The sequence below is a fragment of the Hyphomonas sp. J20-32 genome, assembly GCF_055808555.1.
Genome location: NZ_CM147873.1, coordinates 3,147,605 through 3,203,844, shown reverse-complemented (window position 1 = coordinate 3,203,844; position 56,240 = coordinate 3,147,605). Strand labels below are relative to the sequence as shown.

Sequence of the window (56,240 nt, the reverse complement as noted above, 5' to 3'; positions counted from 1 at the left end):
AGCTATCGCTGGGAATCGCGTGGAGGCAGTCCGTTTGAAGGCCCGCAGGGCGATCCATTCGAAGACATTCTGGGTGGCATGTTCGGGGGCGGCGGGCGCCGGCGTAGTCCTGGGCCGCAAAAGGGCCGGGACATACGCTACCGGGTCGAAATCTCGTTCGAGGATGCCGTCACGGGCGCGCGTCGCCGGATGACCATGGCAGATGGCACCGCGCTGGACGTCAATATCCCGGCGGGCATCGACACCGGCCAGACGCTGCGCCTCAAGAGCCAAGGCCAGCCCTCGCCCAGCGGAGGCGCTCCCGGCGACGCGCTGCTGGAAGTGGAAGTGCGCCCCAGCAATATATGGGAGCGCGATGGCAAGGATTTGCGCATGTCCGTGCCGATCAGCCTCAAGACAGCGGTGCTCGGCGGCAGCGTCGAGGTCAGGACGCCCTCGGGCCCTGTGACGCTGAAAGTCCCGGCGGGCTCGAACTCGGACGCCCAGCTACGCCTGCGCGGCAAGGGGGTGCAGGCCAGCACACCGGGAAACCTGTATGCGCGGCTCAAGATAATGCTGGATGATCCGAATGATCCCGGCCTGAAGAAGTGGGCCTCAGGGAAGTAGTCCGGACATCATGTGCATTCTGAGCACTTCTCGCACAGATGTTCACTTCACATTCAGGGCTTTGACCCTATACGCTGGGCCCATGAAGCGGTTTTTTGCCTCCCTTGCAGCCATGGCGCTGTTGTCTTCCGGACCTGCGATCGCGCAGGGTTGGGGAGATTCTTTTTCGCCGGGGCAGGCGCGCGACGCTGTGCGGGACGGAAAAACGGTTCCTCTAAGCCGGATTTTCCAGAGGCTGAAACGCGAATATGGCGGCTACCAGCTCGGCGCAGACCTTGTTTCAAGACAAGGTGGCGGGGCAGAATATCACATAGACTGGATGACAGAAGACGGGCGTAAGATGCGCTTTGTCGTCGACGCCCAGTCCGGATCGATCACGGATCGTCGCGGCGCGTGATTCGTGTTAACCCGTTCTACGGAAGGTAATTTCCATGCGTATCCTGGTAGTTGAAGATGACGCCGACCTGCGCCGCCAGCTGGCGGATGTCCTGTCCCAGTCAGGCTATGCCGTCGATCTTGCCGCTGATGGCGAGGACGGGCACTTCCTTGGCGACACTGAACCCTATGATGCGGTGATCCTGGACCTGGGCCTGCCCAAGATGGACGGCGTCAGCATCCTGAAGAAATGGCGCGCGGATGGAAAATCCTTTCCCGTTCTCATCCTTACCGCAAGAGACCAGTGGAGCGAAAAAGTGGCAGGCTTCGATGCCGGCGCCGATGATTACCTGGCCAAGCCCTTCGTGACGGAAGAATTGCTGGCGCGGCTTCGGGCGCTGTTACGCCGGGCCGCCGGCCATTCAGCGGCAACGCTGGAAGCGGGCAAGCTGATGGTCGATACGCGCGCTGCGCGGGCCATGGTGAACGGCGAGCCGATCAAGCTGACAGCCCACGAATACCGGGTTCTCTCCTACCTGATGCACCATCAGGGTCGGGTCGTGCCGCGCACCGAACTGGTCGAGCATATCTATGATCAGGATTTCGATCGCGATTCGAACACGATTGAAGTGTTTATCGGGCGATTGCGCCGCAAAATTGGCGTTGAGCGTATCCAGACCGAGCGCGGCCTTGGCTATCGCCTGATCGTTCCCGAGAATGAAGCGCGCGTTGCAGGGTAGGCGCCCGGCGTGCCAGACCGACTGAATGGACTCACCGGGCAACTCCGTCACCCGTTTCATTGATCGCTGGCCCGGCGTTTCGCTGGCCCGGCGGATGATGCTTGCGGCGGCCCTGTGGGGGCTGGTGGTCCTGATCGGTGGAGCGCTGGCCCTGTCGGCGCTGTACCGCGCGCAGACCCTGTCCCTCCTGGAAGAAGACCTTGAGCAGACACTGGTCGCGCTGACGCGGGAAATGACCCAGGAGGGTGCCTTCCTTGAAGATGGTCGGGTGACCGATGCCGAACGGGAATTCCTGTCACATGATGCCCGTTTCCAGACGCAATATTCGGGGCGTTACTGGGCGGTGGTTGGCCTGAAGCCCGATTTGTCGATCCAGGGGGACCTGCGCTCCAAAAGCCTGTGGGACGAGGCTGTGCCCGTGACACCCAAGCAGATCCGCCAGGCAGTTGCTGAGCCGGGGGTGGCGCAATTTGCAGATTATGAAGGACCCGCAGAACAACGCGTACGGGTGGCGGCGGAAGCGATCATCGTCGAGAACAGGGATACACCGCTGGTGCTCGTGGCTGCAGCCGACCGTACACCAAACGATGCGGCTGCCACGCGCTTTCGCAGCATGCTTCTGGGCACGATGATTGCCCTGTTCGGCGGCGTGTTTGCCGCCATGGTGGCCGGAATCCGGTTCACGCTCCAGCCGCTTAAGCGGATCGAGCGCGACATCGCGGATATCCGCGCAGGCACGCGGCAGACCTTGCGGGAAGGGTACCCGACTGAAGTTCGTCCCCTGACGGAGGAACTGAACAAGCTGATCGGTCACAATCGTGATGTGGTCGAACGTGCCAGGACGCATGTCGGCAATCTTGCGCATGCTCTGAAAACGCCGATTGCGGTTCTGCGCAACGAGGCCAAGGGCGAGACACAGCTGGACGATGTCGTGAGGCGACAGACCGAGTCCATGCATGCGAATGTCGAGCATTACCTGAAACGCGCGCGGATGGCGGCGCGGGCCGAGACACTGGGCGCGCGCACCGATGTAACGCCGGTGGTTGAAGCGCTTGCCCGGTTGCTGAACCGGCTGTTCGATGCCAAGGGCATCAATGTCAGTGTTGAGGGAGACACTGGCGCAGTATTCCGCGGCGAGAAACAGGATTTCGAAGAAATGATCGGCAACCTGATGGACAATGCCTGCAAGTGGGCGAAGGCCGATGTGCTGGTGCATATATCTGACGTGCCGCAAGAACTGGTTATTGATGTCGAAGATGACGGGCCTGGCCTCTCACCGGTCGAACGCGAAGGCGCGCTGAAGCGCGGCGTGCGGCTGGACGAAACGATTCCGGGGACTGGCCTCGGCCTGTCGATTGTTACCGAGCTGGCCGAGTTGCACAAAGGCAAGCTTGAACTTGACGAAAGCGCCCAGGGTGGCCTGCGCGCAAGATTGAGGTTTCCGAAATCATGACTCGGATGCAGATGATCATCGTCGCGTTTTGCCTGGCGCTTGGCGTGGGCGGATATCTTGCCATCGGGCAACCCGGCATGGCCGACAGTCCGATGGCCGAACGCCAGCACGAGATCATGGAAAAGATCCGCACGGCGCCGGAAACGCTGACGGCAGCGGAAACGCTGGCGCGGCTCGAGCAGACGGCCGTCGACAAACCGGACGCGCCAGAGCCGCACTATTTCATCGGTGAAGTTCTGCGCGCCCAGAATCGGCCGGACGATGCAGCAAGGGCCTACCAGTCGGCCCTGCGGCGGGACGCGACATTTGTTCCGGCACTGGTGGGGCTGGCTCAGGTGCTGGTCGAGATGAGCGATGGCCAGGTCGGACCCGACGCGGCCCGGCTGTTTGCGCGGGCCTATGAGCTGGACAATACACAGGTGCAGGCGGGCATGTGGGCGGCCATGGGCGCCGCACAGGCCGGCGACCAGGAAAAGGCCGCGCAGATGATGCGGGCCGTGTTCGCCATATTGCCGCCTGACGATCCGCGCCGCGAACGCTTCGGGGCGATGCTGGACGTGATTGGCGACAGCGAGGCACTTCCCGCAGAATAGCGGCAGGTGCGCTGCTGCATCTGCCGCACTGTCATTTCCGGCAGTTGCCAGTATACACTGGCAACATGAGAGCCCGGACCCGCAGATTGTGGACATTTGCCGTTGCTGCCGCACTGTTGCTGGCTGCTGCGACGCTCGCCTTCATCGCGCTGCGGCAGAACGCGAACCTGTTCTACACGCCTGAAGTTCTTGCCGAAAATGGCATGCCGGAGATCGGCAAGGACGTGAAGGTCGGTGGCTGGGTGGCCCCGGGATCGCTCACCTATCCGGGCGATGGCAGCGAGATCGTGTTCACGGTCATCGACAATAGCCCGGCGACGATCACCGTGAGCTTTACCGGTATTGCGCCGGACCTGTTCCGCGAAGGGCAGGGCGTGGTGGCAATCGGCTCGTTCGACGCGGACGGAAAGTTTACCGCCCGCCAGTTGCTGGCCAAGCATGATGAAAATTACCAGCCGCGCGAGCTGAAGCCGCTGGGCGCAGGCCCGGACGCAAGCGCCAGCTGACATGATCGAACTCGGCCACCTTGCGGCGTTCCTTGCGCTTGCGGCGTCGCTGGCGCAGGGCGTGCTGGGCCTGACCGGCGCGCGGGCGCTGGCAGGGCGCGCGGCGGTCGTGGCGTTCACGGTGATGGTGCTGTCCTTCGCGACACTGCTGGTGGCGTTTGCGCAATCAGATTTTTCGCTGGCGCTGGCCGCCAACAATTCCCACACGCTGAAACCGATGATCTACAAGCTGGCCGGGGTCTGGGGAAACCACGAAGGATCGATGGCGCTCTGGTGCCTGGTGACTCTTGGATTCGGCGCGGCGGGGGCGCTGTGGATGCGCACCGGGCGCGATGTGTTCGAGGCGCGGGCGCTGGGTGTGCAGGGCTGGCTCGCCACAGGCGCGCTGGCCTACCTCCTGTTTGCCTCCTCACCCTATTTGCGGCTCGACCCTGCGCCGCTGCAGGGGGCCGGCCTGAATCCCGTCCTGCAGGACGTGGCGCTCGCCTCGCACCCACCGATGCTTTATCTCGGCTATGTCGGCTTTTCCTTCGTGTTCGCGCTCGCAGCAGCAGGCCTGATGGACGGTCGCATCGACCGGGTCTGGGCCAAGGAGGCGCGGCGCTGGGCGCTGGCGGCCTTCATCCCGCTGACGATCGGCATCGCGCTTGGCTCTTACTGGGCCTATTACGAGCTCGGCTGGGGTGGCTGGTGGTTCTGGGATCCGGTGGAAAATGCCTCGCTGATGCCCTGGCTGATCGGGGCGGCGCTGTTGCACTCGGTGGTGGTGACCGAGAAGCGTGGCAGCTTTGCCGCGTGGACGGCGCTGCTGGCGGTGTTGGCCTTCCTGTTCTCGATCATGGGCGCCTTTCTTGTACGCTCCGGCGTGCTGACCTCGGTGCATGCGTTTGCGGTGGACCCGAAGCGCGGGATGCTGCTGCTGGGCGGGCTGGTCGTCTATGGCGGCCTTGCGCTCGGCCTGTTTGCCTTTCGGGCGCCCAAGCTCGATGGGGGCAAGCCGTGGCAGATGCTGAGCCGCGAAGGCGCGCTGGCGACAAACAATGTGGTGCTCGTCGTGGCGGCGCTGACGGTGCTGCTGGGCACGCTGTTTCCGCTGATCGCGGAAGCGACGGGACGGACGATATCGGTCGGCGAACCGTATTTCCGGCTGACTTTCGTGCCGATGCTGGCCGCGCTGCTGGCGGTCTTGCCCGTGGTGCAGGCGTGGACCTGGGGCAAGGCCGATCTCTCGGGCCTGTGGAAGTGGGCAGCGGGCGGAATTGGGCTGGTGGCGGTGTTCCTGCTGCTCGGCGTCGGATTGTGGGACATTCCGCTGGGCGCAGCCTTTGGGCTGACGCTGGCGCTCTGGCTGATTTTTGGCGCGCTGTGGGAAGTCAGGCGTCGGGCGGTGACGCTGGCCCGCGTGTTCCGGCTTCCGCTCAGGATTTGGGGCATGACGCTGGCGCATATCGGGTTGGGCGTGTTCATCATGGGCGCGGTTGTGGAAACGACGCAGCGCTATGAGGCGACCCTGGCCCTGCCGGCAGGCGGATCGGGCATCGTGGCGGGCTGGAACATCACGCTCAAGGACGTGCACGCGATCGAGGGCAAGAACTGGTATGCCGACAAGGCCGTGCTGACGGCCCGCAAGGGCGGAGTGAAGGCGGATTTGGCGCCGACCAAGCGCTACTATCCGGCCTCAAGGATGCCGACGACCGAAACCGCGATTCACAAGACCGGCACAGGTGACCTTTATGTTGCGCTGGGCGACCGGCGCGACGTCGATGGCGAAACGCGCTGGGTGTTCCGGGTCTATTTCAATCCGCTGATCGATTTCGTGTATCTTGGCGTCGCACTGATGGCGCTGGGGGCCTTGTTTGGCATGGTTCCGGTGAGACACAGGAGGACCGCCGAATGATCAGGGCCTTGTTTTTGAGCTTGTTCGCGTTCGGGTTTGCCCTGACATCGATGAGCCAGGTCCTCGACGACCCGGCCGAGGAGGCGCGGGCGCAGGCGCTGATGCGGGAGCTGCGCTGTGTGGCCTGCGAAAACGAGCCGATCTCGCAATCCTCAGCAGCGATCGCCGAAGACATGCGCGCCCGTGTGCGGGTGATGATCGGCGAAGGCGCGAGCGATGGCGAGGTGCGTGACTGGTTCGAGAGCCGGTATGGCGAATTCGTGCTGTTCCGGCCGAAGCGGACGGGCCTGGACGGCTTCATCCTGTGGGGGGCGCCGTTCGGCTTGCTCGTCATTGGCGGGCTGATTGCCTTTGGCGTGGCACGATGGCGCAAGGCGGGCGCCGAACCTGTGGTGCCGGACGAGATCTAGCCGAGCGGGACCAACACCAGGTGCGGCGCGGCCAGCCAGACGACCCAGCCGCCCAGCGCGATCCATGGACCAAAAGCCATTGGCGTTTTGCCAGACAGGGAGCGCTTTCCGACGAGACTGGCGGCAAGAGCGGCGAGGAGACCCGACACAGAGGCGACGAGCAGGACTGGGGCAAGGCCTGTCCAGGCGACCCACATGCCGATGGCGCCGAGCAGCTTCGCGTCGCCCCGGCCAAGCCCATCGCGGCCGCGCAGGCGCTTGTAGGCAAGCTCCAGCCCGACCAGCGCGACATAACCGATCCCGGCGCCAAGCAGGTGGTGCGGCCAGAGGTCTGGTCGCGTCAGGGCGACCATGATGACGCCGAAGAGAAGCACGGAAAAGGTGAGCGCGTCGGGCAGGCGCATCGTCTTGATATCGATGGCCGAGAGGGCGACCAGCAGGGTGCCGAGGCTGAGCGACAGGAGAATCGTTCCCGGCGCTGCCAGGAGCCAGGCGCTGGCGATCATGGCCGGCACCGTGATCGCGAGGAAAATATAGGTAGGCTTCATGGCGTGTCGGACCGTTCCGCGCGATTGGATTTGGTCTTCACGAACGGTATGCAGGCCGGACAAGTCAAGCCTGTTTGCCTTTTCAATCAGGCAAATGCGGTGGGACTGGCCTTGCACCGCGGGTCTGTCTCCGCCAGTTCTGGAGGCCAGACACATTCAGGGAGCTGACATGGACCAATCGAACCGCGTAGAATTTCCCGGCCATGATGGTGGCATGCTGGCGGCGCGGCTGGATGCCCCGGTCTTCCAGCCGCACGCCTGGGCCCTTTTCGCGCACTGCTTTTCCTGTTCGAAGGACATCCATGCTGCACGGGAGATCACGGCGGCACTTGTCGAGCAGGGTATCGGCGTATTGCGGTTCGACTTTACCGGGCTCGGTAGTTCGGAAGGCGATTTTTCAAATACGAATTTCTCGACCAATGTGCAGGACCTCGTGGCGGCGGCCGAATGGCTGGAACAAGCGCATGGCGGGCCGCAATTGCTGATCGGGCATTCGCTGGGCGGGGCTGCTGTGATCGTGGCGGCGCATGACATTCCGCAGGTGAAGGCGGTCGTCACCATAGGCGCACCATCAGACGCTGCGCATGTGATCAATGCCATCCGCACCCATGTCGAGAAAATCGAAGATGAAGGCGAGGCCGAAGTGATGCTGGCCGGGCGGCCGTTCTTGCTGAAGCGGCAATTCCTGGAGGATGTGCGCGGGGCGAAGGTGACGGAGGCGGCCTCCAGCCTGAAGCGTCCGCTGCTTATAATGCATGCACCGCTGGATGAGACTGTCGGTATCGAGCATGCGACCAACCTGTTCGTGAGCGCGCGACATCCGAAATCCTTCATCAGCCTGGACAAGGCGGATCATTTGCTGATGTCACCGGGCGATGCCGAAAGGGCAGGCAAGGTCATGGCCGCGTGGGCGGAGCCTTATGTTTTCCGCGCGGGTGCGGCGATGCCCGTGCAGGAAACCGGTGGGACGCGCGATGTGGTCGTCAGGGAGACCGGGCGGGGGAATTATGAGAATGCCGTTGTGATCGGCGACTATGTCTCGCTCGCCGACGAACCGATCGATGTTGGTGGCGAAGGGCGCGGGCCTGACCCGTATGAATACGTTTCTGCCGGTCTTGGCGCCTGTACCTCGATGACGCTGCGCATGTACGCCGACCGGAAAGGATGGGCATTGAAACGTGTGTCCGTCGCGATCACGCACAGCAAGGATTATGTCGACGATTGCGCGCATTGCGAGGAAGGCCGGAAGATCGACGTGTTCGATCGCACGATCACAATTGAGGGAGATATGGACGCCGCCCAGCGCGCCCGGATGTTGGAAATCGCGGATAAATGCCCTGTCCACCGGACACTTGAGGCGGGCGCGCACGTGCGAACGGTGGAAACGCCAGCCAAATCCACCTAACGGACATTTAATGACCACATTGCCTGTGACATGTTTATCTAGGCCATGATCGGCTAACCGACGCAATTTCAGTGACTTGGAGAGATTAATGAAGAAGTTTGGCATTTCGAGACAAGCCCTCGTGGCAGCTGTCTTCGGCGCAGCGGCCGTTGGCACGCTGGTGCTGTCGCCTAAAATCTTCAGCCCGGAAGCGGGCGCGCAGCCCATTGCCATCGAGGCGCCCAAGGGGGCACCGCTCAGTTTCGCCGACCTGATCGAGCGGGTCGAGCCGGCGGTTGTCAGTGTCAACGTCATCAGCGAGCGCGAAGTCGGCCGGCTGGCTGACATGGAACAATTCTTCGAACAGTTCCGCGGTATGCCGGGCTTCGATGAATTCCTGCAAAACCGCAGAGACCAGGAGGAGGCCAATCCGGAACCTGAAACCCAGGAAGCGCGTTCGCTCGGGTCGGGCTTCCTGATTTCCAAGGACGGCTATGTCGTCACCAACAATCACGTCGTCAAAAACGCAACCCAAATCGAAGTGACCCTGGAAGATGGTCGCGAAATGGAAGCTGAACTCGTCGGCACCGACTCGCAGACCGACCTTGCCGTCCTGCGCATCAAGGAAAAAGGCACGTATCCCTATGTGCGTTTTGGTAATTCGCATGACCTGCGCAAGGGCGACTGGGTGGTTGCGCTCGGCAACCCGTTCGGGCTTGGCGGTACGGCGACGGCCGGCATCCTGTCGGCTGACGGACGCGACATTGGTGCCGGTCCCTATACAGACTTTCTGCAGATTGATGCCTCCATCAACCGTGGCAACTCGGGTGGGCCGACCTTCGACCTCAACGGAAATGTCGTTGGCGTGAACACGGCGATCTTCTCGCCGACCGGCGGGTCGGTCGGTATCGGTTTTGCGATCCCGGCTGAACTGGCCGATGAAGTGACGCAGGCGCTGATCAAGGACGGCCGCGTATCGCGTGGCTGGCTGGGTGTCGCCATTCAGGACCTGACCTCGGACATGGCGGAAGCCCAGGGCCTGAAAGATAATGAAGGCGCAATTATCGCCGACGTCACGAATGACAGCCCTGCCGAGAAAGGCGGGCTCGAGCGTGGTGACATCATCCTGTCGGTGAACAGCCAGAAAGTGACCGATGCGACGACGACGACGCGCCTTGTTGGCAAGCTGATCGCGAACACATCGAACAAGTTCGAAGTGCTGCGCGGCGGAAAGCGCCAGACGATCAGCGTGACCGTGGGCGAACGCCCGGACGACCTGACGGCGAACATCCGTCCGGCATCGGGCTCGAATACACCGAAAGCGGAAGAGAAGGGCGCGGTCCTCGAAGACTTTGGCGTGACTTTCAAACCGCTGGATGATGACACGCGTACCAAACTGGGCCTGAAAAGCGGTGAGCCTGGCCTGATGATCGTCGATGTAACCCGAAAGGGCGTCTTCGAGGATGCCGGCCTGCAGGCGGGCATGGTGATCCTGGAAGCCAATAGCCAACCGGCCGTGTCGGTTGACGCCTTCCAGAAGGCCGTGGCCGACGCCCGGAAGTCTGGCCGTAGCAAGGTGCTCGTCGCCGTGCGGATCGGTCAGATTACCAATTACCGTACCCTCGACCTCTCGACAAAAGGATAGGATAGAATGATGCCTGACACCTTGGCGGAAGATACAGTGGTGGGAGACACAATGCGTGTACTCGTGATCGAAGACGACGCCGAAATGGCAAGTTTCATCAAGAAAGTGCTGGTTGAGGCCGGGCACAGCGTCGATACGGCGATTGACGGTGAACGCGGACTGGAACTGGCCCGTTCGGCTGATTTCGATGCGCTCGTTGTCGATCGCATGCTGCCTGCCAAGGACGGCCTGACACTGCTCAAGGAGTATCGGGAAGCGGGCGGCAAGACGCCTGCGCTCTTCCTGTCTGCGCTGGGCGATGTCCAGAACCGGGTCCAGGGCCTGAAGGCTGGGGCAGATGACTATTTGTCCAAGCCGTTTGCGCCGTCTGAACTGGCTGCGAGGGTCGAAGCGCTCGGCCGCCGACAGGTTGGCGAGCCGCAGGTCACGTCGCTGAAGGCTGGTGACCTCGAGATGAACCTGCTGACCCGCAAGGTGACGCGGGCCGGCAAGAAGATCGACCTGCAGCCGCGCGAGTTCCGCCTGCTGGAATACCTGATGCGCCATGCCGGACAGGTCGTGACCCGCACCATGCTGCTCGAAAAAGTCTGGGATTATAATTTCGACCCCCAGACCAATGTCATCGACGTGCATATCTCGCGCCTTCGGGCGAAGATCGACAAGGAGTTCGAAGAACCCTTGCTGCATACTGTGCGCGGTGCCGGGTATCGCCTGCAGGGCTAGACGGGCCGCGTGCGGACTGGCACGAGGCGAGTCATGAAACTCGGCCTGCCGACCTTCCTGAGAACGACGACGTTCAAACTGGCGCTGCTCTACAGCGCCATGTTTGCGGCGTTTTCGGCAGCGTTGCTGATCTACCTCTACTATTCGACGGTCTACTATATTCGCAACGAATCCGACCGTCGGCTCGATCTCGAGTTCGAGCAGCTCGGAAACGCCTATTATACGGGCGGGATGGAGCGCCTGAGCCAGTCCGTGCTGGAGCGCATGACGCGGACTGGGTCGACCTATTTCTATTACCTCGAGGATTCCTCGGGCCGGAAGATTGCCGGTCACTTCCAGCGGATGCCGGTGGCGCCGCCGGAAGTGGATTCCAAGACGGTCTATTTCGATTTTGACCAGCCCGAACCCGACGGGTCGATGATCGTGCGATCCGCGGCAGGCAAGTTCGTGCGTCTGCGCGACAATGGCGGGGCCCTGCTCGTGGCGTTCGACACGGCGCAACAGACGGCGATCGTGGTGCGCATCCAGCGCGCGATCTTCATCGCGGCGCCGATCGGGCTGGTCCTGTCGCTGCTGGGAGGCGTCCTGATTTCCCGAGGCGCGGCAAGCCGAGCGGATGAGCTTGCCCGGACGGCAGAGGCGGTAATGGGAGGCGAACTCGGACGGCGTGTGCCGGTGCGTGGATCGGGTGACGAATTCGACCGGCTGGGCCAGCGGATCAATGCCATGCTCGACCAGATCGAGAAGCTGGTCGACGCAACGCGCAATACCGGAAACGCGATCGCGCATGACCTGCGCTCGCCCCTGTCCCGCCTGCGCAACCGGCTCGAGATCGCGCTTTCCCAGCCCTTGTCGCAGGAAGCAGCAAGCGCGACGCTGAACGAGACCGTCGAGGAGGTGGACCGCGTGCTGGCGACGTTCAACGCCATCCTGCGCCTGGCCCGCCTTGAAGCCGGGGCCGAAGGCGAGCGTGTGCGCATGGATGTCAGCGAACTGGCTGAAGAACTCGCCGAACTGTTCGACCCGGCCTGCGAAGAAGCGGAGCTGACGTTCAAGAGCCAGATCGCCCGGCACCTGATGATTCTTGGCGACCGCGACCTGATCGGTCAGGCCTTGTCGAACATGCTGGACAATGCGGTGAAGTATACCCCGGCGGGCGGAACGATCCTGTTCACGGTCGCGCGAGGGCCGGACGGCACGATTGACCTGACGGTCATAGATTCCGGTCCCGGCGTGCCGGCAGAAGCCCGCCAGCGTGTCGTGCAGCGTTTCCAACGACTGGATTCGGCGCGCACACAACCTGGATCCGGCCTCGGGCTCTCGCTCGTGGATTCGGTCGCTGACCTGCATGGCGGCAAGTTGATCCTTCTGGATGCAGGAGGACCGCCCGGCCAGCCCGGCCTGAAAGCGATCCTGCGACTTCCACGGGCTTAGCGGAACATGCTTGAGATACGTCCCCTTGCCTCGACGCCCGACGCGGCCCTCACTGTGGCGATCAATCACGCGCCCTACTTGAGGCGGCTGTCGGAACGGACCGAAGCGCGCCCGTTCGACGCGGCGCTTGCGTCGGTGACGGGCCTGCCGGGCGAGACACCTATCGAAGATGCAATGACAAAGCTGCGCAAGGCGAAGGCTGCCGTCCACCTTGCGCTTGCGGCCGACGACCTGTCAGGCAAACGCAGCGTGATGGAAGTCACCGCGGCGCTGACGCAGTTCGCAACGGCGTCGGTTCAGGCAGCGTTGCGTGTCGCGCTGACGAACCGGGGCCTGTCAGACAAGGGGCTGTTCATTGTTGCGCTCGGCAAGATGGGCGCGTTCGAACTCAACTATTCCAGCGATATCGACATCGCCGCCTTCTACGAACCGGACGGTTTTGATGGCGGCGAGCGATCGCCCGGCGAAACCGCGCAGCGCGTGCTGAAGGATGTTGTCAGGCTGCTCGATGAAGTGACGGCCGATGGCTATGTGTTCCGGACCGACCTGCGCCTCAGGCCCGACCCGTCGTCGACGCCGCTCGCAGTTTCAACTGCGATGGCGGAAATGTATTATGAGAGCGTCGGGCAGAACTGGGAGCGGATGGTCTGGATCAAGGCGAAGGTAGCGGCCGGTGACAAGGCGGCTGCCGCGCGGTTCATCGAAAGGATGGGATCCTATGTCTGGCGCCGAAATCTCGACTATTGGGCGATTGACGACATCCAGGCCATCAAGCGGATGATCAATACCAAGATTGGCGCACACGGATTTGAGAATCCGGCGCCCGATATCAAACTGGGCCCAGGCGGCATTCGCGAAATCGAATTCTTCGTCCAGACCCAGCAACTGATCCTGGGTGGTCGCCATCCAGCACTCAGGGACAATACAACGCTGGGCGCGATGGCGGCCTTGCGGGATGCGGGCATCGTCACGAGCGATACGGCATCGGCCCTTACCAAGGCCTACAAGTTGCTCCGCGATGTCGAGCACCGGATCCAGATGCTCCATGACGAGCAAAGCCATACGGTTCCGGCAGATTTGACGGAACGGCAAGGTGTGGCGGCGCTTTGCGGATATGAGTCGCTTGGGGACTTTGATCGCGACCTTCTCGAAACCCGGCGCGTGGTTCAGGCGGCCTATGATGCGTTGTTCGCCCGGGACGACCGGCAGGATGAGCCAAGCCGTATCGGCAATCTGGTATTCACCGGTGTGGATGACGATCCCGAGACCGTCCGTACCCTGTCGGGACTCGGATTCGGTGACCCGAGTGCTGCCATTGCGACCATCCGGAAATGGCACCGGGGGAACGTGCCCGCGACCCGCACCGTGCGCGGACGGGAACTGCTGACGGCGATCCTGCCGCGCATGCTGGAAGCGATGGGTGCGACCGGTGAACCGGACGAGGCGTTTCGCTGGTTCTCGCGCTTCTTCAGCGGGCTGTCGTCAGGCGTGCAGACGCTGTCCATGCTGCTGGCCAAGCCGGCGCTGCTCGATGACCTGGTGGCGACGCTGGCCCTGGCGCCGCGTCTCGCCGAGATACTGTCCCGCCGGCCCGACCTGCTGGAAGCGCTCGTCAGCGGCGAGGCGCCTGAGCCGCCAAAGATTACCGCAAGCACAAGTTTTGATGCCGCGCTGGACGAATGGCGTCGCTATCATCGTGAGCAGAGCTTCCTGATCGGGCACAACCTGCTGCACGGGCTGATCAATGCCTCGGACGCGGCGGCGCATTGGTCGCGACTCGCGGATGGCACGATCCGCCAGATGGCCGCGGTTGCCGAGGCCGAGACAGTGCGGCGGTATGGCGAGGCGCCGGGCGTTTGGGGTGTCTTTGCGATGGGCAAGCTCGGCGGGTCGGAACTGACGGCGGGATCCGATCTCGACATCATCGTGGTCTATGACGCGCCGTCGCTGGATGCGCAGACATGGTTCACACGGGTTACGCAGCGCCTGATAACGGCGCTGACGGCGCCGACGGCGGAAGGCGCGCTGTATGAAGTTGACATGCGCCTCAGGCCTTCGGGGCGCGGCGGACCTGTGGCGGTAAGCCTGACGGCTTTCAAGAGCTACCAGAATGATGAGGCGTGGACCTGGGAGCATATGGCGCTGACGCGTCTGCGGTTCGTGGCGGGTGACGCCGGGCTCGGCAGCAATGTGCTGTCAATTGGCAAGGCGGCCATTGCAGACCGTGCCGGCAAGGACGGTGGACAGATCGCGCAGGATGTCTCGGAGATGCGCCAGCGCCTCTATCGTGAAAAGCCCGGCAAGGGCCTATGGGACCTGAAAACCGAAAAAGGCGGGCTGATCGACATCGAGTTCATCGTGCAACAGGACATGCTGCTGATGGGCAAGACGGATTGCATCTGGCCGAATGTGGGCGAAGCGCTGGAAGGCATCGCAGACAGTGGTTATCAACCGTCGGCACCTTATGCCGTGCTGCAGGAAGGCTTGGCTTACCTGCAGTCCTTGCAACAGGTCCAGCGCCTGGCGGTCGGCAGTGAGATGACCGCAGACGATATACCGGAGGGCCTGAAGGACCGGCTGTGCCGTGCCGTGGGAGCTGAGGATTTTGCCGCTCTCGAGCGCCATCTCGCAGATCTGAAGGCAAGGGTGCATGCGATCGCTGCGGAAAAACTGCAGCTGCCAGCGACGGATTGAGGACGGTGTGCCGTTGAATGCGTGATGGGTTAATCACGACAACGGAGAAAATCCTCATGAAACGTACCACACTTGCTACTCTGATCGGCGCTGCGGCACTTGTCATTGCGGTGCCCTTTGCGGCGCAAGCCGAGCGCGGGCACGGCCGACACGGCGGCCCAGACAGCGAACATATGAAAGCAATCGATACCAACGGCGATGGCGACATCTCGAAGGAAGAGATTCAAGCTCACCGCACGACGATGTTCAATGCTGCTGACGCGAACCAGGACGGCGCCTTGACGCTGGATGAAATGACCGCGCACCACGAAACCATGGAAGCGCAGCGCAAGGCCGAACGTCAGGCCCGGATGTTCGAGAAACTCGACTCTGACGGCAATGGCGCGGTGAGCGCGGCAGAGTTTGCAAGTCGCCCGATGCACGGCATGGACCGCTTCGACACGGATGGTGACGGCATAGTGAGCGAAGAAGAGCGAGAAGCCGCCCGCGCAACGATGAAAGACCACCGCGGCAAGTGGGGCCGGCACGGCGATCGACGGGCGCCAGACGCTCCCGACGCGCCAGACGGCGAATAAGACACCCGGAATGCCGGGCGGGCCGAGTGCATGACATGCGAAATCCTCCCCTCTCTTCGCACTTCCAAATGCGTTCGGCGCGCCCGGCGACCCGGTTCCTGTCCGCAGCATGTGGCGAAGGTGTTTTCCCTTCGTCAGATCGCGCGCTAGACTTCTACCACGTGGCATTCTCGTCCGACCTTGATCAGATCACACGAGCGGCTGCCGGGGAACGGCAGGCGGTGTCTGCGCTGGTCAATCGATACAGCCCCGGCGTGCTGGCGCTCGCAACCCGCATGCTGGCAGACCTGGCTGAGGCCGAGGACGTGACACAGGAAACGTTCATTCGCGCCTGGAAGGCGTTGCCGAGCTGGGAGCCGCGGGCGAAATTTTCGACCTGGCTGCACCGCGTCGCACTCAACCTTTGTTACGACCGTCTGCGCAAGCGCCGGGAGTCGACCATGGCTGAGCCGCCGGAACAGGTCGACATGGCGCTGCGTCCTGACGATGCACTGGACCAGTCAGAGCGGGTCAAGGCTGTTGAAGCGGCCATTGCTGCGCTTCCTGAGCGCCAGGCCGCTGCCTTGACGCTGTGCGCGCTGCAGGACCATTCGCAGGCCGAGGCGGCAGCGATAATGGAGATAAGCGTGGAGGCGCTTGAAAGCCTTCTCGCGCGAGCGCGGCGGACGCTGCGTTCAGAGTTGATGGAAAGGAGCGAGGCATGACGACAGACATGACCGATGCACGGCTGATTGCGTTGATCGAAGCCTGGGGCGCGGATGCGAACGCATTTCCGGAAACCGAGCGCGCTGCGGCCAAAGCCTTGCTTGCCAAATCGCCGGAACGGTTTGCGGCCGAACTTCAGGCCGCCCGGGACATGGACATATTGCTGGGCGGATTGCCGACTGTGACACCGTCTGCGGCGCTCACAGCTGCTTTGCTTGGCACAGCACCTAAAGAGGCGCGACCGAAACGGCAAAGCTGGCTTGCTGCGATACCGCGCTGGCCGACGGTCGGAGCTTTCGCGTCGCTCGCCATCGGCCTTGCAATCGGGTTGGGAACCGCCCAGCCTGCGACCACTGGCACCTCGGAGGATGCTGTCGATACGCTTGTCTATGCCGCGCTCGGATTTGACGTGCTCAACTATTCTCAGGAGACCACTCAATGAGTGAGCCCACCCCAACGCGCCGGATTCCGTTCTGGCTGACGCTGTCAATCATGGCGAACCTGCTTCTGGTCGGCCTTGTGGCCGGTTCGATGTTGCGCTCGCCCCGGAATGGATTCGGGCCGGATGGCATGCCGCCGCAGCGACCGCCCGTACTGGGCGAGGCCAGTCTCGCGGATCGCATGATGGTGCGCCGCATGATGATGGATGCATTCCGTTCTGCGGACACGGAAGTCGCAGACCGGCGTGCCGCCCGGGCCGCGCTGGGCGATGCCCTGCAGACCGACCCCTATGATCCGGAAGCCGTGCGGCGGGCCTTTGGTTCCTTGCGCGTTTCGGATGAGGCCGTGCACACCGCAATCCATGAATCGCTGGTTGGCCGGCTGGGTGAACTCAGCGTGGACCAGCGCACGGCGCTGGCCGAGATGCTGTCGCGCGAGCCGGGCGACGGCCCCCGGCGCGGGCATCGCAGGTTTGGTCGCGATGATGACGGTCCGCCCGGACCGCGCGACCAGGAATAGGTTTGTCAGGTCAGTCCTTGGACTTGTGCGCCAACGTCCCGGCGTTTGCTTCCCAATTCTGGCCATCAAAGGCATTGATCGTCACGTTGAGGGATTGCCAGGCATCAAGGCAACGCCACGTGACCGCAAACCCGCCCGGGTTTGATCGGGGAATGTAGTAACTCTTTATGCCGCAGGTCTTGCAGAACAGGTGGCGGGCCTGGCCTGTGTTGAACTTGTATTCCGTCAGGTTGTCCGCGCCCTTGAGAACGCGGAACCGGCTGGCAGGCACGATGACATGCGTGTTGCCGCTCATGGCGCAGATCGAACAGTTGCAATCCTCGACTTCAAAAACGTCCGGCAAGTCCACTTCGAAGCGGACCGAACCGCAATGGCATCCTCCAGACCGAAGGTTACGTGCGTCGGGCATCGGTTGTCATCCTGCAGAGTTCAATAGGGTCGCGGTATGTATGAGATCGCTTCGCGGTTCATGCAACCCAGACAGGTGGCTTGCGATGGGCCCAGGGCGCGGACCGTTCCAATTGCCCCGCCAGTGCGAAGAGCAGGCTTTCGGTTCCGTAACGGCTGCCGAACATCATGCCGAGGGGGAGACCCGAGGGGGCGGTCGGGGTGGGGGCGGTCCAGTGCAGGGGCACCGACATGGCCGGGGCGCCCATCTGGTTGAAGACGGGGCAGTGCGGGCTGAAGCTTGCGACGGCTTCGCCCATCGTGTCCGGATCTGCGGTCAGGGCCATGACGCCGAGCTTTTCCGGTGCCCGCGACAGGGTGGAAGACAGGGTCATGTCGAAACCGCCCTCATCGAGGAAGCGCTCATAGGCGATGGCGGCGGTCTGGAACGTATTGTTGGCGTGGGCGAGTTCGACCATGGGCACGGTGCGGCCGAGATTGGCCATGGACAATGTGATCGGCTCGAGCTCGTCCTCGCGTACGGGCCTGCCGAGCATCCTGGCTCGGTCGTCGATCATGGCGGCGATATTGGCCGAGATGGTGAACAGGGCGGCCTTGCCGAGCGCGGCGCCGTCCATCTGGGGCGCTGCTTCCACGACGGTGTGACCAAGGCGTTCGAGCAGTTCGGCGGTGAATTTCAGGCCGGCTTCGGCGTCCGCGTCGGGCTTGGTGTCGTTCGGTGCGGTACGCCAGAGGGCGATCCTCAGCGGTTTGGGATCGTGGTCGAGTTCTGCGAGGAAGGTGCGCGCCGGCGGCGGCGCATGGTAGCGGCTGCCGACCTCCGGGCCGTGGGAGACGTCGAGCAGGGCGGCGCTGTCGCGCACACTGCGGCTGACTGCGTGGACGGTGGAAAGGCCGTTCCAGCCTTCTGTCCGCCCGGGGCCCATCGGGATGCGCCCGCGCGAGGGCTTGAGGCCGAACAGGCCGCAGCAGGCAGCCGGAATGCGGATGGAGCCGCCGCCATCGCTTGCCTGCGCGAGGGGCAGCACGCCAGAGGCCACGGCAGCGGCTGCGCCGCCGGATGACCCGCCGGAGGTGCGGGTCGTATCCCAGGGATTCCGGGTCTGGCCGTAGAGCGTGGATTCAGTCGTCGTGGTCAGGCCGAATTCGGGCGATGTGGTCGCGCCGAAGAAGACGAGACCCGCCTTGCGGTAGCGCGCTGCGAGCGTGCTGTCAGCCGGAGCGACATGCCCTTTCCATGCGACCGAGCCCTGCGTGATCGGGGCGCCCTTGATGTCGACGGCGAGATCCTTGGTGACGAAAGGAACGCCGGCAAACGGGCCGTCGCCGAGCGGCTGTTCGAGCTGCTCATGGGCGAGCTCGGGGAAAAGCGCAGAGAAGCAATTGATCTGTTCCTGCGCCCCTTCGGCATGGCCGAGGGCCACATCAAGCAGCTCTGAAGGTTTCACCTGCTTCGTGCGCACAAGCTGGGCAAGGCCCAGCGCGTCATAATCCTTGAAATCGTCCATCCTTGGGGCCCCTCTGCGTTTTCCGGCAGTCTGGAACCTGTGGCCCTGAAAGGGAAGGGCCTACGCGAGGGTGACGGCCGTGCCGGAGACGGCAACCATCATCATCGAGCCGGACTGGCCAATCACCTGATAGTCGAATTTCACGCCGACGATGGCATTGGCACCGAGGCGTTCGGCGTCGCGGATCATCTCGTTGATGGCGCCGTCACGCGTTTCGCGGATGGTCTTTTCGTACGCATCCGAACGCCCGCCGACGAGATTGGTGAAGCTGGCAAGGATATCCTTGCCGAGATGGGCGCCGATAATCACCTCGCCGCAGACGATACCCTTGTAGGCCGTGATGCTACGGTTCTGAATCGTGGGTGTGGTGGAGACGATCATGGGAAGGCTACTCTGCTGCTGTCTTCGCGCCGTCATCGTCCAGCACTTCCAGCATCCTGATGGCGCTGTCGGCGATGACGGTGCCGGGGGGGAAGATGGCGGTGGCGCCGGCGGCGTAGAGGGCGTCGAAGTCCTGCGGCGGGATGACGCCGCCGACGATGATGCGGGCGTTTGCCGCACCTTCATTGCCGAGGGCGCGTTTGAGTTCCGGCACGAGCGAGAGGTGACCGGCGGCGAGCGAGGAGGCGGCGACGATGTCGACCCCGGCCTTGCGCGCGTCGGCGGCGGCTTCTTCAGGTGTCTGGAAGAGTGGGCCGATCTCGACATCCCAGCCGAGGTCCATGAGGGCCGAGGCGACGACCTTCTGGCCGCGATCGTGGCCGTCCTGACCCATCTTGGCGATGTAGATTTTCGGGCGGCGGCCATGCTTCTTTTCGAAGGCGGTGGCGAGCGACTGGGCTTGGTTGGCCTTGTTGTCGCCTTTGACGCCGCCGCCATAGACGCCCTTGATCGAACGGATGACGGCGCTGTGGCGGCCCTGGCTGCGTTCGACGGCCTCGGAGATTTCGCCGACAGTGGCCTTGGCGCGGGCGGCGTCGACGGCGAGGGCGAGCAGGTTGCCCTCGGTGCCGGCGGCGGCCTTGGCGATGGCGTCGAGCGCGGCGGTGACTTCGGCTTCGTTACGGTCAGCCTTCAGGCGCGCGAGCTTGTCGAGTTGCATGCGGCGCACGGCGGCATTGTCGACCTTGAGGACGGGCACGTCTTCGTCTTCATCGAGATGGAACTTGTTGACGCCGACCACGGTCTGCGTGCCGCTGTCGATGCGGGCCTGCGTATTGGCGGCGGCTTCCTCAATGCGCAGCTTGGGCAGGCCTTCCTCGATGGCCTTGCGCATGCCGCCCATTTTCTCGACTTCCTCGATATGGGCGAGGGCCTTTGCGGCGAGGTCATGCGTCAGGCGTTCGACGTAGTAGGAGCCGCCCCACATGTCGATCGTCTGGCAGGCGCCCGCTTCCTGCTGCAGGAAAAGCTGCGTGTTGCGGCTGATCCGGGCGGAGAAGTCCGTCGGCAGGGCGAGGGCCTCGTCGAAGCTGTTCGTGTGCAGGCTCTGCGTCTGGCCGCCTGTGGCTGCGACGGCTTCGAGGCAGGTGCGGATGACGTTATTGTAGACATCCTGCGCGGTGAGCGACCAGCCAGAGGTTTGCGAGTGTGTCCGTAGGCTGAGGGACTTAACGTTCTTCGGCTTGAACTCCTTCTCGACCAGTTTCGCCCAGATGAGGCGCGCGGCGCGCATCTTGGCGACTTCCATGAACGTGTTCATGCCGATGGCCCAGAAGAAGGACAGGCGCGGCGCGAACTTGTCGACGTCGAGCCCGGCGGCGACGCCTGCGCGGATGTATTCAATGCCGTCGGCCAGCGTGTAGGCAAGCTCGAGGTCTGCCGTCGCGCCGGCTTCCTGCATGTGATAGCCGGAGATCGAGATGGAATTGTATTTCGGCATGTTCTGCGACGTGTAAGCGAAGATGTCCGAAATGATCCGCATGCTGGGCTTGGGCGGATAGATATAGGTGTTGCGAACCATGAACTCCTTGAGGATGTCGTTCTGGATCGTGCCGGCCAGCTTGTCGGGCGTGACGCCCTGTTCCTCGGCGGCTGCGATATAGAGCGCGAGGATCGGCAGCACGGCGCCGTTCATGGTCATCGACACGGACATCTTGTCGAGCGGGATGCCCGAGAAGAGCGTGCGCATGTCGTAGATGGAATCGATGGCGACGCCCGCCATGCCAACATCGCCGGAGACGCGGACGTGGTCGGAGTCGTAGCCGCGGTGGGTGGCCAGGTCGAAGGCGACCGAGAGGCCTTTCTGGCCGGCGGCGAGGTTGCGGCGATAGAAGGCGTTGGAGTCTTCCGCGGTGGAGAAGCCGGCATACTGGCGCACGGTCCAGGGCTGGTTCGTGTACATGGTCGGGTAGGGGCCACGGCCGAACGGCGCGAGGCCGGGATAATCGTCGAGATAGTCGAGGCCCTTGGTGTCTTCAGCCGTGAAGGCTGTTTTGACGTCAATGCCTTCGGGCGTGTGCCATGGCTCGCCAAGCGTTGGCGCGACGGATTTGGCGTGCGGAGCGCCGAGGTCTGCGGCGGTGAAATCAGGGAATTTGGTCATTGGGAAAGCCCCAGTTCTGCGTGCGCGAGCGTCAATGTGTGCAGCACATCGCAGCCCATGAAGATGTTGGAGTCCACGCCGGGCGCTTCGAACTTGCCGGCGAGCCAGAGGTGGCGGACGCCCGCGGCCTTGAGGGCGGCCGCAGCGGCTTTGGCCTCATCCGGGTAGCGCGTGTCGCTGCCGCAGAGGACGGCGATATGGCAGCCGGAGGCCTTGTAGGCGGCGGCGAGCTCGGCGGCGGATTTCGGCGCGACGGGCGGCTCTGTCGCGGCGATGCCGCCAGCGGCGAACAGGTTGCGGGCGAAGTCTGTGCGGGCCGAATGCTCGGCGACGGGGCCGAGCGTGGCGAGGAAGATGGCGGGTGCTTTCGGGGCGGCTGCGGCGGCATCGCGCAGGGCCTCGAAGGGGGCGGCGAGGTGGATGGGGAGGAGGGGCGCGCAGGTCTCGGCCATGTCCGGCGCGGCGGAGGCCGGTTTCGGTTTCACCGGATCGGCAACGGGCGCGGCGATCTCTTCCAGCAGCGGGAATTCGCTGACGCCGGTGATCGGCACCTTGCGCTTGGCGATGTCCTTGGCGCGGGCGTCGCGGGTGGCGGCGACGCGGCCCTGGAAGGCGCCGGAGAGGAGGCTGGCCGCGAAGCCGCCTTCTGTCTCGATCTGCTGGAATTCGGCCCAGGCGGCATTGGCGAGGTCTTCGGCGAAGCTTTCGGTGAACCAGGCGCCGCCGGCCGGGTCGGCAACGCGGCCGAGCTGGCTTTCTTCCATGGCGATGATCTGGGTGTTGCGGGCGATGCGGCGGCCGAGTTCTTCCGGGATGCCGAGGGCGGAATTGAACGGGCGGACGGTGATGATGTCGGCGCCGCCAATGGCCCCAGCGAAGGCGGCGGTGGTGCAGCGGAGCATGTTGGTCCAGGCGTCATAGCGGGTCAGCATGCGGGCCGATGTGGTGGCCTGGATGCGCATGGGCACCGGCGAAACCTCAAGCAATTCAAGGCAACGCGCCCAGAGGCGGCGGGCGGCGCGCAGCTTGGCGACGCCGAGGCCGTAATTGGCGTCGAGGGCGAGCGAGAAGGTGATGCGCGGCACGAGGGCGGCCACATCGGCCTCTGGCAGGCGGCGCAATGTGTCGACGGCGCTGGCGATCAGGGCACCGAGTTCCTGCGCGTCGGAGCCGCCGGCCTCGTGCACCATGCGGGCGTCGATGCGGAGCCGACCGGCGCAGGGCAGGTGCGCGGCGAGGGTGGCCAGGGTATGGGCGAGGCGTTCGAAGGTCTCGTCGAGGGCGGAATCAAGGCCGCCCGTGCGCGCGAGGGCGCCGAGCGGGTCCAGATTGACATCAAGCTTCAGCGTAGACGTGTCGGCCTGCGCCTGTGCCCATTCGACAAGCAGCTCGGCAGCGTCGAACCCGGCATCGCGTACATGATCGAGTGCGACAGGGGCGATGGCGGCATTCACGCCCTTGAGGACAGTTGTGAGCGTGCCGAGGTCTGCGACCTGAACGCCGCTCTCGCCTGCAGGGTCGAGCGTCAGTTCGACTGACGAGACGCCGCGCTCGAGGTCGCGCAGGATTTCAGCGTTGGTCGTTTCTGGCGAAGGATGGGTGAAAGCCTGACGAATATCCCAGGGCAGGTAGGCGTCCGGCGCGGCGGTCGGGCCGCGCAGGTATGGCGCGGCTCCGGGCAGGCCGAGGGGGTCGGTCGCGGACGGAAAATCGCTTTCGCGATAGAGCGGGCGCACGTCCAGCCCGTCAGCCGTATGCCGTGTGATCGAGTCGATGCCCTTGCCCTTGAGGGCCTTGTCGACGGCGGCCAGCCATTCGGCTTCCGTTGCGTCCTTGAACGCGCTGCTGAGGGGGAGGATGTCGTCTGCCATGGTGTGCGGTGCCTGTATTCACTAGTGTGCCTAGGTAATGGAGTTGACGCCAACGTAAGGTCAAGGCCTAGCGCAACGGCAGGGGTGCGGCCTGATGCCCCCGAACATGCTTGTGGCGCCGTGTGTAAGCGTATTTACTGCAGGAACAGGGATGAAACAGGCAGGTGCAGAGGCGCCGCCGAGCAGGAAGGCACTTACCGATGAGACTGAATAAGGCGAGGATCGCACCGCTGGCAGATGCGGAAATGGACACCGAACAAAAGGAGGCGCTGGAAAAGACGTTTCACGGGCGGCCTGTCTACAATATTTTCCGCACGCTGGCGCGGGCGCCGAAGGCATTCAAATCCTTTATGCGCTGGGGCGGCTATATCCTGTCGGATTATAACAGCTTGGCCCCGCGTGAGCGCGAGATCGTCATCCTGCGCACCGGCTATAACTGGAAGTCGGGTTATGAATGGGCCCAGCATGTGCGCATTGGCAAGGAATGCGGCCTGACCGAAACGGAAATCCAGCATATCAAGGAAGGCCCATTGGCACCGAGCTGGTCGCCGCTGGAAAGCGCGATGCTCCGCGCCGTGGACGAGCTGACGACCGACGCCTTCATCACCGACCGGACATGGGACGAACTTGAGGGCCTGACCGAGAAGCAGCGCATGGACCTGGTCATGACCGTTGGCCAGTACACGCAAGTGTCGATGATGCTGAACTCGTTCGGCGTGCAACTGGACGCTGATCTTGAGTTGGACACGGACCTGGAGCGTTGAGTCTCGGCGACGTCTCCGGCCGCCTTGCCGGTAAGGTGGCGATCATCACAGGTGCCGGACAGACGCCGGGCGAGACAATCGGCAACGGCAAGGCCATGGCGCTGCTGTTCGCGCGCGCCGGGGCAAGCGTTATTTGCGTTGATCGGGATGGTGCGCGCGCTGCTGAAACGGTTGCAGGAATCGAAAGCCAGGGCGGCGTAGGTCGCGCCTGCGCGGCTGACATATCCAGGTCAGAAGACACGCGCCGTATCGTGGAGGAGTGTATCGACGCGTTCGGGCGGGTCGATATTCTCGTCAACAATGTCGGCATCGGCGGCAATGGCGACGGACCGCCGCACAAGCTGACCGAAGATGCGTTCGACCGTATTCTTCGCGTGAACCTGAAGGGCGCGTGGCTGGTCACCAAGGCGGCGATGCCCGGGATGCTGGAGCAGCGCCGCGGCGCCATCGTGAACATCTCGTCGCTGGCATCGATCGCGGGCGGCTTTCAGATGGCCTATGAGGTGTCGAAGGCGGCGATGAACCGGATGACGCGTAGCGTGGCGATGAGCGGGGCGTCGCGCGGCGTGCGCTGCAATGCGATCACGCCCGGCCTGATGGACACGCCGATGGCGATTGGCGGCATTGCAGCTGCGCGCGGAATCTCTGAGGAGGCGCTACGCGAGGAGCGCGCGGCAAACGTGCCCATGAAGTTCATGGGAACCGGCTGGGACACGGCCCACGCGGCGCTATTCCTGGCGAGCGACGAGGCTCGGTTCATTACGGGCGCTGTTTTGCCGGTTGACGGTGGCGGTAGCGCCCGGGTGGGATGAGGCAATACGCCTGCGCCACACACCTGTTTCTCCCTCAGGACAAGTCCGGGGATGAGGGGTCGCAAGTCACACTCCCGATACCAACAAGCGAATTATCATCGAGTGCGCCCCCGATATGGGCGAGTAAGTATATTTCAATCAGTTGTCGCTAGACGGCAATATCCACCGACTTTTGCCAGATCGGTGCCCGTGCCGCTCGTGTTTTGGTGAACCGATCGACATTTTCAACTCCGGCTTGCTACCCTGATGATGAGATGTGAGGACATTTTCAAGTGGATGGTTTGAATGAGCTTGGAAGACTCGCCGCGCTCGACCGGTTGGAGGTTCTGGACACTCCAGCAGAGCCGCTTTTCGACAGCCTTACAGAACTGGCGGCGCAGGCCTTCAGCGTACCTATTGCGCTGATTTCCTTGGTCGACCGGGAGCGTCAGTGGTTCAAGGCATGCGTTGGGCTCGACGTTGATCACACCGCGCGGGATATTTCGTTCTGCCAGCACGCAATTGTTTCCGATGACGTGCTCGTGGTTCACGACGCCACCGCTGACCAGCGCTTCTGCAGTAACCCGCTTGTGACCGGACCACCAGCTATTCGCTTCTACGCGGGCGCACCTTTGGTCACCCATGACGGTTATCGCCTTGGAACACTTTGCATCATCGACACGGTGCCCCGAGTGTTTTCAGGTGCGGATGCTTTGCGCCTGAAGGCGATCGCAAAGAGCGTCATGCAAGCCCTGGTCTTGAGGCTCGACAGCCGAGAACGCGAGCGCATAGCGGTCATTGCAGCCGAGCAAGCCGAACTGCTCAAGCAAGCCGAGGAAATGGCGGGCGTAGGGACCTGGTCATGGGATTTGGTTGCCGATCATACCACTTGGTCTGACCAAGTATATCGCATTCACGGCTACGAGCCCACCGCCGAACCGCCACCCTTGCAACGCGCCCTTGAGCGATATCACCCCGACGATGCCAAGTTGTTGTGGGACCACATTCAGGTGGCCGTCGCCGAGGGGCGGGATTATGCATTGAGCGCGCGTATCTACAGACTAAATGGCGAAGAACGGCACGTTATCGCTCGCGGTGCGTGTCGCCGGGACGCCACCGGCGCGGTCACGGGCCTTATGGGAACATACCAGGACGTTACGGACCACGTTGCGACGGAAAGGTTCATACGTACCCTGACTGACAACTTGCCCGGCATGGTCGGCTACTGGGATAACGAACTGCGCTGCCAGTTCGCGAATGCCGCGTATGGGGATTGGTTCGGGCAATCACCCGACGCCATGCTCAACCTCACTCTCCCGCAGCTGTTGGGCCCTGAACATTTCGCCAAGAATGAGGAATACATCCGCAGCGCCATGACCGGTCAGCGCCAGTCCTTTCCTCAAACTTTAGTCAAGCCGTCCGGGCAAATCTGCCACGTCTTGACTCACTACATTCCAGAAATTGACGCTTCGGGTCGAACCCTGGGGTTCTACGTGCTCGCGAGCGATGTGACGGATCTTGCCGAAGCGCGGTACAGGGCCGAGAGCGCTGCTCGCGCCAAGGCGGACTTCCTTTCGAACATGAGTCATGAAATACGCACGCCGCTGAATGGTGTGATGGGTTTTGTCGACATATTGCAGATGACACCGCTGTCGGAAGACCAGGCGTCCTACGTCCGGCGGATTGCTTCGGCGAGCCGATCCTTGCTCGAGATCGTCAATGACGTGCTTGATTTCTCCAAGATCGATGCGGGGCACATGGATGTGGAGATGCGTCCGTTTGATCTTCGTGCGGTGATTGACGAGGTTGCCTCCCTTGTCTCGGCGGCGCGGCCCAACCCACGCGTCAAGATATCCTATCAGGTGGCCCAGGATGTTGCGGCGCAGGTGATCGGCGACGAAGTCCGGGTTCGCCAGATCCTGACCAATATCGTGGGCAATGCGGCGAAATTCACTGAAGCCGGTCATGTCCGGCTGGATGCACGGCTCCGGTCAGGGCGGCTGTGCATGATCGTGGCCGATACGGGACCGGGCATCCCGGCAGACAAGCTGGAGCATATCTTCACCGGATTTTCCCAGGCCGACAACTCGATTACGCGCCGCTTCGGAGGTACGGGTCTGGGCTTGTCGATCAGCCGTTCCCTTGCCAAGCTGATGGATGGTGACCTTACGCTGGTTAGCACGCCGGGCGAGGGAACGAGTGCCATCCTCACGCTGCCCTATTTCCCGGAGCTCCGTACGAAAGCGATCGATACAGACAAACTGGAAGTGGATCGGCAGGCACCCCTCGGCGCGCGGGTCATGGTGGTCGATGATGTCGAGATGAACCGGGCCCTGGTCGAGGTGGGCCTGTCGGCTTCCGGCCATAATGTCGCGAGCTTCGCTTCAGCGTCGGAGGCCATCCAGGCGCTGATCGAAGGTGCAGTATTTGACGTCATCCTGATGGATATCCAGATGCCGGACATGGACGGGAAAATGGCGACGCGGCGTATCCGCGAAATGACCGGCGCGGCAAGCCGCATTCCGATTGTTGCGCTGACAGCCAATGCGCTGGACAGCCACGCCGCAGAATACAAGGCGGCCGGTATGGACGCGCACTTGCCGAAGCCCATTGACATGAAAGCGCTGAATGGGCTGATCGCGCGACTGATGCGTCAGAATGCCGAGAAAAATTCCCGCCACGCAGCCTAGGTCAAGCCGGTGCCTACGTCTTGTTTGATCGCCCAGCGGCGTGTTGAATGTCGCGACTATCTCTGGGCCGTTTCAGGCGTTCCTGGTCTCGTGCCCCTCATCATCGGCCATTCTCCCCAGAGAGAAGGGAGCGCGTGGGTCGGCTATGGTGTGCGCCGCGCAACCTACTCCGCAGGCGCCCAGTTGCCGTGAAAGCCAGGCGGGATGCGATGGGGTATGTGGATCAGGGCGACAGGTGACGCCGTGAAGTTGGTGGCATCGAGGATCGCGAGGTCCGTCGTGTCCGTGTTCCTGTCGATGACATAACCCATCAGCCAACCGTCGCCTTCGGGCGCGCTATCACTGCGCGGAATGAAGACGAATTCGCCGGGCACCCGTCCGGGGCCGAAATCGTGCACTTCGCGGGTGCCGGCATCGAGATCGTGCTTGAAAAGCTTGGTCTGGTCGAAGACTTCGAACCCGTGCTCTTCTGGCAGGGCCATGGTGAAAGCGTAGCGGTGTTTCTTGCCGATGTAGCGTTCGTCCGGTCGCGGGAATTCCTGCGGTGCGGCGTCAATTGTCTTGCGGGCAACGCGGCGTGTCGCGGGATCGATCGTCCAGCGCTCGAAGGAGACCGCATGGGAATCCGGCCCTTGCGTGCTGTCTGTGAACATCGTGTCGTGGACGCTGACATCCATGACGACCTGGCCAGCCTCGTTCTCGTAAGCATTGCACGGATGGAAGACATAGCAGGGATCAATATCGCACCAGATGACGTCGTCATTGGTGCCATGGCGCGGCATCAGGCCGATGCGGGCCTTGTGGGCCGGGTTCCAGCGATACGGGAAGGACTGGCCTGACAGCAGGGTCTTCATCGAGAAGGTCACCGGCAGGTCCATGATGACCACATATTGTTTCGTGATGGAGCAGTCGTGGATCGAAGGGCCGTGCTCGACACTGATAGGTTCCTCTCGGATTACCTTGCCGCCGGCATCGACGACGGTGTGGTGGATCGTGGACGGGTCCATGGCGTAGTAGGTGATGGCATGCATCTCGCCAGTCTCGGGGTCGAGGTGGGGGTGGGCTGAGAAGGAGCCCTTCAGGGTGCCGCCGAACGGATCGTGCGCCAGCGTGTCGAGCTCATCATTGAGGCGGACCGGATAAGCGCCGGCCTCGACGAGGGCCCATGTATTGCCGTTGTGCCCGATGACGTTTGTGTTCGTATTGTCCTGTGTGCCGCGGCGTGGGCCGGGGGCGTCTTTCTCGCCGAGAGCGGCGGACACGGCTTTGGAGCGAACCCAGCGGTTGCGATACCAGAGCGCCTTGCCGTCCTTGAGCCGTACGCCATGGATCATGCCGTCGCCGCTGAACCAGTGATAGGTGGCAGGATTGGGCGGGCTGACCGGGTTGGGGCCGATGCGCAGGTAACGCCCGTCGAGGGCGGCGGGAATTTCGCCGGTCACTTTCAGGTCTTCCAGCGTCAGTTCATCGTGCAGTGGTTCATGGATGCCCGTAAGGAACGTATTCTCGGTTCGCGCCAGTCTGGGCCGCGTCCGGTTGAACGCCACGATCTTCATGATGCCTTGGGTAACACTGTTGCGAATGGCGGTTTCGACGGGACTGGCCATGGGTAATCTCCGGGGGTTGAAACGCAGGCAAATAATGTTTACAGCACTAACATGACCGCGAATGATAACACTGTCAACATCCGTTCGCCAAAAGGCGGCTACCATCATGGCGACCTGCGCGTCGCCCTGATTGCAACGGGGCTGAAAAAGCTTGAGGAGAGCAGCGCGGAATCGTTGAGCCTGCGCGAGATCGCCCGCGAGATTGGCGTCAGCGCTACGGCGATCTACCGGCATTTCCCGGACAAGGATTCGCTCCTGTCGGCGCTGGCCGCTGAAGGCCTGGCCCAGCTCGCGCGTGAGCAGAAGGCGGCTGGAAAGGCAGGCGGAAAGGAAGGCTTTACCGAGATGGGCCGTGCCTATGTGCGCTTTGCCATCCGAAACCCGGCTTTGTTCAGGCTGATCTACTCCTCGCTGCCGTCGGCGAAGGACCCTGCCAATGCGGGCCCCGAGAACACGCCTGGCCTGTTGCTGCGCCAATCGATTGCGGAACTGGCAGGGCCAGGGGCGACGGACGCGCAATACCGCGCGGCGCTGCTGCGGGCCTGGTCTCTGGTGCACGGGCTGGCCATGCTGATTCTCAGCGGGCAGATCGCACCCAAGGATATCGACCAATTGATCAACGAGGTTGTCAGTGTCGACAGCCTCAAACTGGGATAGGTGGGCTTGCGCGCCTGTCCCGACGTTACCGCTTGTCCCCGAACCGGGGGCTTCTAGTTATTTAGCAACGTTATTATCCTGTGAGGAAATTCCATGGCCCTGCCACCCGTTCTGCAAAACCTGCGCGTCCCTGTTATCGGCTCGCCCCTGTTCATCATCTCGAACCCGGACCTCGTGATCGCCCAGTGCAAGGCCGGTGTGGTCGGCAGCTTCCCGGCGCTGAACGCGCGCCCCGGCCCGGTGCTGGACGAATGGCTCGACAAGATCACGACGGAACTGGCCGAATGGGACGAGAAGAATCCCGATCGCAAGGCGGCGCCTTTTGCCGTCAACCAGATCGTCCACAAGACGAACAACCGCCTCGACCACGATGTCGAGATGTGCGTGAAATGGAAAGTGCCCGTGGTGATCACGTCACTCGGTGCGCGGCAGGATGTGAACGATGCAATCCATTCCTATGGCGGTGTGGTGCTGCATGACATCATCAACGTCGTGTTCGCGCACAAGGCACTCGAAAAAGGCGCAGACGGCCTGATTGCCGTTGCCAGTGGCGCAGGCGGCCATGCGGGCACGCTGTCGCCCTTTGCCCTGATCCAGGAAATCCGTCAGTTCTTCGATGGGCCGCTGGCCCTTTCCGGCTCGATTGCGACCGGCAATGCTGTTGCCGCTGCCCAGGCCATGGGCGCCGATCTCGGTTATATCGGGTCGGCATTCATCGCGTGTCACGAAGCCAATGCGGTCGAAGGCTACAAGGACATGATCGTCGACTCCAAGGCTGGCGACATTGTCTACTCGAACCTGTTCACCGGTGTGCACGGCAACTACCTGGCGCCTTCGATTGCCAAAGCGGGCCTCGACGCGAACAATTTGCCGGAATCCGATCCGTCGGCGATGAATTTCGGCTCCGGAGGAAACCAGGAGGCCAAGGCGTGGAAAGATATCTGGGGTTGTGGCCAGGGCATTGGCGCGATCCAGTCGCGGATGTCGACGGCGGAATATGTCGACCAATTGGAACGCGAATATAACGGAGCGCGCGATGCGCTGGCCAAGCGGCAAGCCTACAAGGCCGCACCGTCGCTCGCGACTGCCTGACACTCGAGCGCCTCTCCAACTGATTTCATCGCCCGTTCGCCTTTGACCATAGGCGGACGGGCTTTGTTTTTCCGACCTGGCACCAGCAGGGCGCATGATGGCGTTCATGCTGATCGCCCATTTTCCCGACTTTGATCTTTCTGGCTGGAGCTGGCCGCATTTCAGTCCGCGCGAATTGGCCTGCCGTTGTGACGGGCAGTTTTGCGCAGGCGAGTACTGGCACGACGAAGGCTTCCTCGACGCGCTTGAGGCTTTGCGTACGGCAATCGGCCAGCCTCTGATCGTGAATTCCGGGCATCGCTGCGATCAGTGGAATGCAACGGTCGGTGGCGCGCCGAAATCCAAGCACAGGACCATCGCTGTCGACCTCGCACTAGCGGGGCAAGACCGGTTCGCGCTGCTCGCGGCGGCCGAACGGCTCGGATTCAGCGGCATTGGCCTGGCGCGAACGTTCATCCATCTCGACCGGCGGGCGGTGCCCGCGCGCTGGTATTATAAAAGGAGTGCGGCTTCATGGCAGACATAGCAGGGCTTGCCGCCAGCGCAGCGGGTGGCGGGATATTCGGCCTTATCGGATCGGTGATCGGCCGGGCCGCCGGTCTCGTGGAGCGCCGGCAGGAACAGGCCCAGGAGCGAGCACGCTGGGAGCATGAGAGCCGCCTGATGGACATGCAAATGCAGGCGAAGCGTCAAGCCAGGGAGGATGACCTGCGCCTCGCGGATGTGGAGGGCGGCTGGCAGGGGCTGAGTGCGTCGATCGCGGCAGAGGCGGCCATTGGCGAAAGCTACAGATGGGTCAACGCGGTGCGCGGCCTGACGCGCCCGTTTCTCACCCTTTTGTTGTGGGTCATTTCGGGACTCGTTTTTATGGGAAGCGAGGCAGCGGCGCGGGCCGAGATCGTCGAGACGGCGACTTTTGCGGCGACGGCGGCAACGCTCTGGTGGTTCGGTGACCGAGGACCGAGACGCGGTTTGCGTTGATCCTTTCCTTTCGCGTGATACGCTGCCTTGAATAGAGGGGGTGAGACGATGCCGCTACGCAAGATGGTGGATTTGGGCTCGGCCGGTGCGAGAGACACAGCCCAAGCAGTGCGTACCGGGATCATAACGGCGCTGGACGCCTGCGAATCGGCGATCGCGCGGATCGAGCATTTCGACGGCCCGGTGAATGCCGTCGTGGTACGCGACTTTGACCGTGCGCTGGCGGCAGCCAGGCGCATCGACAAAACACGCCAGCCCGACGACCCACGTCCGCTATTGGGCGTTCCGATGACAGTGAAGGAATCGAATGACGTCGCCGGACTTCCGACGACATGGGGCATGGAAGCCTTCAAGGAGCTTCCGGTCGAGGAAGACGCTGTCGTCGTGCAACGCCTCAAGGCGGCCGGCGCAGTGATTCTCGGCAAGACGAATGCGCCCGTTGCGCTCGCCGACTGGCAGACGGAAAACCCGGTCTATGGGCGGACCTTGAACCCGTACGATCCTTCACGGTCGCCGGGTGGATCGTCCGGCGGGGCCGCTGTGGCGCTGGCAACCGGCATGGTATCGCTGGAGATGGGCTCGGATATCGGCGGGTCGATCCGCATTCCGGCGCACATGTGCGGTGTGTTCGGCCACAAGCCAACCTATGGAATCGTGCCGCTGAAAGGGCATGGGTTCCCGGGCACGGATGGTGTCGACGTGCCGTTGGCGGTTGTTGGCCCCATGGCGCGCAATGCCGGAGACCTCGGTGTTGCGATGGACGTGATTTCCGGGCCGGAGGCGGATTCCGGGTTCAAGCTCGACTTGCCCCCTGCGCGACACGGCACGCTACGGGATTTCCGTGTTCTCATGATGGACAACCTGCCCGGTGTCGGCGCAGATTCAGACACGCGTGCAGCCCTGTCGAACCTGGCAGATGCTCTTGCGGAAGCGGGCGTGACTGTGTCTGACGACACCAGCGGACTGCCACCTCTCGACCAGATGCACGATACCTATGTGAAGATGCTGAACACCGTGATCACGCGCGGCACGCCTGACGCGCGGCCGATCGATGCGCATGCATGGATGGAATTGCTGGATGAACAGATGCGCGTCACACGTGCCTGGCGGGCGGTTTTCAATGACTTTGATCTGGTGATTGCGCCCGTGTTCAGCACGCCCGCCTTCCCGTACCAGACGGATCCGAACTGGGGCAATCGGACGCTTATGATAGACGGCCAGCCGCAACCTTATGGCGCGCAGCTTGCCTGGGCGGGGCTGGCGACATTTCCGGGCCTGCCAGCGACATGTGTGCCAGTGGCAAAGAGTTCCACATGCCTGCCTATTGGCCTGCAGGTGATCGGAGCGCCCTTCGGCGACCGGACCACGCTTGCCTTTGCAGAGCTTCTGGAGGCAGCCGGTCTGACCGTATAACCGGGCATGATTGCGTGGCCCGGCGGGCTGGGCCAAGATCACCCTTTTGCGGGAGACGAGTGGCATGGCCAAGCCGGACAAACTTGTGGTGATCGACGAGGGAACGACATCCACGCGGGCCATCGTATTTGACCGGGCCTTTGCGGAAATATCCCTCGCGCAGCAGGACCTGACACTCGGCTATCCCGAAGACGGCTGGGTAGAGCAGGACGGTGAGGAAATCTGGGACCGGACGCTGGCCGTGTGCCGCGAGGCTGTCGCGGCGGCTGGCGGTGTGGGCGAGATCGCCGGGATTGGCATTACCAACCAGCGCGAAACGACGCTGGTATGGGACCGGGCGACAGGCAAGCCCATCGCGCCAGCCATTGTGTGGCAGGACAGGCGGACGGCGCGGGTGTGCGAGGCGCTGAAAGCGGAGGGTCATGAGCCAGCCGTGCAGGCGGAAACCGGTCTTCTGCTCGACCCCTATTTCTCGGCCACGAAAATCGGCTGGATCCTCGATTCGGTCGATGGCGCTCGGGCGCGGGCCGAGGCGGGTGAACTGGCCTTTGGCACGGTGGAAAGCTTCCTGGTCTGGAAACTGACGGGCGGTCGTGTGCACGCGACTGACGTGACGAATGCTTCGCGTACGCTGCTCTACCGTCTCGGCCTTGGCGATGACGGGGGCTGGAGCGACGCAATGATGGCATTGTTCAATGTGCCCGCAAGCCTGCTGCCGGAGGTGAAGCCGAACGCCGCCGATTTCGGTACGAGCGAGGAAGGCTTGCTCGGCGCGGCCCTGCCGATCCTGTCAGCGGCAGGCGACCAGCAGTCGGCGCTGGTAGGGCAGGGCTGCCTCGCGCCCGGCATGGCCAAGATCACCTATGGGACAGGTGCATTCCTTGTGGCGAATACGGGCCCAGAGCGGCCGAACTCAAAGAACCGTCTACTCGGCACGGTGGGTTATGAACTTCCGGGCGGCGGCGCAATGGCGCTGGAAGGTTCGATCTTCAATGCGGGTACGGTGGTCAAATGGCTGCGCGACGACCTCGGCATCGTGACCTCGGCCGAGGATACCGAGAGTGTCGCGTCCGGCCTGAAAGGCAATGGCGGCGTGTACATCGTGCCGGCCTTTACCGGCCTTGGCGCGCCGCACTGGAATGCTGACGCGCGCGGCACGATCAGTGGCATCACGCGGGCGACGACAGCGGCGCATCTCGTGCGGGCAGGGCTGGAATTGGCAGCCTACCAGACGCGGGACCTGCTCGACGCCTTCTCGGCGGACGGCGCGGAAATCCGCGAATTGCGCGTCGATGGTGGCATGGTGGCGAATGACTGGTTGATGCAGTTCCTGGCCGATATCTGCGACCGGCCCGTGCTCAGGCCCGAATATCGCGAAATGACGGCGCTCGGCGCAGCCGCACTGGCTGCGATGCAGCTCGACTGGCTGGACGCAAAGACCTGGACCGAGCGTCCCGTGCAGGGCAGGCGCTTTGAACCGAAGATGTCGGCAGGGGAGCGCGCGGCGCTCCTCAAGGGCTGGCAGGCCGCGATGCGCAAGACGCTGGCCTGAGACAATGGCTACCGCTGCCGATCCGCATCAAATTGCGTATCCCGTTTGGTAACAGTTCCGGCATTTTTTTGGATCGTGCCCCAAAAAAAAGCGGCGGAACATTGTTCCGCCGCTTTCCGATTTTGGTTTTCGTCTAACTAGAACGTCTTGCTGACGTTGACAAAGGCACGGCGGCCACGAACGTCGTAGCCCGTTGCAGCCAGCGGCGTATTACCGGCGCTGAGCTGGGTGATGCCGCCGATATCAGAGACTTGCGGTGGGTGCTCGTCAAAGATGTTGCGGATACCGCCTGTGATCGTCCACGTGTCACCGGACCAACGAACGGACATGCCGTGCGTAAAGCCTGCTTCGGTGTAGACTTTGTACATGCCGTCCAGTCCAAAGTAGTCTTGTGGCTCGTTGTAGTCGATGTCGGTGTCGAAGCGGTTGTTGTCCTGACGTCCGATGAAGTCCGTGAACCAGGAATAGGTCCAGTCGCCACGATCCAGACGGAGGGACACATCGCCGACAACGCTCGGATAGCCGATCGAGCCGTTGAAATCGTTGTCAGAAATGCCGGACACAAAGTCGGATCCGAACACATTGATGTAACGCTCAAGGGCCCAGTTGACGTTACCGTCAATAGTGAACGTTCCGAAGTTGAACTCGTTCGTGTAACGGACATTCAGGTCGATGCCAGCCTGCGACTGGGAATCGACATTCAGGATCGGTGCATCAACCGATACGATTGAATACTCAGAAAGCGAACCTGCCGGATTACGAACAAGGCGGTCACAGAAATCGTTCGGGAAGGTGTTGGTGCCGTAGCAGCCACCAACGATCTGCCCCGCGCCAATTCCTGTGATCTGGTCGGCGATCTCAATTTCATAATAGTCGACTGCAATGTTCAGATCAGCAAAAGTTGGTGTCCAGATGATACCCGCCGTGAACGTATCACCTGTTTCCGGTTTAAGGGCATCGCCGCCGCCGGATGTCGTGATCAAGGCAGAACCTGACCCACCAGCATAGTTAGCCGGAATACCCGCGGCGGCACAGTTCGCCCGGATGTTCTGGTTGGTGCTGCTACCCCAGTCGATACATGGGTCGATCGCAAGCTGGCCGAGGAACGCGGTTTGGTCTTCTAGGAACAATTCAAACAGAGCTGGTGCGCGGTAAGACGTACCATAGCTGGAACGGACCCGGAAAACGGGGTTGATCTGCCAGTTGAGGCCAACCTTGTAGATCGAATCTGATCCGCCAAGCTCATAGTCGAATGCCCGGACGGAGCCCGACAATTCCACGTCTTCCGCGAGTGGGGCGCCTTTCACGATTGGCACACTCACTTCGGCAAACACTTCCGTCACATTGTTTGATCCGACCGTCGGGCCAGCCGTCGATGAACCCCAGATATCGCCAGACTGCGAAAGGGCGCCGGGCTGATCATCAATCGAGAATTCGCGGTATTCGACACCGACACCAAGGCCCAGCGGGCCAGCGGGAAGTTCGAACAGTTCACCCGCAACCACGGCTGTCAGCGTCGTCTGGTCATATGTCGTTTTGCCAGTCTGGTAACCGCCGATGGCAGCAACTAGGTCGCCTGCGCGCTCGCCCGACAGAATGCCTGGATCAAAGAAGTTGATCGAGGGCGGCGCAAGTGCATCCGGGATTCCGTCGCCAGTAACGTCGGCCACGCCATCCAGGTTCCAGTCTGCAGACTTGGACGCGAGGATCTCGCTGCCGCCATATTTGCCTTCACCTTGCGAGTAGCTGGCATCAATTTTCCAGGACCAGTCCGTCAGGAAATCGGTACCGAAGCCGCCGGACAGCGACGAGCTGAGGTATGTATAGTCAACCTCAATGCTATCGGTTGTCGGGAATGGGGCAACAATCCGGGAGATGTTGTTGGCCGGGCTGACATATGTCGGATCGGCGATGTAGCCGTAGAACGGATTGTTTCCAGCGATATTGGTTGCTGAACCGATGATCGGGAAGAACTGTCGCCAGCCTTCAACATCTGTGGTCCGGCGGCTGAACAGTACTTCGCTGTCCCATGTCATGCCGGCGATTTCGATATCCGCTGTTGCGAACAGCGAGATGTTTTCGTTCTTTGGAATGAAGTCCTGATTGTCCAATATGGACGAGTCCAGAATATCTTCGAAATATGGCTGGCCATTGGCGAGAAAGCCGGTGCCGACACGCGGACGGTATCCAGGAATGGTCGTGCCGTAGACGGTGGGTTCAGTTGTGCCTTCAGGGGACGGAATAAGACGCCCACCGCCGGAGAAGATGTCCAGAACCGTGTTGTAGTAGAGGTTCGAACAGTTGGTGGTCGGGCGGATCGACGTTGCCGAGAAGTTTTGGCGATCTATGAGGCCACCACCGTTTGTGCCGTTCACGTAGTCGCGACCACAGTCGAGATAGTCACGTTCGCTCGTATCGAGCTGTTCGTTGAGCCGATATTCTGCTGACAGCGTGAACTCGGCATTGTCGCCAATATTGAAGCCGTAGGCTGCGCTGAGATTGTACTGCTCGCCACCGGTGTCGAATGGACGAGTCATCTGAGCATTCAGTTCCAGGCCGTCGACTGAGTCGCGCGTGATAATGTTGACCACACCGCAGACCGCATCAGAACCATAGATCGTCGACGCGCCGTCCTTCAGGACTTCCACACGCGAGATGATCGACTGTGGAACGACGTTGAGGTCGAGCGCTGCGATTGAGCCGCGCGTACCGGACGCGCCGGGGCGCTTGCCGTCGATCAGAACCAGCGTACGTGTATCCCCACAACCGCGAAGGTCGATGGTTTGTGCGCCGATGCCACCGTTCGTGACGAAGTTCTGGAACGTGTTGTTCAGCTGGGTCGAGCCGGAGGCCAACGAGGACCCTTGAAGGATCGCGGCTGTGTCAACGAGACCTTCCAGTGTCGCGACTTCAGCTGTGATCACCTGGATTGGCGATGCTGAAGCGAAGTTGTCGCGTGCGAGCAGCGAACCCGTGACAACGATTTTTTCCTGACGGGATTCAGCCTCACCGGCCTCTTCCTCAATGACCGAAATGACGGCCTCGTCTTCGGTGTTGGCTGGATCTGCCTCTTGCGCGTTTGCGGCGCCGGTAAGCACCAGTGCGCTAATTGCAACACTGCTGAAGACAGAACGACGAATTGGTCGTCTATTCATTGATAATACCCCTAACTAGTGACCTCAAAAAAAGCTTTTCGTTGGCGCAAGCGCCGACGACCCCGATTGGAACCTCCGGGTCTGCCGACACGTTGACCCGCTGGAAACCGTCCTGACAAGCCCTTATGACAGATTCTTAATGTAGCGGGTATTTCCACCCCTTGGTGTGTTTTTTCGGCAACATTTTGCCTCGGGATTCTGAGTGTCGGTTGGAAATATATACCGAAATTCACAGGCCATCCATGCAAGCTGCCCTTGACCTTGCTGCGCACGGAAAATACTGCAGATACTTCACTTTGGAGGAATTAACGATGTTGAAACGCTTCGTCGCGGTGGGATATGCCGCGCTTATTGCCAGCGCCCTGATTGCGCACGCCGAGCCTGTTTCAAGCGAAGATTTTTCCAAATATCCTAGTGTTTCAAGTGTCTCAATGTCGCTTGAGGGCGACATGCTGGTCGGTGTCATCGCTGATCCTTCGCAGGATGGCGAGACAACCGCTGCAGCCTATTGGGACCTTTCCGGCGAAATTGATGCGACCAAGCCACTCGTGCCCACGGCGATTACGCCAAATAGCGGGAAAACAACATTCTACGCCGCTGCGGCTTTGAAGGACAAAAAGTCAATCTGGTACACGGTCCAGCCCTATATCGGCGCGCTGTATGGCTGCGGCGAAGGCCGCGACACGGGCGCGACGAAAAAGTATCTTGTGAAAGCCTATATGGGGAATGAGAAGATCACGGAGATCGATGACCTGCCCGATGGCCGGGCCGAGATCGGTGCCAACAAGGACACGTTGCGTTGCTTCGAGCTCACGGGCGAAACCCAAACTGAGTCACTCCTGCCGCTGGACCCGACCAAGGTCGTGATTTCGCGCGTATCGACCAAGAACGGCACCAGCTATTTCTCTCACGACCTGTCCAATGGCCGTGAAAAATTCCTCTACAAAGCCAAACCCACGGAAGCGATCCAGATTTCCGATAGGGACGGCATGCCGGTTGCTCGCACGGAACTGGAATATGAGGGCGGCGCTTGGCGGCAATATGTCAGCCTTCCGGATGCCAACGGCAAGTTCAATCGCGCAGACGCGCTGACGACCGAGATTGCCAATCGCTACACAATGAATGTTGTTGGTCGCCAGAATGGCACAGGTAAGTATTTCGTCATTACCGACAAGTTCTCGGACAAGGCATCAGTCTACCTTTACGATGCGGGCGCGAACACGTTCAGCGATACCGCCGTGCTCGCCCATCCCGAATTCGACATTTCGAACCTGATCTTCTCGCGGCGCGCACAAGACTTTGGGGATCTTATCGGCTTTACATATGCTGGCGCGACAAGCACGGACTATTGGCTGGATCCCGAAATGAAGGGCATTCAGGACGGACTTGATGCGGCGTTCCCGGGCAAGCATGTCTCGCTGAGCGATTATACGGCAGATCGCAATCGCGTCCTGTTCCAGGTCTCGGCGCCCAATTCGCCGCCGGCCTATTACCTGCTGGTCGACAAGTCGAAAGTGGCTGTGATCGGTTCACAGCGTCCGTGGATCGATGAGGATTCACTCGGCAAGGGTGATTTCGTCTACTACACGGCTCGCGACGGCATGAAGATTCCTGCCCTGATCACCTATCCGGCGGGCTTCAAGGAAGGTGACAAGGCTAAGGGCGCTATCATCGTGCCGCATGGTGGCCCGTGGGCGCGTGACTATGCCGGTTTCGATTCGTCAGGCTGGACACAGTATTTCGCCAGCCGTGGTTATATTATCATGCAGCCTCAGTATCGTGGCAGCTCGGGTTGGGGGCGTGAACTCTGGCTGGCCGGCGACGGCGAGTGGGGCCAGAAGATGCAGGATGACAAGGACGATGGCGCGGCCTGGCTCGTTTCGCAGGGCTATGTCGATGCCGACAAGATCGCCATCCACGGCTATTCATATGGCGGGTTTGCTGCAATCGCTGCGTCCGTCCGGTCGAACAGCCCTTACCAGTGTGCCATCGCAGGCGCCGGCGTGGGCAACCTCGCCAAGCTGGCGAACGAATGGGGCGACAACCGCATCCAGCGTATCGTGCAGGGCGACACGGTTGATGGCATGGATCCCCAACAGAACACCGACAAGGTGAACATTCCAATCTTGCTCTACCATGGTGACTACGACGTCCGTGTGCCAATCTTCCACAGCCGCGAATTCTACAATGCAATCAAGAGCCGGCAGCCTGAAAGCGAGTTCATCGTGTACAAGCAAATGGGGCACCAGGGGAACAAGTGGCTGCCTGAGCACAAGGGTGACATCCTGAACCAGATCGAGCGCTTCCTGACAACCAAGTGCAATATGTAACACGGGATTGTTTGCCGCGCGCAGGGCCGTTCAGCTGAAACTGGTCCCGAAGGGCAAGACAAGAACGGCAAACGCCCCGGTGCCCAGGCGCCGGGGCGTTTGACTATGTGGGACTATGAAGATGGTGCCGCGAGGGAGAATTGAACTCCCGACCTCGTCATTACCAATGACGCGCTCTACCACTGAGCTACCGCGGCGTTGCCGTTTGCAAGTCGCGGCTTTAGCTTATGCCTTGCGAGATGAAAAGACCGTTTAACCGCGAAAAGCTGCAGGAAATGTCACACAAGCCGAAAGACCCTGAAAAAGTCGCCCGCCGCGCTGAAGCCTTGCGGGCGAACCTGAAGCGCCGCAAGGCCGCCAGCCGCAAGCCACAAGACGACAGGCCGCCAGCCACAGGTCAAAAATCCGGGTGATTTGGCCGGAATCGCGCGCAGAGTCGGTTTGCTCGTGCGGATGATCCCCTTTTCCTGCGGCGGCGAGGTCGCAGGAAATCTGCATTTGCGCCACACCGTTCCACATTCCCGCCTTTCCCGCGCCGTGAACCGCTCTATAAGTGCGCGCCATGGACAGATTGAACATCATTGGCGGCGCTCAGCTGAATGGCCGCATTCGCGTTTCCGGTGCCAAGAACTCGGCGCTGAAGCTCATGGTGGCGTGCCTGCTCACCGACGAACCGATCACGCTCACCAACATGCCGAGCCTGGCTGACACCCGTTTCCTTGCGCAATTGCTCGAAACACTGGGCGTCGAAGTCTACTGGCCGAAGGGCGAGTTGACCTGCCACCTCAACGCGGCCGAACTGAAAAGCACGATCGCGCCCTATGAACAGGTGCGGAAAATGCGCGCCAGTTTCAATGTGCTGGGTCCGCTGATTGCCCGCTCGGGCCACGCGACAGTCTCGCTGCCCGGCGGATGTGCCATCGGCGCACGCCCGGTCGACCTGCACCTGCAGGCGCTGGAAGCCATGGGCGCGGACCTGAAAGTCGAGAGCGGCTACGTGAAGGCCGCCGCCATTCAGGGCCTCAAGGGCGCGCATATCGTATTTGCCATGCCCAGCGTCGGCGCCACCGAGCACGCCATGCTCACGGCGACCCTGGCCAAGGGCGAAACCATCCTCGAAAACGCTGCGCGTGAGCCCGAGATCGAAGACCTCGCCGATTGCCTGAACAGCATGGGCGCAAAGGTCAGCGGAGCTGGCACGTCTACGATCCGTATTACCGGCGTCGAGAAACTGCACGGCACGACGCACGCCGTCATGCCGGACCGGATCGAAGCGGGCACGTATGCCATGGCGGCCGCAGCAGCCGGCGGCGATGTCACGCTGGATGGCGCGCCAGTCGAGGCGCTGGGCGCCATGATTGCCAAGCTGCGCGAAGCCGGCGTCACGGTCGATGCAGACGAGGCGGCATCCACCCTTCGCATTCGCCGCAACGGTACGCGCCTCAAGGCTGTCAGTGTATCGACACAGCCGCACCCGGGTTTCCCGACCGACCTGCAGGCCCAGTTCATGGCCCTGATGACCTTGGCCGATGGCACGAGCATCATTCGCGAGACGATTTTCGAGAACCGGTTCATGCACGCGCCGGAATTGGCCCGCCTTGGCGCCGACATAAATGTTCGTGGCCAGGAGGCCGTGGTCAAAGGCGTGCCTCAGTTGACCGGCGCGCCGGTCATGGCGACAGACTTGCGTGCGTCTGTCTCACTTGTCATTGCGGGGCTTGCCGCACAGGGTGAGACTGTGGTGAACCGTATCTATCATCTGGATCGCGGGTTTGAGCGGTTGGAAGCGAAACTGAATGCCTGCGGCGCCAATATCCAGCGCCTGTCAGGCGAGGACGAATAAGGGGCGACAATGTCCGAAGCACACGCGCTGCGTCTCCTGGCCGAAACGGCCGAGGACCTTCAGGTCATTGCAGCGGCGGTTCAGGACTCGGTCGTGAAGGCTGGCAGCCTGAAATACGAGGCGAAAAAACATCGCTTCTCTCTGGAGCTGAACCGGTTCCGCTGGGAAGCAGGCCAGCCGCGCCAGAAAGAAGGCGCACGTGTGCGTTCGCTGCTCGCCTTTGATGGCGTGCTGGGCGCGAAGACACGCGCCGTCACCAAGGCCGACCCGGAAATGATCCTCTCCCTGCTTGCGGCCACCTTCACGCCTGCCGAAGAACCGCCCGGCGGCAGCGTGACCCTGCTGTTTGCAGGCGACGGCGAAATCACGCTGGATGTTGAAGTGCTCGACGCGACCCTGCTCGACAGCGACTATGTCTGGCCGACGCGCAACCTGCCGAGCCACGAACAAAGGCGGCGGTAACGTGTTGCGCAAGTTCAATTCAGAGGCGCCATCTTTCAAAGGCGAATTTGCCGACTTCCTCGCGGAAGATCGCGGAACGGGGCATGATGTTGCCAGCATCGTGCGCAAGATCCTGGACGATGTCGAAATCTATGGCGGCAAGGCGGTCGCCGACTACACCGCCAAGTATGACGAGTTGCAGATCGACCCGGCGACGCTGGAATCCGACAATGTGAACCTGCACGCACTCGCGGCGGACTGCCCGGCGGACCTGCGCGAAGCCATCGATTTCGCGCACGACCGGATCGCCGCCTATCACAGCGCGCAACGACCGTCAGATCACATGTTCGTGGATGCGTCAGGGGTCGAACTCGGCTGGCGTTGGACGGCGCTGGAGAGCGTCGGCGTCTATGTGCCCGGTGGCCGCGCGAGCTATCCGTCATCCGTGCTGATGAATACGGTTCCCGCCAAGATCGCCGGTGTCGAACGCATCGTCATGGTCGCGCCAGCGCCCGGTGGCGAACTCGCCCCCGCCGTTGCCTATGCCGCGCTCAAGGCCGGTGTCCATGAATTCTACCCCATCGGCGGCGCTCAGGCCGTCGGCGCCTTGGCCTTCGGGGCGGGTCGCCTCAAGCCCGTCGACAAGATTGTCGGTCCCGGCAACGCCTTCGTGGCAGAAGCCAAACGTCAGGTCTTCGGCCGTGTCGGCATCGATACCATTGCCGGGCCGTCGGAAATCCTGGTCATCGCGGACCATACGGCCAACCCGGACTGGGTGGCTGCCGACCTGCTGTCCCAGGCCGAACATGACCCCTCCAGCCAGTCGATCCTGATCACTGTGGAAGAGGCTGTGGGCAAGGCTGTGGAATTCTCTGTGGAAAACCAGTTGAAAGAACTGGCGACGGGCGAACGCGCGCGCGTTTCATGGGAACGCCACGGTGCCATCATCACGGTCCCTGATCTTGAAACGGCCGCAGCAATTGCAAACCGGATCGCTGCCGAACACCTTGAACTCGCCATCGCCGATCCGGATGCCCTCTTGCCCCTGATCCGTCATGCGGGTGCAGTCTTCCTCGGGCACCTGACGCCGGAGGCGCTCGGCGACTATGTCACCGGGTCGAACCACGTGCTGCCGACCAGCCGGGCGGCGCGCTTTGCCTCCGGCCTCGGTCTTTACGACTTCCTGAAGCGCATGAGCGTCCAGCGCGCCAGCGCCGATGGCTTTGCCGCGCTCGCCCCGGCAGCGATGCGGCTTGCAGAAGCTGAACGCCTGCCGGCCCATGCGCGTTCGATCTCGATCCGTACCAACCGGGGTGGGGGCGATGGGTGACAACCGCCTGATATCCGTCAACATTGACGACGATACGCTTGGTGCGTCGGGCCCGGACGCAGAGCATGAGCGCCGCGTCGCCATATTCGACCTGATCGAGGAAAACAGTTTCGCCCTGCCTGGCCATGATCGCGGTCCCTATGCGCTCAGCCTCTCGCAAGTCGAGCGCAAGCTGGTTTTCGCCATTCGCGACGAGGCGGGCGACGATGTGCACACGTTCATCATGTCGATGGGGCCGTTCCGGGGCGTGATCCGTGATTATTTCATGATTTGCGACAGCTATTACGATGCCATCCGGACCCAGTCACCGCACCAGATCGAGGCGATCGACATGGCCCGGCGCGGCATCCACAATGAGGGCTCCGAACTCCTGGCCGAGCGGCTGGAAGGCAAGGTTGATATCGACTTTCACACCGCCCGGCGCCTGTTTACCCTGATCTGCGCCCTGCATGCGGGCCAGACGCGCTAAACAAGGCTCAGCTTCCAAGCTTGCCGGAATCTGTGCAAAGGGCTATGGCGCGCCCTACATATGTTTCGGCGGCGCAACGGACCGCTCTGAATTTGGAGACTTCATGTCGAAAGAAGAACTGATTGAATTTGAAGGCACGGTCGTCGAACTGCTGCCGAACGCGACGTTCCGCGTCAAACTCGAGAACGAACACGAAATCATCGCCCACACAGCGGGCAAGATGCGCAAGAACCGCATTCGCGTGCTGACCGGCGACAAGGTCATGGTTGAAATGACCCCCTACGACCTGACCAAGGGTCGCATCACCTACCGCTTCAAGTAAACCCGTGGCGAGCTTCGGACACGCGCCGCTCATCCTTGCGAGCGCCAGTCCGCGCCGGCGGGACCTGCTTGCCCAGATCGGCATCGTCCCGGCCCGCATCGCCCCCACCGACATCGACGAAACGCGCCGCAAGGACGAGTCCCCGCGTGCGCTGGCCGAACGCCTCGCCCGCGAAAAGGCGGCGGCGTGCGCAGCGGACGGCTTTGTGCTGGCGGCTGACACGGTCGTTGCGCTTGGCACACGGAACCTGGAAAAGGCCGAGGACGCGGCCGAAGCCGAAGCCTTCCTGCGCTTGCTGTCTGGCCGGTCGCACCAGTGCATAACCGGGATTGCCGTCAAAGCGCCGGACGGCCGCCTGCAGTCTCGCACCGTCCTCGCGCGGGTCAGGATGAAACGCCTCACCGATCAGGAGATCGCCGCCTATGTCGCAAGCGGCGAATGGCAGGGCAAGGCAGGCGGCTATGGCATCCAGGGCATGGCCGGAGCCTTCATCACTCACATCAATGGCAGCTACACGGCGATTGTCGGCCTGCCACTCTATGAAACCAAATCCCTGCTCGAAGGCATGGGCTGGCGGGCCAAGCCGGATTGATCTAGGTCCGCTCCATCGTTGCCACGGCGGCGAGGCTCAGCCCCACAATCGCAGCAATACCCAGCCACAGCGGATTAGCGCTGGCCAGTGCGGTGACATCGTTCTGCGCTTCGATGATCGAGGTTGTCAGCGACGCATCAAGGCCCACCGAATCGGCCAGAAGTTTTGGCAATTGCGACGCGGCAAGGAGGGCGCCGCCCAATCCGGCAACGACAAGCAGCAGCTTTCGTACGCGAGCCTGCGCCCGGATACGGCCCATCACCTGGTCCACGAAGGGCTTCGCCTCGTGTTCGCGGTCTTCGGCGGCGAACAGGGCGGTCAGGTCGGCATATGTGTCTTCGTCTCGCATGGTCTCTACTCCATCACGCCACTTGATCGGCGGCAAGGTGTTTGCGAAGGGCGGCCACGCCGCGCGTCACATGGGATTTCACGGTGCCAAGCGGCCACCCGGTCGCTTCTGCAGCTTCCCTGTGGCTCAGGCTGGCGGCGACACAGAGCGTGACGCAGATGCGCTGGGCCTCGGGCAGTTTGGCGAGGGCGCGCGACAGGTCCATCTTGTCGCCTGTGTCGGCCATCGTCCGGTCGAAGGGAATGATCTCCGCCGTCTCGTCAAACTCGATCTCCGGTCTCTGGCGTCGCCGCACCTGCAGGAATTCGCGGTAACAGATCGTGCAGACCCATGCGGCGAACGTGCCTCCGGCATAGGTGCCGATTTTCTGCCAGGCGGTCAGGAAGGTCGCCTGGGCGATGTCGTCTGCATCGCCGGACGAGGCGGTAAGGCGCCGGGACATGCCCCTCACCCTGGCCTGGTGGCGCCGCACGAGTTCGGCGAACGCGCTGTCGTTGCCGCGTGCGGCATCTGCTGCCAGGTCAGGGTCGGTGCGCATGTCGTTGCCTCCCGCAGCGACGATCCAGAGATCAGGCCGATTTGCGGCCATGACCGAATGCCCAGAGGCCAAGATAGGCCAGTCCGAGGAAAACCGGAAACGCTGCAACGCCAAACATGGGCATGACCGCTTCACTGTCTTCAAAACTGACCATGATTCCCAGCACCGCGAAGGCGGCGCCAAAGGCGATAAACAGCACACCGCGGCGCAGGTCCGCGCGGATCGGGTCGACCAGCAGCGACATTTTCTCGATCAGTTCAGGCGAGATGGTCTGGCCGCTGTCGATGGCATGGCGCACGGTTTCGTGGGCCGTCAGGCGCTTCTTGTAGTTGAACAGGCTGACCAGCCAGATACAGACCGGCAGGACAGAAAACAGGACGATAGGGACGAGGACGTCTTCCATTTTGTTGTCTTTCTCACAGTTTCACCGGATCCGTTTGCCCGGCTTCATGGGTAGGATGCGGTCAGCCCCCCGTTTGGATGCAGCCGCGTTGGAAAAAACTTGCTGCCGCCTTTGCTTGCAGGCAGCGGGGCACCCCTGTAATCGCGAAGGCAGCATGGTCAAACTCACGCCCAAATCGAAAAAACGCCCGCATGTGGCGCCCGATCTCACAACGCCGTCCGGACGCAAACGGGCGCGGCGCGAGCTTGTCTGGGGCGACCATGGCTTCCTGCGCGCGGCGTTCAGCAACCTGCATGAGTTCGGCCCGGGCATGTGGCGCGCCAACCAGCCCTCGCCGGATCAGGTCATTGCCCATGCGCGCGAGCGCGGCATCCGCACGATCCTCAACCTGCGCGGTGCCAGCACCAAGGGCTATTACCTGCTGGAAAAGGAGGCCTGCGAGGCGGTCGGCATCGAGCTGGTCGATTTCCAGGTCTTTTCCCGTGACACGCCCACGAAGGAAGCCATTTTCGGCGCCCGCGACCTGTTCGCGCGGATCGAATACCCGGCCCTGATGCACTGCAAATCCGGCGCGGACAGGGCCGGCCTGATGGCGGTCCTGTACAAGTTGCTACATGAGAAGGTGCCATTCGCCGAGGCGCGCGAGCAACTGTCGTTCAAGTACCTGCACATCAAGCACGGCAAGACGGGCATGCTGGACGCCTTCTTTGATACCTACGCGCAGTTCAATGAGGGCAGGGCGCCCGGCGACTGGAAACCCTTTCTCGACTGGGTCGCAGAAGACTATGACCGGCTCGCGGTGAAGGCGACTTTCCTCGAATCCTTCGGCACGAAAGTGCAGATCGACAAGATTATAGGGCGGGAATAGCCGCTTCCCCTGACTCAAGATTCATGGTTGGCTCCGCGACGAACCAGATTGCGGAGCCGCCAGAATGCGCCACCTTGCCTTGTCCCTAGTGGCGCTGACGCTGCTCGCGTCCTGCAGCGGCAACAGCGATAACAAGGCAATCGTGACCGCCTGCACGACGGGTGGCGAGAACCCCGGGACATGTACTTGCATCGCCGACGCCATGGAGGCCAAGCTTGATCCGGAACTGTTCAAGCGCACGGCCCAATCGATCGGGCGCGAAAAACGCGATGTCGAAACCTTCGTCACGTCGCTGAGCAATGAAGACCAGCTTCAGTTTGCGGCTGTCGTCAATGACATGTTCACCTGCAAACTGGCACCACCAAAGGAGTAGATGGCCCGCCGGGCCTGATGCAAATCCGCACCGTTCCGGCCCCGAACTTCGTTTCATACGTGTAATTGCGTGACGGCACGCGCTAATCTGCCTAAATTCGGCACCGCAACAGGAAGGGGACACCCATGAAGTTCTTAATCATCAACAGTTTCCGCATCATGGTCTATGTGGCCTATATTGCGATCATCGTCGCCGGCATCGCACTCGGCCTCTACAACAAGGGTGAATTCAGCAATGAAATGCTGAGCCTGACTGGCGGACTGGCACAGGTTGCTGACTTTGCGATCTTCACGGCCGGTGGCTGGATCGCCGCCAGCCTGGTGTGCGGCCTGATCGTCACGCTGATGGATATCCGCGACGACATCAATGATCGCCTGCCGGATGCCCGCCGCGACGACTGACGGGTCATCGATTTAGGGGAATTTATTCAATGCCGCCGGAGTTCGTCTGGCGGCATTTTTTCTGGGAGGAGTGAACCATGCCACCTTTGGAAGCCGCCGCCATCTATGTCGGTATCAACATATTGCTGCTGATCTACCTGTCGTCACGCGTCGTATTCATGCGCCAGACAGCCAAGGTCTCGGTCGGAACCGGCGGTATCGCCGAGCTTGAATTGCGCACGCGCACCCATGGCAATGCGTCTGAATACATCCCCGCCATGCTCGTCGGGCTGGTGACGGCAGCCTATATGGGCATTCCTGCGCTCTGGATTCATATTCTGGGCGGCACGTTCACATTCGGCCGCGTCCTGCATGCCATCGGCCTGTCGCGGACGATCCTGCCGGCCCGTGTTTTCGGCATGGTGCTGACATGGACAGCCATGGGTGCCATCGCTGCCATGCTGATTTATCACGCGCTTGCCTGATTTGACTGGTTGCACGGCCCGGCGGGGCGGTCCATCTAGCCGGTATGGCTGAATTCAAGACTCCTCCGGCTGATTTGCTCGCCGGCCTCATCGACCAGTGCCTGAAGGCAGGCGCCGACGCAGCAGATGCCCGTATCGGCGCAGCCGAGGGCGTCAGCGTCTCCGTCCGCGACGGCAAGATGGAAAGCATCGAGCGCGAGGAAAGCACAAGCGTCGCTCTTCGCGCCTTTTTCGGCAAGCGTCAGGCGCACGTCTCCGGCTCCGATCTCTCCACCGACGGGCTCCACGCCCTCGCCACCCGCTGCGCCGCGATGGCCCGCGCCGTGCCGGAAGACAAGTATTGCGGCCTGCCGGACGCGAACGAACTCGCGATGGGTCCGCTCGACATGGACCTTTCGGGCGAACCCGAGATATCCGCCGAGATGCTCGAAAGCGAATCCCTGGCAGCGGAAGCCGCTGCGCTTGCGGTCAAGGGCATCAAGACGGTCGCCGGCTGCGGTGCCTCCTGGAACCGGTCCAGCCGCTGGGTTGCCGCGTCCAACGGCTTTGCCGCTTACAAGACCGGCACCAGCACCAGCCTGGGTCTGGCCTCGGTTGCCGAAAAAGACGGCGCCATGGAACGCGATTATGAAAGCTGGTCCGTGCGCCACACCGCCGACCGTCCGACTGCCGAACAGATCGGCCGCACTGCTGGCGAGCGCACGATTGCCCGCCTCGGCGCCCGCAAGCTCGAAACACAGAAAGCTGCCGTCCTGTATGACCGGCGTGTGGCCAGCGGCCTGCTCGGGGCGCTTATGAGTGCAATTTCAGGTCCGTCCATCGCGCGCGGCGTCAGCTTCCTGAAAGACCGCATGGACACGCAGGTGTTCGCCAAAGGCGTCAACGTGATCGACGATCCGTTCCGCCCCATGGGCATGGGCTCGCGCTGCCATGACGGTGAAGGCCTGCCCGTGAAAGAGACTTACCTGATCGAGGATGGCCGCCTCACCGAATGGCTGCTCAATGGCCCCTCGGCCCGCCAGCTCGGCCTCAAGCCGAACGGTTTCTCGGCGCTCGGTTTCGGCGACCCGCCGGGCGTCACCACCTCGAACCTCTATCTTCAGGCCGGCGAGAAGACGCCCTCCGAGTTGATGACACAGGCAGGCAAGGGCCTGATGGTCACGGATATGTTCGGGCCATCGATCAATCCGAATACAGGCGACTATTCGGTCGGAGTCGCCGGCTTCTGGTTCGAGAATGGCGAGATTGCCTATCCCGTGTCTGAAGTAACCATTGCGGGCGACCTGCCAGCGATCTTTGCACGCCTCATCCCGGCGTCCGACCTTGAATTCCGCGGTACGCGCGACGCGCCCAGCATCCTCGTCGAGGACATGAGTCTTGCCGGCAGCTGAACGTACGCTTGTCGAAGACATGGTCACGCTGCGCAGCCTTGCGATTGAGGCTGGCCAGTTGGCGCTGTCCTACACGCTGGAAGGCCAGTCTGCGCGCGCCTGGGAAAAGACAGGCGGCAGCCCGGTCACCGAAGCCGACATGGCGGTCAACCGGCTCTGCGACCTGCGCCTCTCGTCCTCCCGGCCTGAATATGGCTGGCTGTCGGAGGAGACGCTCGACGATCCTGCTGCTCGCCAGAAAGACCGCTGTTGGGTTGTCGACCCGATTGACGGCACCCGCGCCTATATGCGTGGCGACCCGAACTGGTGCGTCGGCCTTGCCATCGTCGAGGAAGGCCGGGCTGTTGCCGGGGTGCTGTATGCACCGGCGCTCGGCCAGCTCTATGAGGCCCGTCTCGGCGCGGGTGCCTACCTGAACGGCGAAGCCATCCGGGTTTCCGAGTGCCGCGCCGAAGCAGGCTGTCGCCTGATCGCTGCTGAAGAAATGCTAAACCACAAGGGTTGGCCGGAGCCCTGGCCCGCTGTCACCGTGCCCCGTCCGAAGCCCAATTCCACGCTTCTGCGCATGGCGTTAGTCGCGTCCGGTGCCTGGGATGCCACGCTGGTGCTGAGCCACAAGTCCGACTGGGACCTTGCCGCAGGGGCCATTCTGGTTGGCGAAGCAGGCGGCATCGCGACAACCCATATGGGCGAGCCTTTATGCTTTAACCGGGCTGTGCCTGTACAACGTAGCATCATCGCGTCTGGCAAAGGCTTGCATCCTCTGCTAGTGCGCCGGTCAGGATTTGTGGGTATACCTGATCCACAGGAAAAAGTGGCCACGGCTGCACCAGATGTAACGACGGAGCCAGTAGAAATGAGTGAAGCCCCAAAGGCCAGCAAACAGCTTCTTCACATCGTTTTCGGCGGTGAGTTGAAGGATGTAAACCAAGTCGAATTCGAAGACCTCTCGAAAATGGACTTCGTCGGCGCGTTCGGATCCTACAAGGAAGCCTATGACGCCTGGAAAGCGGCGGCCCATCGCACGGTCGACAGTGCCGAGACGCGCTATTTCATTCTCCACGCCCACCGGCTGCTCGACCCGGAAACGGGGGAACACCATCACGTCTGATCCGGCCAAACCGGCGCGTCGCTCTGGCGCCCTGACGCGGCTTGGCCGGGAGCGGTTCGCCGCACACTGGCGCTGGTTCGTGGCCGGAACGCTGTGCGCGGCGCTGACGTCCGTCGCGGCGGCGTCCTATGGCTATCTCCTGAAACTCGTTGTCGAAGGCCTCGAAGCGCTCGCCGGGCCCGACAAGGTGGCGGTGCCGACGTCGCTTTGGTGGCTGATCGGCATTATCGGCGTTGCGGCCATCGTCCGCTCGTTGGCCCTGTACGGCATGACGATCTTCAACAATACCGGTGTCCAGCGCGCCATTGTCGATATCCAGAACGACCAGTTCAGCGCGCTCACCGACGGCGACTTTGCCCGCATCGCGGCCGAGGCGTCCGGCGGGTTCGTCTCGCGCTTTATCAATGACGTGAACGCCCTGCGCGATGCTGCCTTGCGAATCGCCAACAATCTCACCAAGGGCGTGCTGACGGTTATCGGTGTGTTCATCACCATGCTTGTCATGGACTGGAAACTGACCCTCGTCCTGCTCTTCATCTATCCCATCGCCTTCGCGCCGGTGCTCGCCCTCGGCAACCGGGTCCGCAAGCGCTCGCGCCAGTCGCAGCAGCAGATCGGCGAAGTGACGTCGCTGCTCGGCGAGGCCTTCCAGTCGGCCCGCGTCGTCAAGGCCTATGGCCTCGAGGACTACCAGAAGGCCCGCGCCGGACGCGGCTTTGCCCAACGCTCGCGCCTGTTCCTCAAAGTGCTTACAGACCGCGCCGCCGTCGACCCGATCCTCGAGATCACCGGCGGCCTCGCCCTGGTCGGAATCCTCGCGCTCACCGCATGGCGTATTGCGCAGGGCGACACCTCGCTGGGCAATTTCGTCGGCATTGTCGGCGCCATTGCCGTCGCCGCGCCGGAACTGCGGGCATTGGGCACGCTGAACTCGGTTGCGCAGGAAGGCGGCGCCGCCGCGGACCGTGTCTTCGAGATCACCGATGCCGTACCGGAAATCGCCGACGCGCCCGGTGCCCAGCCGATCGGCAAGGTCACAGGCGCTGTTGCATTCGACGACGTGCGCTTCGCCTATCCTGACGGCACAGAGGCCCTGAAGGGCCTGTCCTTTACGGCCCGGCCCGGCGAGACCGTGGCCCTTGTCGGGCCTTCCGGCGCAGGCAAGTCCACCGTCTTCAACCTGCTCCTGCGCCTGTACGATCCAACCAGTGGTGCCATCTCCGTCGACGGAATGAATGTCCGTGATGTCAGTGGCGCCAGCCTGCGCGCCCATATGGGCCTGGTGGCACAGGACGCCGCCCTGTTCGACGACACGATCCGCGCCAATATTGCCCTCGGCCGCCTTGGTGCGAGTGATGCCGAAATCGAGGCGGGGGCTCAGGCCGCACATGCCCACGAATTTATCCGTGAGCTGCCGGGCGGCTATGACGCTCCCGCCGGAGAAATGGGTCGCAACCTGTCCGGCGGCCAGCGCCAGCGCGTCGCGCTCGCCCGCGCCATCCTGCGCGGAGCGCCGATCCTGCTGCTCGATGAAGCCACGTCTGCCCTCGATGCCGAAAGCGAAGCCAGGGTGCAGGACGCGCTCGCCAAATTCTCTTTGGGCCGCACAACGCTGATCATCGCGCATCGCCTCTCCACCGTCCGCAAAGCCGACCGGATCATCGTCATGGAAGACGGCCGCGCCGTCGAGGACGGCACCCATGCCGCGCTGATGGAAAAGAACGGGGCCTATCGCCGGCTCGTCGACCTTCAGCTCAGCTAGGCCTCACAGCCAGCGGCGCACGCGCGTACGGTACGCGGCATAATCTGCACCAAAATGCTCTGCCGCATTGCGTTCCTCCACCGGGATATACCAGCCATTGGCCACGAGAAAGAACACGACCGGGCCGACCCAGGGACTGGCTGTGCCGAGGAACACGGCGAGACCGATCAGGAAGATCGTCATGCCGAGATAGATCGGGTTGCGCGTCATCCCGAACAGCCCGTCTGTTACCAGCTTGCGCGGCGTCTTGAACGTATTGATCTCGGTGTCCACCTTGCGGAACCGCCGCGCAATCGCCAGTCCCATCCAGAACCCGCCCGCCATAAACAGGACGCCGATCAGGTTCCAGTGTGGCATCACGACCGTTGCCAGCGGCGCTAGCCAGTGGACCAGAATCATCAGCAGCGAGAGGGCCAGCAGGAGGCGCGGGGGGATCAGCCAGGTCATGCTCAATCTCCGGTGAAGTCGGGCTTGCGGCCTTTCAGGAAGGCGCTGACGCCTTCCTTGAAGTCATCAGATTGTTGCAGCAGGGCAAAGGTTTCAAGGTCGCGGTGGCCGGTCGCCCGGGCCAGCGCCAGCGCCGCCACATTCACGTCCTGCTTCACGCTTTTCAGCGCTGTCGGGGGCAGCGCGGCGGCCGCTTCGGCAATCTCCCGCGCTTTGGCCAGCGCCGCTCCCGCCGGAACGACATGGTCACACAGGCCCCAGGCCAGCGCCGTCGCCGCATCCACTTTTTCGCACAGCGCCGCGATGCGCTTGGTCCGGGCCGGGCCGACCAGCGCCACGAAGCGGGGGATGGAACCCCAGCTCATGTTCATGCCGCGCTCGACTTCCGGCACGTAGAAGGTCGAACTAGTCGCCGCCACGCGCAGGTCGCACGCTGTCGCCAGCGCTGTGCCACCACCGACGCACCAGCCCTCGACGGCACATATGGTCAGCGCGTCAATATCTTCCCAGGCCTGGCACATGCGCGGCCCCCGGCGCAGCTGTACCCGCCGCTGGCTCAGGGGCAACTGGGCTGCCGTATTGCCTTCCGGGTCCTTCAGGTCAGCGCCCATGCAGAACTGGTCGTCGCGTCCGACCAGGATAACGGCGGAAATATTGGGGCAATCATGAAAGCCCTGCGCTGTCTCGGTCAGCTCCCGCATCAATTTCTGGCTCAGCGCGTTCGACCGGTTGCCGGTGTCAAACCTGACAGTTGCGATCCGGCCTTCGCGCGTGACGCTGACAAGATTGCCCATTCAACCGGCCGGGCGTTCCTGCGGCAATTGCGCGGCCGCATGCTTGAGGAATTTCGCCAGCTTCTCGGCGCTCTCGGCGCCCTGGACGGCCACCGCGCGATTGGCGATATAGGTCGGCACGCCGCTCACGCCCATCTGTCGGAAGGCCTCGGCCTCTTCACGCACGGCCTGCACGTCGGCGTCGGTCTTCAACAGGTCGGCCACGATCGCTGCGTCGAGGTCGATGTCCCGCGCCACGTCAATCAGGACGTCATGGTCGCCAATGTCGCGTCCGTCCTCGAAGAAGGCCTTGAACAGTGCCTCCTTGGCTTCGGCGCCCTTGCCCTGTCCCTGCGCCCAGCGCACCACGCGGTGCGCGTCGAAACTGTTCGGGCGCCGTGTGATCTTGTCGAACTGGTAGGGGATGCCTTCGGCTTCGCCATAGTCGACCAGCGCCTGGCGCATCTTGCCGGAGCGTTCGCGGCTCTCGTCCGATCCGCCGAACTTGTCCTTCATGTAGGCCTTGTAGTCGACGCCCGCCGCCGGGATTGTGGGGTCCAGTTCGAATGGCCGGAAAACCAGCTGCACGTCCACCTCGGGGGCGAGCCTGCGCGCCGCCTCGATCCTGCGAAGTCCCAGCCAGCACCACGGGCAGACCAGGTCCGAAACCATTTCCACAACAACTGTCATGTCGCCAGCCTAAGCCCGGGGGCTGCCTCGCGCAATCATCCGCGCGGAATTATGCTCGTTCATCCTACTTCTTCCGGCCGCCCAGCAAGGCGACCAGTTCTTCCACCTTTTCGCGCCGCGCTTTGAGATCATCGCCCTCCAGCGCATGCTCCACGCAGGTCGCGATATGGTCGTCGAGAATCAGTCCCTCGAGTCCCGCCAGTGCCGCCTTGATCGCCTGCACCTGCCGCACGATGTCGACGCAATAGCGGTCCTCGCCGACCATCTTCGCGACGCCCCGCACCTGTCCCTCGATCCGGGCAAGGCGTTTGGCGGCTTTGTCTCTTGTGTCGGGTGTCATGGTTTGAAATTCCTCACAGTTTCACACGGCGCAGGCGCAGCGCATTGCCGATCACCGACACCGATGACAGGCTCATCGCAGCGGCGGCGATCATCGGGCTCAGCAACAGGCCGAACACGGGGTAGAGCACGCCGGCCGCGAGCGGCACGCCCAGCGTATTGTAGACGAAGGCGAAGAACAGGTTCTGCCGGATATTGCGCATGGTTGCACGGCTAAGCGCGGTCGCCCGGGCAATGCCCAGCATGTCGCCCTTCACCAGCGTCACGCCGGCGCTTTGCATGGCCACGTCCGTGCCGGTGCCCATCGCGATACCGACATCGGCCTGCGCCAGCGCCGGAGCATCATTGATGCCGTCGCCCGCCATCGCCACCACAGCGCCGCCCGCCTGCAGTTCCCTCACGATCCGGTTCTTGTCCTCCGGCGAGACATCGGCGCGCACGTCGTCAATGCCCACCTGCCGGGCCACGGCCTGCGCCGTCGCCTCGCTGTCACCGGTCAGCATCACCACGTTCAGGCCCTGCGCGTGCAAGCGCGCAATGGCTTCTTTCGTGGTTGCTTTGATCGGGTCAGCAACGCCGACCAGGCCTGCCGCCTTGCCGTCAACCGCAACGAACATCACGGTCTGGCCGCTTTCCCTGTACGCTTGGGCGGCCTTGGCCCGCGCATCATCGAATCCGCCGAACCGGCGCATCATCTTCGCATTGCCGATGGCGACCGACTT

At 62.5% G+C, this 56,240-nt stretch carries 57 protein-coding genes and 1 tRNA gene (2 of these 58 running past the window's edge); 41 read left to right on the top strand and 17 right to left on the bottom strand.

The features are described 5' to 3' along the window. From AC0L7I_RS15540 to AC0L7I_RS15505, 8 genes are all read left to right on the top strand, one after another. On the top strand, positions 1-606 hold the 3' portion of the coding sequence (locus AC0L7I_RS15540; RefSeq protein WP_473397335.1) for a DnaJ C-terminal domain-containing protein. The gene continues 276 nt to the left of window position 1, outside the view; the window shows 606 of its 882 coding nt (coding positions 277-882); its start codon lies off the left edge, out of view; its stop codon occupies positions 604-606. A gap of 82 nt (positions 607-688) precedes the next feature. Then, a complete protein-coding gene (locus AC0L7I_RS15535; protein ID WP_473397334.1) occupies positions 689-1,003 on the top strand; it encodes a PepSY domain-containing protein in 315 nt (104 codons plus the stop codon). A 34-nt stretch (positions 1,004-1,037) separates the two neighbouring features. Beyond that, the gene (locus AC0L7I_RS15530) at positions 1,038-1,721 is read left to right on the top strand and encodes a response regulator transcription factor (RefSeq protein ID WP_340692171.1); all 684 of its coding nucleotides are present in this window, start codon (positions 1,038-1,040) and stop codon (positions 1,719-1,721) included. Between the two features lie 25 nt (positions 1,722-1,746). Further along, positions 1,747-3,174 carry an ATP-binding protein gene (locus AC0L7I_RS15525; RefSeq protein WP_473397333.1) on the top strand — a complete coding sequence of 476 codons (1,428 nt, stop codon included), beginning with the start codon at positions 1,747-1,749 and terminating at the stop codon, positions 3,172-3,174. Further along, entirely contained in the window at positions 3,171-3,767 is a 597-nt protein-coding gene (locus AC0L7I_RS15520; RefSeq protein ID WP_473397332.1) for a tetratricopeptide repeat protein, read from the top strand. Before AC0L7I_RS15525 ends, AC0L7I_RS15520 begins: the two co-directional genes overlap by 4 nt. A 65-nt stretch (positions 3,768-3,832) precedes the next feature. Then, the gene (locus tag AC0L7I_RS15515) at positions 3,833-4,273 is read left to right on the top strand and encodes a cytochrome c maturation protein CcmE (protein ID WP_473397331.1); all 441 of its coding nucleotides are present in this window, start codon (positions 3,833-3,835) and stop codon (positions 4,271-4,273) included. Position 4,274: 1 nt separating this feature from the next. Further along, positions 4,275-6,170, top strand: coding sequence for a heme lyase CcmF/NrfE family subunit (locus AC0L7I_RS15510; protein ID WP_473397330.1), 1,896 nt, complete (start codon positions 4,275-4,277; stop codon positions 6,168-6,170). After that, positions 6,167-6,580 (top strand): cytochrome c-type biogenesis protein, encoded by a 414-nt coding sequence (locus tag AC0L7I_RS15505; protein ID WP_473397329.1) that lies wholly within the window; start codon positions 6,167-6,169, stop codon positions 6,578-6,580. The genes AC0L7I_RS15510 and AC0L7I_RS15505 overlap by 4 nt, the downstream gene beginning before the upstream one ends. Here AC0L7I_RS15505 and AC0L7I_RS15500 read toward each other — a convergent pair. Further along, positions 6,577-7,128, bottom strand: a complete 552-nt coding sequence (locus AC0L7I_RS15500; RefSeq protein ID WP_473397328.1) for a prepilin peptidase — start codon at positions 7,126-7,128, stop codon at positions 6,577-6,579. The genes AC0L7I_RS15505 and AC0L7I_RS15500 overlap by 4 nt on opposite strands. A 169-nt stretch (positions 7,129-7,297) precedes the next feature. On the opposite strand from AC0L7I_RS15500, the gene AC0L7I_RS15495 reads away from it, so the two are divergent. From AC0L7I_RS15495 to AC0L7I_RS15455, 9 genes are all read left to right on the top strand, one after another. Next, entirely contained in the window at positions 7,298-8,533 is a 1,236-nt protein-coding gene (locus AC0L7I_RS15495) for a bifunctional alpha/beta hydrolase/OsmC family protein (protein WP_473397327.1), read from the top strand. Between the two features lie 88 nt (positions 8,534-8,621). After that, the gene (locus tag AC0L7I_RS15490; RefSeq protein ID WP_473397326.1) at positions 8,622-10,157 is read left to right on the top strand and encodes a Do family serine endopeptidase; all 1,536 of its coding nucleotides are present in this window, start codon (positions 8,622-8,624) and stop codon (positions 10,155-10,157) included. 51 nt (positions 10,158-10,208) lie between these two features. After that, positions 10,209-10,880 carry a response regulator transcription factor gene (locus tag AC0L7I_RS15485; RefSeq protein ID WP_473399166.1) on the top strand — a complete coding sequence of 224 codons (672 nt, stop codon included), beginning with the start codon at positions 10,209-10,211 and terminating at the stop codon, positions 10,878-10,880. Positions 10,881-10,913: 33 nt separating this feature from the next. Further along, complete coding sequence (locus AC0L7I_RS15480; protein ID WP_473397325.1) at positions 10,914-12,314, top strand: sensor histidine kinase; 1,401 nt, start codon at positions 10,914-10,916, stop codon at positions 12,312-12,314. A 6-nt stretch (positions 12,315-12,320) separates the two neighbouring features. Beyond that, positions 12,321-15,008 (top strand): bifunctional [glutamine synthetase] adenylyltransferase/[glutamine synthetase]-adenylyl-L-tyrosine phosphorylase, encoded by a 2,688-nt coding sequence (locus tag AC0L7I_RS15475; protein WP_473397324.1) that lies wholly within the window; start codon positions 12,321-12,323, stop codon positions 15,006-15,008. Between the two features lie 56 nt (positions 15,009-15,064). Beyond that, entirely contained in the window at positions 15,065-15,583 is a 519-nt protein-coding gene (locus tag AC0L7I_RS15470; RefSeq protein ID WP_473397323.1) for an EF-hand domain-containing protein, read from the top strand. Between the two features lie 161 nt (positions 15,584-15,744). Beyond that, positions 15,745-16,287 carry an RNA polymerase sigma factor gene (locus AC0L7I_RS15465; protein WP_473397322.1) on the top strand — a complete coding sequence of 181 codons (543 nt, stop codon included), beginning with the start codon at positions 15,745-15,747 and terminating at the stop codon, positions 16,285-16,287. Further along, positions 16,284-16,730, top strand: coding sequence for a hypothetical protein (locus AC0L7I_RS15460; protein WP_473397321.1), 447 nt, complete (start codon positions 16,284-16,286; stop codon positions 16,728-16,730). Before AC0L7I_RS15465 ends, AC0L7I_RS15460 begins: the two co-directional genes overlap by 4 nt. Continuing rightward, entirely contained in the window at positions 16,727-17,248 is a 522-nt protein-coding gene (locus tag AC0L7I_RS15455) for a periplasmic heavy metal sensor (RefSeq protein ID WP_473397320.1), read from the top strand. The genes AC0L7I_RS15460 and AC0L7I_RS15455 overlap by 4 nt, the downstream gene beginning before the upstream one ends. 10 nt (positions 17,249-17,258) lie before the next feature. Here AC0L7I_RS15455 and AC0L7I_RS15450 read toward each other — a convergent pair whose 3' ends face one another. The 5 genes from AC0L7I_RS15450 to AC0L7I_RS15430 are packed head-to-tail and all read right to left on the bottom strand — an operon-like array spanning position 17,259 to position 23,580. Then, a complete protein-coding gene (locus AC0L7I_RS15450) occupies positions 17,259-17,657 on the bottom strand; it encodes a GFA family protein (RefSeq protein WP_473397319.1) in 399 nt (132 codons plus the stop codon). 58 nt (positions 17,658-17,715) lie between these two features. Further along, on the bottom strand, positions 17,716-19,164 hold the full coding sequence (locus AC0L7I_RS15445; protein WP_473397318.1) for an amidase: 1,449 nt from the start codon (positions 19,162-19,164) through the stop codon (positions 17,716-17,718). A 60-nt stretch (positions 19,165-19,224) separates the two neighbouring features. After that, entirely contained in the window at positions 19,225-19,545 is a 321-nt protein-coding gene (locus AC0L7I_RS15440) for a YbjQ family protein (RefSeq protein WP_473397317.1), read from the bottom strand. 7 nt (positions 19,546-19,552) lie between these two features. Next, positions 19,553-21,709, bottom strand: a complete 2,157-nt coding sequence (gene scpA / locus AC0L7I_RS15435; RefSeq protein ID WP_473397316.1) for a methylmalonyl-CoA mutase — start codon at positions 21,707-21,709, stop codon at positions 19,553-19,555. Then, positions 21,706-23,580: a methylmalonyl-CoA mutase family protein gene (locus AC0L7I_RS15430; protein ID WP_473397315.1), complete on the bottom strand. Its 1,875-nt coding sequence runs from the start codon at positions 23,578-23,580 to the stop codon at positions 21,706-21,708. The genes scpA and AC0L7I_RS15430 overlap by 4 nt, the downstream gene beginning before the upstream one ends. A gap of 200 nt (positions 23,581-23,780) precedes the next feature. On the opposite strand from AC0L7I_RS15430, the gene AC0L7I_RS15425 reads away from it, so the two are divergent. The 3 genes from AC0L7I_RS15425 (at position 23,781) to AC0L7I_RS15415 (ending at position 27,825) form a co-directional block, all read left to right on the top strand. Then, entirely contained in the window at positions 23,781-24,344 is a 564-nt protein-coding gene (locus tag AC0L7I_RS15425; RefSeq protein WP_473397314.1) for a carboxymuconolactone decarboxylase family protein, read from the top strand. After that, positions 24,341-25,156 (top strand): SDR family NAD(P)-dependent oxidoreductase, encoded by an 816-nt coding sequence (locus AC0L7I_RS15420; protein ID WP_473397313.1) that lies wholly within the window; start codon positions 24,341-24,343, stop codon positions 25,154-25,156. The genes AC0L7I_RS15425 and AC0L7I_RS15420 overlap by 4 nt, the downstream gene beginning before the upstream one ends. A 272-nt stretch (positions 25,157-25,428) precedes the next feature. Next, positions 25,429-27,825, top strand: coding sequence for an ATP-binding protein (locus AC0L7I_RS15415; protein ID WP_473397312.1), 2,397 nt, complete (start codon positions 25,429-25,431; stop codon positions 27,823-27,825). 164 nt (positions 27,826-27,989) lie between these two features. Here AC0L7I_RS15415 and AC0L7I_RS15410 read toward each other — a convergent pair whose 3' ends face one another. Beyond that, positions 27,990-29,432 (bottom strand): 8'-apo-carotenoid 13,14-cleaving dioxygenase, encoded by a 1,443-nt coding sequence (locus AC0L7I_RS15410; RefSeq protein ID WP_473397311.1) that lies wholly within the window; start codon positions 29,430-29,432, stop codon positions 27,990-27,992. A 51-nt stretch (positions 29,433-29,483) separates the two neighbouring features. Between AC0L7I_RS15410 and AC0L7I_RS15405 the strand changes: the two genes are divergently transcribed. The 6 genes from AC0L7I_RS15405 to glpK all read left to right on the top strand — a co-directional run bounded on the left by AC0L7I_RS15405 (position 29,484) and on the right by glpK (position 35,127). Further along, positions 29,484-30,089 (top strand): TetR/AcrR family transcriptional regulator, encoded by a 606-nt coding sequence (locus tag AC0L7I_RS15405; RefSeq protein ID WP_473397310.1) that lies wholly within the window; start codon positions 29,484-29,486, stop codon positions 30,087-30,089. A gap of 93 nt (positions 30,090-30,182) precedes the next feature. Beyond that, positions 30,183-31,181 (top strand): NAD(P)H-dependent flavin oxidoreductase, encoded by a 999-nt coding sequence (locus AC0L7I_RS15400; protein WP_473397309.1) that lies wholly within the window; start codon positions 30,183-30,185, stop codon positions 31,179-31,181. A gap of 106 nt (positions 31,182-31,287) precedes the next feature. Next, complete coding sequence (locus AC0L7I_RS15395; protein ID WP_473397308.1) at positions 31,288-31,707, top strand: D-Ala-D-Ala carboxypeptidase family metallohydrolase; 420 nt, start codon at positions 31,288-31,290, stop codon at positions 31,705-31,707. Continuing rightward, entirely contained in the window at positions 31,695-32,162 is a 468-nt protein-coding gene (locus AC0L7I_RS15390) for a hypothetical protein (RefSeq protein WP_473397307.1), read from the top strand. Before AC0L7I_RS15395 ends, AC0L7I_RS15390 begins: the two co-directional genes overlap by 13 nt. Positions 32,163-32,210: 48 nt before the next feature. Next, on the top strand, positions 32,211-33,575 hold the full coding sequence (locus AC0L7I_RS15385; RefSeq protein WP_473397306.1) for an amidase family protein: 1,365 nt from the start codon (positions 32,211-32,213) through the stop codon (positions 33,573-33,575). A 64-nt stretch (positions 33,576-33,639) separates the two neighbouring features. Beyond that, positions 33,640-35,127, top strand: a complete 1,488-nt coding sequence (gene glpK, locus AC0L7I_RS15380; RefSeq protein WP_473397305.1) for a glycerol kinase GlpK — start codon at positions 33,640-33,642, stop codon at positions 35,125-35,127. Between the two features lie 137 nt (positions 35,128-35,264). Here glpK and AC0L7I_RS15375 read toward each other — a convergent pair whose 3' ends face one another. Further along, positions 35,265-38,282 carry a TonB-dependent receptor plug domain-containing protein gene (locus tag AC0L7I_RS15375; protein ID WP_473397304.1) on the bottom strand — a complete coding sequence of 1,006 codons (3,018 nt, stop codon included), beginning with the start codon at positions 38,280-38,282 and terminating at the stop codon, positions 35,265-35,267. A gap of 311 nt (positions 38,283-38,593) precedes the next feature. Between AC0L7I_RS15375 and AC0L7I_RS15370 the strand changes: the two genes are divergently transcribed. After that, a complete protein-coding gene (locus AC0L7I_RS15370; protein WP_473397303.1) occupies positions 38,594-40,612 on the top strand; it encodes an alpha/beta hydrolase family protein in 2,019 nt (672 codons plus the stop codon). 122 nt (positions 40,613-40,734) lie between these two features. On the opposite strand, the gene AC0L7I_RS15365 is transcribed toward AC0L7I_RS15370, so the two are convergent. Next, positions 40,735-40,809: transfer RNA gene (locus AC0L7I_RS15365), tRNA-Thr, on the bottom strand. A 42-nt stretch (positions 40,810-40,851) separates the two neighbouring features. Between AC0L7I_RS15365 and AC0L7I_RS15360 the strand changes: the two genes are divergently transcribed. The 7 genes from AC0L7I_RS15360 to AC0L7I_RS15330 all read left to right on the top strand — a co-directional run bounded on the left by AC0L7I_RS15360 (position 40,852) and on the right by AC0L7I_RS15330 (position 45,609). Beyond that, positions 40,852-41,025: a hypothetical protein gene (locus tag AC0L7I_RS15360; protein ID WP_473397302.1), complete on the top strand. Its 174-nt coding sequence runs from the start codon at positions 40,852-40,854 to the stop codon at positions 41,023-41,025. A 149-nt stretch (positions 41,026-41,174) separates the two neighbouring features. After that, positions 41,175-42,455, top strand: a complete 1,281-nt coding sequence (gene murA, locus AC0L7I_RS15355) for a UDP-N-acetylglucosamine 1-carboxyvinyltransferase (protein ID WP_473397301.1) — start codon at positions 41,175-41,177, stop codon at positions 42,453-42,455. A 9-nt stretch (positions 42,456-42,464) separates the two neighbouring features. Then, positions 42,465-42,917 (top strand): DUF2948 family protein, encoded by a 453-nt coding sequence (locus AC0L7I_RS15350; RefSeq protein ID WP_473397300.1) that lies wholly within the window; start codon positions 42,465-42,467, stop codon positions 42,915-42,917. Positions 42,918-42,921: 4 nt separating this feature from the next. Further along, positions 42,922-44,226 (top strand): histidinol dehydrogenase, encoded by a 1,305-nt coding sequence (hisD, locus tag AC0L7I_RS15345; protein WP_473399165.1) that lies wholly within the window; start codon positions 42,922-42,924, stop codon positions 44,224-44,226. Continuing rightward, entirely contained in the window at positions 44,219-44,695 is a 477-nt protein-coding gene (locus AC0L7I_RS15340) for a UPF0262 family protein (RefSeq protein WP_473397299.1), read from the top strand. Before hisD ends, AC0L7I_RS15340 begins: the two co-directional genes overlap by 8 nt. Before the next feature lie 103 nt (positions 44,696-44,798). Next, the gene (gene infA / locus AC0L7I_RS15335; RefSeq protein WP_045654549.1) at positions 44,799-45,017 is read left to right on the top strand and encodes a translation initiation factor IF-1; all 219 of its coding nucleotides are present in this window, start codon (positions 44,799-44,801) and stop codon (positions 45,015-45,017) included. Between the two features lie 4 nt (positions 45,018-45,021). Continuing rightward, the gene (locus AC0L7I_RS15330) at positions 45,022-45,609 is read left to right on the top strand and encodes a Maf family protein (RefSeq protein ID WP_473397298.1); all 588 of its coding nucleotides are present in this window, start codon (positions 45,022-45,024) and stop codon (positions 45,607-45,609) included. 1 nt (position 45,610) lies between these two features. Here the strand turns inward: AC0L7I_RS15330 and AC0L7I_RS15325 are convergent, their stop codons facing one another. From AC0L7I_RS15325 to AC0L7I_RS15315, 3 genes are read right to left on the bottom strand one after another with little or no spacing between them, the layout of a single operon-like run. Next, a complete protein-coding gene (locus AC0L7I_RS15325) occupies positions 45,611-45,958 on the bottom strand; it encodes a hypothetical protein (protein ID WP_473397297.1) in 348 nt (115 codons plus the stop codon). Positions 45,959-45,971: 13 nt separating this feature from the next. Continuing rightward, on the bottom strand, positions 45,972-46,496 hold the full coding sequence (locus AC0L7I_RS15320; protein WP_473397296.1) for an RNA polymerase sigma factor: 525 nt from the start codon (positions 46,494-46,496) through the stop codon (positions 45,972-45,974). Between the two features lie 31 nt (positions 46,497-46,527). Then, the gene (locus tag AC0L7I_RS15315; protein WP_473397295.1) at positions 46,528-46,899 is read right to left on the bottom strand and encodes a DUF6249 domain-containing protein; all 372 of its coding nucleotides are present in this window, start codon (positions 46,897-46,899) and stop codon (positions 46,528-46,530) included. Positions 46,900-47,053: 154 nt separating this feature from the next. On the opposite strand from AC0L7I_RS15315, the gene AC0L7I_RS15310 reads away from it, so the two are divergent. From AC0L7I_RS15310 to AC0L7I_RS15280, 7 genes are all read left to right on the top strand, one after another. After that, positions 47,054-47,767, top strand: a complete 714-nt coding sequence (locus AC0L7I_RS15310) for a fused DSP-PTPase phosphatase/NAD kinase-like protein (RefSeq protein ID WP_473397294.1) — start codon at positions 47,054-47,056, stop codon at positions 47,765-47,767. A 64-nt stretch (positions 47,768-47,831) separates the two neighbouring features. Further along, positions 47,832-48,140, top strand: a complete 309-nt coding sequence (locus tag AC0L7I_RS15305) for a hypothetical protein (RefSeq protein WP_473397293.1) — start codon at positions 47,832-47,834, stop codon at positions 48,138-48,140. Positions 48,141-48,265: 125 nt separating this feature from the next. Then, complete coding sequence (locus AC0L7I_RS15300; protein WP_473397292.1) at positions 48,266-48,541, top strand: hypothetical protein; 276 nt, start codon at positions 48,266-48,268, stop codon at positions 48,539-48,541. 77 nt (positions 48,542-48,618) lie between these two features. Continuing rightward, on the top strand, positions 48,619-49,005 hold the full coding sequence (locus AC0L7I_RS15295; protein ID WP_473397291.1) for an MAPEG family protein: 387 nt from the start codon (positions 48,619-48,621) through the stop codon (positions 49,003-49,005). Positions 49,006-49,049: 44 nt separating this feature from the next. Then, on the top strand, positions 49,050-50,396 hold the full coding sequence (locus AC0L7I_RS15290; RefSeq protein ID WP_473397290.1) for a TldD/PmbA family protein: 1,347 nt from the start codon (positions 49,050-49,052) through the stop codon (positions 50,394-50,396). Further along, positions 50,383-51,507, top strand: coding sequence for an inositol monophosphatase family protein (locus tag AC0L7I_RS15285; RefSeq protein WP_473397289.1), 1,125 nt, complete (start codon positions 50,383-50,385; stop codon positions 51,505-51,507). Before AC0L7I_RS15290 ends, AC0L7I_RS15285 begins: the two co-directional genes overlap by 14 nt. Then, positions 51,431-53,269 carry an ABC transporter ATP-binding protein gene (locus AC0L7I_RS15280; protein WP_473397288.1) on the top strand — a complete coding sequence of 613 codons (1,839 nt, stop codon included), beginning with the start codon at positions 51,431-51,433 and terminating at the stop codon, positions 53,267-53,269. Before AC0L7I_RS15285 ends, AC0L7I_RS15280 begins: the two co-directional genes overlap by 77 nt. A gap of 3 nt (positions 53,270-53,272) precedes the next feature. On the opposite strand, the gene AC0L7I_RS15275 is transcribed toward AC0L7I_RS15280, so the two are convergent. The 5 genes from AC0L7I_RS15275 to AC0L7I_RS15255 all read right to left on the bottom strand — a co-directional run. Next, positions 53,273-53,716 carry a methyltransferase family protein gene (locus AC0L7I_RS15275; RefSeq protein WP_473397287.1) on the bottom strand — a complete coding sequence of 148 codons (444 nt, stop codon included), beginning with the start codon at positions 53,714-53,716 and terminating at the stop codon, positions 53,273-53,275. Between the two features lie 2 nt (positions 53,717-53,718). Further along, the gene (locus AC0L7I_RS15270; protein ID WP_473397286.1) at positions 53,719-54,510 is read right to left on the bottom strand and encodes an enoyl-CoA hydratase/isomerase family protein; all 792 of its coding nucleotides are present in this window, start codon (positions 54,508-54,510) and stop codon (positions 53,719-53,721) included. Beyond that, on the bottom strand, positions 54,511-55,179 hold the full coding sequence (locus tag AC0L7I_RS15265; protein ID WP_473397285.1) for a DsbA family oxidoreductase: 669 nt from the start codon (positions 55,177-55,179) through the stop codon (positions 54,511-54,513). It lies immediately after the preceding gene. 64 nt (positions 55,180-55,243) lie between these two features. Beyond that, complete coding sequence (locus tag AC0L7I_RS15260; RefSeq protein ID WP_473397284.1) at positions 55,244-55,519, bottom strand: metal-sensitive transcriptional regulator; 276 nt, start codon at positions 55,517-55,519, stop codon at positions 55,244-55,246. 13 nt (positions 55,520-55,532) lie between these two features. Continuing rightward, positions 55,533-56,240, bottom strand: the 3' portion of a protein-coding gene (locus AC0L7I_RS15255) for a copper-transporting P-type ATPase (RefSeq protein WP_473397283.1). 1,545 nt of this gene lie beyond the right edge of the window; the window shows 708 of its 2,253 coding nt (coding positions 1,546-2,253); its start codon lies beyond the right edge, outside the window; it ends in the stop codon at positions 55,533-55,535.

Coding starts and splice junctions, on each gene's coding strand:
- AC0L7I_RS15535 (WP_473397334.1), top strand. CDS start 689: ATGAAGCGGTTTTTTGCCTCCCTTGCAGCCATGGCGCTGTTGTCTTCC.
- AC0L7I_RS15530 (WP_340692171.1), top strand. CDS start 1,038: ATGCGTATCCTGGTAGTTGAAGATGACGCCGACCTGCGCCGCCAGCTG.
- AC0L7I_RS15525 (WP_473397333.1), top strand. CDS start 1,747: ATGGACTCACCGGGCAACTCCGTCACCCGTTTCATTGATCGCTGGCCC.
- AC0L7I_RS15520 (WP_473397332.1), top strand. CDS start 3,171: ATGACTCGGATGCAGATGATCATCGTCGCGTTTTGCCTGGCGCTTGGC.
- AC0L7I_RS15515 (WP_473397331.1), top strand. CDS start 3,833: ATGAGAGCCCGGACCCGCAGATTGTGGACATTTGCCGTTGCTGCCGCA.
- AC0L7I_RS15510 (WP_473397330.1), top strand. CDS start 4,275: ATGATCGAACTCGGCCACCTTGCGGCGTTCCTTGCGCTTGCGGCGTCG.
- AC0L7I_RS15505 (WP_473397329.1), top strand. CDS start 6,167: ATGATCAGGGCCTTGTTTTTGAGCTTGTTCGCGTTCGGGTTTGCCCTG.
- AC0L7I_RS15500 (WP_473397328.1), bottom strand. CDS start 7,128: ATGAAGCCTACCTATATTTTCCTCGCGATCACGGTGCCGGCCATGATC.
- AC0L7I_RS15495 (WP_473397327.1), top strand. CDS start 7,298: ATGGACCAATCGAACCGCGTAGAATTTCCCGGCCATGATGGTGGCATG.
- AC0L7I_RS15490 (WP_473397326.1), top strand. CDS start 8,622: ATGAAGAAGTTTGGCATTTCGAGACAAGCCCTCGTGGCAGCTGTCTTC.
- AC0L7I_RS15485 (WP_473399166.1), top strand. CDS start 10,209: ATGCGTGTACTCGTGATCGAAGACGACGCCGAAATGGCAAGTTTCATC.
- AC0L7I_RS15480 (WP_473397325.1), top strand. CDS start 10,914: ATGAAACTCGGCCTGCCGACCTTCCTGAGAACGACGACGTTCAAACTG.
- AC0L7I_RS15475 (WP_473397324.1), top strand. CDS start 12,321: ATGCTTGAGATACGTCCCCTTGCCTCGACGCCCGACGCGGCCCTCACT.
- AC0L7I_RS15470 (WP_473397323.1), top strand. CDS start 15,065: ATGAAACGTACCACACTTGCTACTCTGATCGGCGCTGCGGCACTTGTC.
- AC0L7I_RS15460 (WP_473397321.1), top strand. CDS start 16,284: ATGACGACAGACATGACCGATGCACGGCTGATTGCGTTGATCGAAGCC.
- AC0L7I_RS15455 (WP_473397320.1), top strand. CDS start 16,727: ATGAGTGAGCCCACCCCAACGCGCCGGATTCCGTTCTGGCTGACGCTG.
- AC0L7I_RS15450 (WP_473397319.1), bottom strand. CDS start 17,657: ATGCCCGACGCACGTAACCTTCGGTCTGGAGGATGCCATTGCGGTTCG.
- AC0L7I_RS15445 (WP_473397318.1), bottom strand. CDS start 19,164: ATGGACGATTTCAAGGATTATGACGCGCTGGGCCTTGCCCAGCTTGTG.
- AC0L7I_RS15440 (WP_473397317.1), bottom strand. CDS start 19,545: ATGATCGTCTCCACCACACCCACGATTCAGAACCGTAGCATCACGGCC.
- scpA (WP_473397316.1), bottom strand. CDS start 21,709: ATGACCAAATTCCCTGATTTCACCGCCGCAGACCTCGGCGCTCCGCAC.
- AC0L7I_RS15430 (WP_473397315.1), bottom strand. CDS start 23,580: ATGGCAGACGACATCCTCCCCCTCAGCAGCGCGTTCAAGGACGCAACG.
- AC0L7I_RS15425 (WP_473397314.1), top strand. CDS start 23,781: ATGAGACTGAATAAGGCGAGGATCGCACCGCTGGCAGATGCGGAAATG.
- AC0L7I_RS15410 (WP_473397311.1), bottom strand. CDS start 29,432: ATGGCCAGTCCCGTCGAAACCGCCATTCGCAACAGTGTTACCCAAGGC.
- AC0L7I_RS15405 (WP_473397310.1), top strand. CDS start 29,484: ATGACCGCGAATGATAACACTGTCAACATCCGTTCGCCAAAAGGCGGC.
- AC0L7I_RS15400 (WP_473397309.1), top strand. CDS start 30,183: ATGGCCCTGCCACCCGTTCTGCAAAACCTGCGCGTCCCTGTTATCGGC.
- AC0L7I_RS15395 (WP_473397308.1), top strand. CDS start 31,288: ATGCTGATCGCCCATTTTCCCGACTTTGATCTTTCTGGCTGGAGCTGG.
- AC0L7I_RS15390 (WP_473397307.1), top strand. CDS start 31,695: ATGGCAGACATAGCAGGGCTTGCCGCCAGCGCAGCGGGTGGCGGGATA.
- AC0L7I_RS15385 (WP_473397306.1), top strand. CDS start 32,211: ATGCCGCTACGCAAGATGGTGGATTTGGGCTCGGCCGGTGCGAGAGAC.
- glpK (WP_473397305.1), top strand. CDS start 33,640: ATGGCCAAGCCGGACAAACTTGTGGTGATCGACGAGGGAACGACATCC.
- AC0L7I_RS15375 (WP_473397304.1), bottom strand. CDS start 38,282: ATGAATAGACGACCAATTCGTCGTTCTGTCTTCAGCAGTGTTGCAATT.
- AC0L7I_RS15370 (WP_473397303.1), top strand. CDS start 38,594: ATGTTGAAACGCTTCGTCGCGGTGGGATATGCCGCGCTTATTGCCAGC.
- AC0L7I_RS15360 (WP_473397302.1), top strand. CDS start 40,852: ATGAAAAGACCGTTTAACCGCGAAAAGCTGCAGGAAATGTCACACAAG.
- murA (WP_473397301.1), top strand. CDS start 41,175: ATGGACAGATTGAACATCATTGGCGGCGCTCAGCTGAATGGCCGCATT.
- AC0L7I_RS15350 (WP_473397300.1), top strand. CDS start 42,465: ATGTCCGAAGCACACGCGCTGCGTCTCCTGGCCGAAACGGCCGAGGAC.
- AC0L7I_RS15340 (WP_473397299.1), top strand. CDS start 44,219: ATGGGTGACAACCGCCTGATATCCGTCAACATTGACGACGATACGCTT.
- infA (WP_045654549.1), top strand. CDS start 44,799: ATGTCGAAAGAAGAACTGATTGAATTTGAAGGCACGGTCGTCGAACTG.
- AC0L7I_RS15325 (WP_473397297.1), bottom strand. CDS start 45,958: ATGCGAGACGAAGACACATATGCCGACCTGACCGCCCTGTTCGCCGCC.
- AC0L7I_RS15320 (WP_473397296.1), bottom strand. CDS start 46,496: ATGCGCACCGACCCTGACCTGGCAGCAGATGCCGCACGCGGCAACGAC.
- AC0L7I_RS15315 (WP_473397295.1), bottom strand. CDS start 46,899: ATGGAAGACGTCCTCGTCCCTATCGTCCTGTTTTCTGTCCTGCCGGTC.
- AC0L7I_RS15310 (WP_473397294.1), top strand. CDS start 47,054: ATGGTCAAACTCACGCCCAAATCGAAAAAACGCCCGCATGTGGCGCCC.
- AC0L7I_RS15305 (WP_473397293.1), top strand. CDS start 47,832: ATGCGCCACCTTGCCTTGTCCCTAGTGGCGCTGACGCTGCTCGCGTCC.
- AC0L7I_RS15300 (WP_473397292.1), top strand. CDS start 48,266: ATGAAGTTCTTAATCATCAACAGTTTCCGCATCATGGTCTATGTGGCC.
- AC0L7I_RS15295 (WP_473397291.1), top strand. CDS start 48,619: ATGCCACCTTTGGAAGCCGCCGCCATCTATGTCGGTATCAACATATTG.
- AC0L7I_RS15290 (WP_473397290.1), top strand. CDS start 49,050: ATGGCTGAATTCAAGACTCCTCCGGCTGATTTGCTCGCCGGCCTCATC.
- AC0L7I_RS15275 (WP_473397287.1), bottom strand. CDS start 53,716: ATGACCTGGCTGATCCCCCCGCGCCTCCTGCTGGCCCTCTCGCTGCTG.
- AC0L7I_RS15270 (WP_473397286.1), bottom strand. CDS start 54,510: ATGGGCAATCTTGTCAGCGTCACGCGCGAAGGCCGGATCGCAACTGTC.
- AC0L7I_RS15265 (WP_473397285.1), bottom strand. CDS start 55,179: ATGACAGTTGTTGTGGAAATGGTTTCGGACCTGGTCTGCCCGTGGTGC.
- AC0L7I_RS15260 (WP_473397284.1), bottom strand. CDS start 55,519: ATGACACCCGACACAAGAGACAAAGCCGCCAAACGCCTTGCCCGGATC.